Source organism: Synechococcus sp. PCC 7335, from assembly GCF_000155595.1.
GTDB lineage: Bacteria > Cyanobacteriota > Cyanobacteriia > Phormidesmidales > Phormidesmidaceae > Phormidesmis.
This window is the reverse complement of the sequence record NZ_DS989904.1, coordinates 1,244,618-1,294,353: the sequence shown is the minus strand read 5'-3', so window position 1 is coordinate 1,294,353 and position 49,736 is coordinate 1,244,618. Positions and strand designations below refer to the sequence as shown.

40 protein-coding genes, 5 tRNA genes, 2 rRNA genes and 1 pseudogene (2 of these 48 running past the window's edge) are annotated in these 49,736 nt (G+C 48.6%); 30 read left to right on the top strand and 18 right to left on the bottom strand.

Going from position 1 to position 49,736, the window contains the following annotated elements; all coding sequences use genetic code 11:
* The 4 genes from S7335_RS05825 to S7335_RS05810 all read right to left on the bottom strand — a co-directional run.
* Positions 1-1,245, bottom strand: a 23S ribosomal RNA gene (locus S7335_RS05825); it reaches 1,641 nt to the left of the window's first position.
* 349 nt (positions 1,246-1,594) lie between these two features.
* Positions 1,595-1,670, bottom strand: a tRNA-Ala gene (locus S7335_RS05820).
* Between the two features lie 18 nt (positions 1,671-1,688).
* Positions 1,689-1,762, bottom strand: a tRNA-Ile gene (locus S7335_RS05815).
* Positions 1,763-1,924: 162 nt separating this feature from the next.
* Positions 1,925-3,414 (bottom strand): 16S ribosomal RNA (locus S7335_RS05810).
* The 16S and 23S rRNA genes sit together here with 2 tRNA genes alongside, the layout of an rRNA operon.
* Positions 3,415-3,885: 471 nt before the next feature.
* Between S7335_RS05810 and nadC the strand changes: the two genes are divergently transcribed.
* The 4 genes from nadC to S7335_RS05790 all read left to right on the top strand — a co-directional run bounded on the left by nadC (position 3,886) and on the right by S7335_RS05790 (position 8,037).
* Positions 3,886-4,740: a carboxylating nicotinate-nucleotide diphosphorylase gene (gene nadC / locus S7335_RS05805; RefSeq protein WP_038015725.1), complete on the top strand. Its 855-nt coding sequence runs from the start codon at positions 3,886-3,888 to the stop codon at positions 4,738-4,740.
* 76 nt (positions 4,741-4,816) lie between these two features.
* Entirely contained in the window at positions 4,817-5,239 is a 423-nt protein-coding gene (locus S7335_RS05800) for a hypothetical protein (protein ID WP_006455550.1), read from the top strand.
* Between the two features lie 308 nt (positions 5,240-5,547).
* The gene (locus S7335_RS05795; protein ID WP_006454895.1) at positions 5,548-7,023 is read left to right on the top strand and encodes a hypothetical protein; all 1,476 of its coding nucleotides are present in this window, start codon (positions 5,548-5,550) and stop codon (positions 7,021-7,023) included.
* Positions 7,024-7,209: 186 nt separating this feature from the next.
* Complete coding sequence (locus S7335_RS05790; protein WP_006455530.1) at positions 7,210-8,037, top strand: DUF1206 domain-containing protein; 828 nt, start codon at positions 7,210-7,212, stop codon at positions 8,035-8,037.
* A 43-nt stretch (positions 8,038-8,080) separates the two neighbouring features.
* Here S7335_RS05790 and S7335_RS05785 read toward each other — a convergent pair whose 3' ends face one another.
* Positions 8,081-8,821, bottom strand: a complete 741-nt coding sequence (locus S7335_RS05785; protein ID WP_006453739.1) for a phosphatase PAP2 family protein — start codon at positions 8,819-8,821, stop codon at positions 8,081-8,083.
* Positions 8,822-9,229: 408 nt separating this feature from the next.
* The gene (locus S7335_RS05780) at positions 9,230-9,994 is read right to left on the bottom strand and encodes an amino acid ABC transporter ATP-binding protein (protein WP_038015722.1); all 765 of its coding nucleotides are present in this window, start codon (positions 9,992-9,994) and stop codon (positions 9,230-9,232) included.
* 377 nt (positions 9,995-10,371) lie between these two features.
* On the opposite strand from S7335_RS05780, the gene S7335_RS28375 reads away from it, so the two are divergent.
* The 3 genes from S7335_RS28375 (at position 10,372) to S7335_RS05765 (ending at position 12,343) form a co-directional block, all read left to right on the top strand.
* Positions 10,372-11,160 carry a basic amino acid ABC transporter substrate-binding protein gene (locus S7335_RS28375; protein WP_198011352.1) on the top strand — a complete coding sequence of 263 codons (789 nt, stop codon included), beginning with the start codon at positions 10,372-10,374 and terminating at the stop codon, positions 11,158-11,160.
* A 64-nt stretch (positions 11,161-11,224) separates the two neighbouring features.
* Complete coding sequence (locus tag S7335_RS28370; protein WP_006456838.1) at positions 11,225-11,902, top strand: amino acid ABC transporter permease; 678 nt, start codon at positions 11,225-11,227, stop codon at positions 11,900-11,902.
* 9 nt (positions 11,903-11,911) lie between these two features.
* Positions 11,912-12,343: a 23S rRNA (pseudouridine(1915)-N(3))-methyltransferase RlmH gene (locus tag S7335_RS05765; RefSeq protein ID WP_006457523.1), complete on the top strand. Its 432-nt coding sequence runs from the start codon at positions 11,912-11,914 to the stop codon at positions 12,341-12,343.
* A 91-nt stretch (positions 12,344-12,434) separates the two neighbouring features.
* Here the strand turns inward: S7335_RS05765 and S7335_RS05760 are convergent, their stop codons facing one another.
* Positions 12,435-14,180, bottom strand: a complete 1,746-nt coding sequence (locus S7335_RS05760) for a DUF3825 domain-containing protein (protein WP_083785047.1) — start codon at positions 14,178-14,180, stop codon at positions 12,435-12,437.
* Positions 14,181-14,456: 276 nt separating this feature from the next.
* Between S7335_RS05760 and gltX the strand changes: the two genes are divergently transcribed.
* The 7 genes from gltX to S7335_RS05725 all read left to right on the top strand — a co-directional run bounded on the left by gltX (position 14,457) and on the right by S7335_RS05725 (position 24,398).
* Positions 14,457-15,899 (top strand): glutamate--tRNA ligase, encoded by a 1,443-nt coding sequence (gene gltX, locus S7335_RS05755; protein ID WP_006453591.1) that lies wholly within the window; start codon positions 14,457-14,459, stop codon positions 15,897-15,899.
* Positions 15,900-16,125: 226 nt separating this feature from the next.
* Positions 16,126-18,018 carry an ATP-dependent zinc metalloprotease FtsH2 gene (gene ftsH2, locus S7335_RS05750; RefSeq protein WP_006456705.1) on the top strand — a complete coding sequence of 631 codons (1,893 nt, stop codon included), beginning with the start codon at positions 16,126-16,128 and terminating at the stop codon, positions 18,016-18,018.
* Positions 18,019-18,154: 136 nt separating this feature from the next.
* Positions 18,155-19,255 (top strand): hypothetical protein, encoded by a 1,101-nt coding sequence (locus tag S7335_RS05745; RefSeq protein WP_006457312.1) that lies wholly within the window; start codon positions 18,155-18,157, stop codon positions 19,253-19,255.
* A 114-nt stretch (positions 19,256-19,369) separates the two neighbouring features.
* A complete protein-coding gene (locus tag S7335_RS05740) occupies positions 19,370-19,804 on the top strand; it encodes a secondary thiamine-phosphate synthase enzyme YjbQ (RefSeq protein ID WP_006453983.1) in 435 nt (144 codons plus the stop codon).
* Positions 19,805-20,170: 366 nt separating this feature from the next.
* Complete coding sequence (gene era / locus S7335_RS05735; RefSeq protein ID WP_038017200.1) at positions 20,171-21,103, top strand: GTPase Era; 933 nt, start codon at positions 20,171-20,173, stop codon at positions 21,101-21,103.
* A gap of 381 nt (positions 21,104-21,484) precedes the next feature.
* The gene (locus S7335_RS05730; RefSeq protein ID WP_006454092.1) at positions 21,485-23,986 is read left to right on the top strand and encodes a cache domain-containing protein; all 2,502 of its coding nucleotides are present in this window, start codon (positions 21,485-21,487) and stop codon (positions 23,984-23,986) included.
* 61 nt (positions 23,987-24,047) lie between these two features.
* Complete coding sequence (locus S7335_RS05725; protein ID WP_038017197.1) at positions 24,048-24,398, top strand: 4a-hydroxytetrahydrobiopterin dehydratase; 351 nt, start codon at positions 24,048-24,050, stop codon at positions 24,396-24,398.
* A 111-nt stretch (positions 24,399-24,509) separates the two neighbouring features.
* Here the strand turns inward: S7335_RS05725 and S7335_RS05720 are convergent, their stop codons facing one another.
* Both S7335_RS05720 and S7335_RS05715 read right to left on the bottom strand, forming a co-directional pair.
* Complete coding sequence (locus S7335_RS05720; RefSeq protein ID WP_050765953.1) at positions 24,510-25,298, bottom strand: ABC transporter permease; 789 nt, start codon at positions 25,296-25,298, stop codon at positions 24,510-24,512.
* A gap of 302 nt (positions 25,299-25,600) precedes the next feature.
* Positions 25,601-26,224 (bottom strand): hypothetical protein, encoded by a 624-nt coding sequence (locus S7335_RS05715; RefSeq protein ID WP_006455217.1) that lies wholly within the window; start codon positions 26,222-26,224, stop codon positions 25,601-25,603.
* Positions 26,225-26,537: 313 nt separating this feature from the next.
* Between S7335_RS05715 and S7335_RS05710 the strand changes: the two genes are divergently transcribed.
* Positions 26,538-27,122 carry a thioredoxin family protein gene (locus S7335_RS05710; protein ID WP_006457455.1) on the top strand — a complete coding sequence of 195 codons (585 nt, stop codon included), beginning with the start codon at positions 26,538-26,540 and terminating at the stop codon, positions 27,120-27,122.
* Positions 27,123-27,224: 102 nt separating this feature from the next.
* Here S7335_RS05710 and S7335_RS05705 read toward each other — a convergent pair whose 3' ends face one another.
* The 3 genes and pseudogenes from S7335_RS05705 to dnaK all read right to left on the bottom strand — a co-directional run.
* The gene (locus tag S7335_RS05705) at positions 27,225-27,479 is read right to left on the bottom strand and encodes a hypothetical protein (protein WP_198011350.1); all 255 of its coding nucleotides are present in this window, start codon (positions 27,477-27,479) and stop codon (positions 27,225-27,227) included.
* Between the two features lie 209 nt (positions 27,480-27,688).
* Positions 27,689-28,765, bottom strand: a complete 1,077-nt coding sequence (locus S7335_RS05700) for a DnaJ C-terminal domain-containing protein (RefSeq protein ID WP_006453397.1) — start codon at positions 28,763-28,765, stop codon at positions 27,689-27,691.
* Between the two features lie 755 nt (positions 28,766-29,520).
* Positions 29,521-31,662 (bottom strand): annotated as a pseudogene (gene dnaK, locus S7335_RS05695) (molecular chaperone DnaK); the annotation flags it as partial.
* Positions 31,663-31,837: 175 nt separating this feature from the next.
* Between dnaK and S7335_RS05690 the strand changes: the two are divergent.
* The 7 genes from S7335_RS05690 to S7335_RS05655 all read left to right on the top strand — a co-directional run bounded on the left by S7335_RS05690 (position 31,838) and on the right by S7335_RS05655 (position 38,456).
* Positions 31,838-31,920 (top strand) — tRNA-Leu (locus S7335_RS05690).
* A 538-nt stretch (positions 31,921-32,458) separates the two neighbouring features.
* A complete protein-coding gene (gshA, locus tag S7335_RS05685) occupies positions 32,459-33,613 on the top strand; it encodes a glutamate--cysteine ligase (RefSeq protein WP_006455434.1) in 1,155 nt (384 codons plus the stop codon).
* 27 nt (positions 33,614-33,640) lie between these two features.
* Positions 33,641-34,126, top strand: a complete 486-nt coding sequence (locus S7335_RS05680; protein ID WP_006454330.1) for a tRNA (cytidine(34)-2'-O)-methyltransferase — start codon at positions 33,641-33,643, stop codon at positions 34,124-34,126.
* A 797-nt stretch (positions 34,127-34,923) separates the two neighbouring features.
* Complete coding sequence (locus tag S7335_RS29425; protein WP_006454836.1) at positions 34,924-36,810, top strand: peptidoglycan DD-metalloendopeptidase family protein; 1,887 nt, start codon at positions 34,924-34,926, stop codon at positions 36,808-36,810.
* A 349-nt stretch (positions 36,811-37,159) separates the two neighbouring features.
* Positions 37,160-37,232 (top strand) — tRNA-Met (locus S7335_RS05665).
* Between the two features lie 56 nt (positions 37,233-37,288).
* A complete protein-coding gene (locus tag S7335_RS05660) occupies positions 37,289-37,888 on the top strand; it encodes a peroxiredoxin (protein WP_006456439.1) in 600 nt (199 codons plus the stop codon).
* A gap of 28 nt (positions 37,889-37,916) precedes the next feature.
* The gene (locus tag S7335_RS05655) at positions 37,917-38,456 is read left to right on the top strand and encodes a peroxiredoxin family protein (RefSeq protein ID WP_006457633.1); all 540 of its coding nucleotides are present in this window, start codon (positions 37,917-37,919) and stop codon (positions 38,454-38,456) included.
* 53 nt (positions 38,457-38,509) lie between these two features.
* On the opposite strand, the gene S7335_RS05650 is transcribed toward S7335_RS05655, so the two are convergent.
* Positions 38,510-38,598 (bottom strand) — tRNA-Ser (locus tag S7335_RS05650).
* Between the two features lie 40 nt (positions 38,599-38,638).
* Positions 38,639-39,838 (bottom strand): alanine racemase, encoded by a 1,200-nt coding sequence (gene alr, locus S7335_RS05645; RefSeq protein WP_006454401.1) that lies wholly within the window; start codon positions 39,836-39,838, stop codon positions 38,639-38,641.
* A 142-nt stretch (positions 39,839-39,980) separates the two neighbouring features.
* Here alr and S7335_RS05640 point away from each other — a divergent pair, with 142 nt between their 5' ends.
* The 8 genes from S7335_RS05640 to S7335_RS05605 all read left to right on the top strand — a co-directional run bounded on the left by S7335_RS05640 (position 39,981) and on the right by S7335_RS05605 (position 47,682).
* Positions 39,981-40,481 (top strand): HNH endonuclease, encoded by a 501-nt coding sequence (locus tag S7335_RS05640; protein WP_038015716.1) that lies wholly within the window; start codon positions 39,981-39,983, stop codon positions 40,479-40,481.
* 387 nt (positions 40,482-40,868) lie between these two features.
* Positions 40,869-42,119 (top strand): bifunctional oligoribonuclease/PAP phosphatase NrnA, encoded by a 1,251-nt coding sequence (locus S7335_RS05635; RefSeq protein WP_006457393.1) that lies wholly within the window; start codon positions 40,869-40,871, stop codon positions 42,117-42,119.
* Positions 42,120-42,182: 63 nt separating this feature from the next.
* Positions 42,183-43,343 carry a citrate synthase gene (locus S7335_RS05630; RefSeq protein ID WP_006455985.1) on the top strand — a complete coding sequence of 387 codons (1,161 nt, stop codon included), beginning with the start codon at positions 42,183-42,185 and terminating at the stop codon, positions 43,341-43,343.
* Positions 43,344-43,741: 398 nt separating this feature from the next.
* The gene (nuoH, locus tag S7335_RS05625) at positions 43,742-44,860 is read left to right on the top strand and encodes an NADH-quinone oxidoreductase subunit NuoH (RefSeq protein WP_006455295.1); all 1,119 of its coding nucleotides are present in this window, start codon (positions 43,742-43,744) and stop codon (positions 44,858-44,860) included.
* 101 nt (positions 44,861-44,961) lie between these two features.
* Positions 44,962-45,600: an NAD(P)H-quinone oxidoreductase subunit I gene (gene ndhI, locus S7335_RS05620; protein ID WP_006455947.1), complete on the top strand. Its 639-nt coding sequence runs from the start codon at positions 44,962-44,964 to the stop codon at positions 45,598-45,600.
* Positions 45,601-45,697: 97 nt separating this feature from the next.
* The gene (locus S7335_RS05615; RefSeq protein WP_038015712.1) at positions 45,698-46,318 is read left to right on the top strand and encodes an NADH-quinone oxidoreductase subunit J; all 621 of its coding nucleotides are present in this window, start codon (positions 45,698-45,700) and stop codon (positions 46,316-46,318) included.
* A 95-nt stretch (positions 46,319-46,413) separates the two neighbouring features.
* Complete coding sequence (gene nuoK / locus S7335_RS05610) at positions 46,414-46,719, top strand: NADH-quinone oxidoreductase subunit NuoK (RefSeq protein WP_038015710.1); 306 nt, start codon at positions 46,414-46,416, stop codon at positions 46,717-46,719.
* A 33-nt stretch (positions 46,720-46,752) separates the two neighbouring features.
* Positions 46,753-47,682, top strand: coding sequence for an NAD(+) kinase (locus S7335_RS05605; protein WP_006456682.1), 930 nt, complete (start codon positions 46,753-46,755; stop codon positions 47,680-47,682).
* 55 nt (positions 47,683-47,737) lie between these two features.
* Here S7335_RS05605 and S7335_RS05600 read toward each other — a convergent pair whose 3' ends face one another.
* The 4 genes from S7335_RS05600 to ruvC all read right to left on the bottom strand — a co-directional run.
* Positions 47,738-48,211: a cupin domain-containing protein gene (locus S7335_RS05600; protein ID WP_227499953.1), complete on the bottom strand. Its 474-nt coding sequence runs from the start codon at positions 48,209-48,211 to the stop codon at positions 47,738-47,740.
* Positions 48,212-48,276: 65 nt separating this feature from the next.
* Positions 48,277-48,909 carry a glutathione S-transferase family protein gene (locus S7335_RS05595; RefSeq protein ID WP_006457033.1) on the bottom strand — a complete coding sequence of 211 codons (633 nt, stop codon included), beginning with the start codon at positions 48,907-48,909 and terminating at the stop codon, positions 48,277-48,279.
* Between the two features lie 174 nt (positions 48,910-49,083).
* Positions 49,084-49,596 (bottom strand): hypothetical protein, encoded by a 513-nt coding sequence (locus tag S7335_RS05590; protein ID WP_157620103.1) that lies wholly within the window; start codon positions 49,594-49,596, stop codon positions 49,084-49,086.
* A gap of 91 nt (positions 49,597-49,687) precedes the next feature.
* On the bottom strand, positions 49,688-49,736 hold the end of the coding sequence (gene ruvC, locus S7335_RS05585) for a crossover junction endodeoxyribonuclease RuvC (protein WP_038015706.1). Its footprint extends 446 nt past the window's final position; only the last 49 of its 495 coding nucleotides appear in the window; its start codon lies beyond the right edge, outside the window; the stop codon is at positions 49,688-49,690.

Genomic DNA, 49,736 nt, shown 5'->3' with positions numbered 1-49,736 from the left:
ACCTGCTCTCGCTAATGCTTCGCACTACCACAGAACGCTCCTCTACCGCTTGTATAAATACAAGCCCACAGCTTCGGTGCAATACTTAGTCCCATTCATTTTCGGCGCAGGAACGCTTGACCAGTGAGCTATTACGCACTCTTTCAAGGATGGCTGCTTCTAGGCAAACCTCCTGGTTGTCTCTGCATTCCCACCTCCTTTGCCACTTAGTATTGACTTGGGGACCTTAGCTGGTGGTCTGGGCTGTTTCCCTCTTGACGATGAAGCTTATCCCCCACCGTCTTACTGGCCATGTGTTCATCGGGTATTCTGAGTTTGACTCGATTTGGTACCGCTCTCGCAGCCCGCACCGAATCAGTGCTTTACCCCCCGACTATAATCATGACCGCTGCGCCTAAACACATTTCGAGGAGAACCAGCTAGCTCCAGGTTCGATTGGCATTTCACCCCTAACCACACCTCATCCGCTCCTTTTTCAACAGAAGTCGGTTCGGACCTCCACTTAGTGTTACCTAAGCTTCATCCTGGACATGGTTAGATCACCTGGGTTCGGGTCTATAAAATCTGACGACTCGCCCTATTAAGACTCGGTTTCCCTTTGGCTTCGGATATATTCTCCTTAACCTGCCAGACCCTATAAGTCGCCGGCTCATTCTTCAACAGGCACACTATCACACGTTTAATCGTGCTCTAATTGCTTGTAAGCTCACGGTTTCATGTTCTATTTCACTCCCCTCCCGGGGTTCTTTTCACCTTTCCCTCGCGGTACTCTTCACTATCGGTCACACAGGAGTATTTAGCCTTACGAGGTGGTCCTCGTGGATTCAACCGGAATTTCTCGTGTTCCGGCCTACTCGGGATAACGCTAGTATCCTTAAAGTTTCAACTACGGGACTCTCACCCTCTACGGTTCACCTCTTAAGTGATTCGTCTACTCGCTAGATTCCATATCGCGCTCCCACAACCCCACCAGTAAAAACCGGTGGTTTGGGCTCTTCCCGCTTCGCTCGCCGCTACTAAGGGAATCGAGTTTTCTTTCTCTTCCTACAGCTACTTAGATGTTTCAGTTCACTGCGTTCGCTCATACTTACCTATAGATTCAGTAAGTTGTTTCTAGGGTTGCCCCATTCGGAAATCTCTGGATCAATGCCTGCTTCCGGCTCCCCAAAGCGTATCGTCGGTAACCACGTCCTTCTTCGCCTCTGTGTGCCTAGGTATCCACCGTGAGCCCTTTGTAGCTTGACCTTCTTTGGATATATAAAGATCATTTCGCTAGATTGTTTCCAATTCACTACTTCACAACTAATCTCAGGAAGAAGATAGCTTGACTTTCATCTCGCTTCTCTTTCACTTCAATCGCGCTTCAGTTTATCGAAAACAATCGGGCTTTTTGTTTCTTTCAAATGTCTTCTGCTAGACACTCGAACTACCTTTGCTTTCTTATTGCTTTCTATGCAGTTGTCAAGGTTCTCGCTAGTCTCTAAAGACCAGCACTCTATGATGTCTTTCCCTACTCAGGAACATCTCTAGATGCTGATTTTTACTCGACCTATTCAATCTATCCCAAACCCTTCGTTTAGTTCACTCAATGCTTTGGTGGAGGTAAGCGGACTCGAACCGCTGACATCCTGCTTGCAAAGCAGGCGCTCTACCAGCTGAGCTATACCCCCATATATTAACTATGAAAGTGGGCCATCCTGGACTCGAACCAGGGACCTCACCCTTATCAGGGGTGCGCTCTAACCACCTGAGCTAATAGCCCTTACTTCTCGGGGTCTTTACGCTTCTATCGCAACACCCAAATAGCTTAGAGAATTCGCAGACTTAACTGCTCGAACCAACAAAACCCTCAACGACCTTAGGTGACTACAACAACGCTCTATTCGCTATTTGCTTTCAAGCACTTGTCTAGTAGGTCTCCCTCTAAGGAGGTGATCCAGCCACACCTTCCGGTACGGCTACCTTGTTACGACTTCACCCCAGTCATCAGCCCTGCCTTCGGCGTCCCCCTCCACAAGGGTTGGGGTAACGACTTCGGGCGTGGCCAACTTCCATGGTGTGACGGGCGGTGTGTACAAGGCCCGGGAACGTATTCACCGCAGTATGCTGACCTGCGATTACTAGCGATTCCGCCTTCATGCAGGCGAGTTGCAGCCTGCAATCTGAACTGAGCAACGGTTTATGGGATTAGCTCACTATCGCTAGTTGGCTGCCCTTTGTCCGTTGCATTGTAGTACGTGTGTAGCCCAGGATGTAAGGGGCATGATGACTTGACGTCATCCCCACCTTCCTCCGGTTTGTCACCGGCAGTCTCCTTAAAGTGCCCAACTTAATGATGGCAACTAAGGACGAGGGTTGCGCTCGTTGCGGGACTTAACCCAACATCTCACGACACGAGCTGACGACAGCCATGCACCACCTGTCTCTACGTTCCCGAAGGCACAACTCTCTTTCAAAAGTCTTCGTAGGATGTCAATCCCTGGTAAGGTTCTTCGCGTTGCATCGAATTAAACCACATACTCCACCGCTTGTGCGGGCCCCCGTCAATTCCTTTGAGTTTCACACTTGCGTGCGTACTCCCCAGGCGGGACACTTAACGCGTTTGCTTCGATACTGCACGGGTCGATACGCGCAACACCTAGTGTCCATCGTTTACAGCTAGGACTACAGGGGTATCTAATCCCTTTCGCTCCCCTAGCTTTCGTCCATCAGCGTCAGTAATGGCCCAGTAGAGCGCCTTCGCCACTGGTGTTCTTCCTAATATCTACGCATTTCACCGCTACACTAGGAATTCCCTCTACCCCTACCACTCTCTAGTCTAGTAGTTTCAATTGCCCATCCACAGTTGAGCTGTGGGCTTTAACAACTGACTTTCTAAACCGCCTACGGACGCTTTACGCCCAATAATTCCGGATAACGCTTGCATCCTCCGTCTTACCGCGGCTGCTGGCACGGAGTTAGCCGATGCTGATTCCTCAGGTACCGTCAGAATCTTCTTCCCTGAGAAAAGAGGTTTACAACCCACAGGCCTTCCTCCCTCACGCGGCGTTGCTCCGTCAGGCTTGCGCCCATTGCGGAAAATTCCCCACTGCTGCCTCCCGTAGGAGTCTGGGCCGTGTCTCAGTCCCAGTGTGGCTGATCGTCCTCTCAGACCAGCTACTGATCGTCGCCTTGGTAAGCCTTTACCCCACCAACTAGCTAATCAGACGCGAGCTCATCTACAGGCTATTAATATTTCACCTCTCGGCACATCGGGTGTTAGCAGGAATTTCTCCCTGTTGTCCCCATCCTATAGGCAGATCCTCACGCGTTACTCACCCGTCCGCCACTAACCTCCGAAAAGGTCCGTTCGACTTGCATGTGTTAAGCACGCCGCCAGCGTTCATCCTGAGCCAGGATCAAACTCTCCATTTTAGGTGAATTCTCTAAAAGAACTCAGTTTGTCTCAAACTCAAGCTATTTACTAGCTATCCTTACATTGCATTTCGAAAATAACTATGCTATCCTCGAAAACAATTTACTTCTTTAACGAGGGTCTCGTTAATTCATAATTCTCTAAACTATTCTCTTTTCTAGGTGCTACTTATCGCCTCCAGGGCGCCGCTCTCGCGTCGCTTCCTCCCTTCAGCGCCTAATGAATATAACGCTCTAATACAACGAGTGTCAACACCTTTTTCAAAAATAACTTTGAAAGGGCTGAAACCTCTCCATTTGAGGGTTTCAGCCCTTTTTTTGGTTCGCTCGAACATTTTTTTGTGTAATTTGGCTATTTTTCTTCGATGCACTTTTGCTTTAGAAACGTTGATATCCTCCTACACGTAAAGGCTATAGCTGATCTAGCTTTATGCTGAGGTTTGTTTGCAGTCTTTATTTCGGGTAGAAGGTATGTTGCCAAGTTGGATAGTTTTGGATGAGCTGCTAACGCATTGGCTAAGAGAGGATATTGGGAGAGGGGATAAAACGACTGATGGGTTAGCTGAGCTTGCTAGAGCTAAGGGAAAGGCTTATTGGGTTGCTAAAGAAGATGGTGTGATTGCTGGCTTACCAATTGCGGAGCGCGTGTTTTCTTTGTTAGATAACGATGTGGTGTTTCAAGCTCAAGCGGCTGATGGTGACTACATCCAAAAAGACACCGTGATCGCAAACATCGACTGCCAGCTTTCTACGCTACTGACTGGAGAGCGTGTTGCTCTCAACCTAGCGATGAGTCTAAGTGGGATTGCGACGACAACTAGACAGTATGCTGAGGTCATCACAGATCTTCCTACGCAGCTAGTCGATACTAGAAAAACAACACCTGGAATGAGGCTACTTGAAAAGTACGCCGCTTATGTAGGTGGAGCGCAGAATCATCGGATGGGCTTGGATGATGGTGTGATGATTAAGGACAACCATATTGCGGTAGCCGGGGGGATCGGTAGAGCCATCAAGCACATCAGAGCGCGAATTCCTTACCCAATTACAATAGAGGTAGAGACTGAGAGCTTGGAACAGGTGAAAGAAGCGATCGCCCACCAGGCTGATATCATCATGCTCGACAATATGCCCTTAGAAACTATGTACGAGGCGGTAGAGGCGATTCGAGCCGCGAACAAGCGTATCAAGATCGAAGCGTCTGGTAATATCACACTAGATACCATCCGAGCGGTAGCGGAAACAGGGGTAGATTACATCTCTAGCAGCGCCCCAATTACGCGATCACCCTGGCTTGATTTGAGTATGCGGATGAAGCAAAGTTAATTTACAAAACGGAGTCTTTAAGGCAGCCGAACTCTTGGACTAGGCTAAGGCCAATGTCACTTATAAAGTAATGTCTATGTGCAATCAATCCCGTAGTCATCAGTCCCTTAGTCAGCGGAGCAACAGTCAGCCCAGCGTCATCCAAATTGACATGCTAGACAGTGACTACGCCAAGATGGTTGCAGGAGAGTCAATTGCTATAGATCGTAGAGACAGACTCGAAAATATTGATACCTATACGCTGAATCGACTGGGCAAGCAGATTAGCCGCTATCGCTATGGCAATCTAGATCAAATTGGGAAAGATGACATTCTTTGCGATATAGGCCTAACAGCCGAACTACTCACGCGTTGGGACATGGAAGACATTCATCAGAGAAACAGAGAGTCTGGATATTTCTATCTAACAGAAAGTGAGCGTCTGCAAATTCTCAATTGGCTAAAAGACGAGCTAGCAGTTGATCTCACAGCAATTAGCTCTGAAGTGACTCAATTATGAAAGTATGAAGGCAGCTCTAAAATGAGCTGACCGAGACAGGTAGTGTAGAGTCTCAGCCTTTGTCTACTTGTCTACGTACGTCTTTAATGGCGTATGTCTTTAACGGCTAAAAGTGCCAAACTTACTAGAAGCTGGCCACTACAATTTATAGCATTGGCCGGATGCATACTCTACGAGAAGGCAAAGCCTACGGTCACTGCTGACCGCCTAGCTCTCTATGCATCAAGGGTTTCAGCTCTAGAAAATGTGTAGAGTCAAGTGGCGAAAGCTATAGAACAGAGATTCACACCAAAAACAAGGCAAAGCCAATGGCCTCAGCTATTTCTCACGAACTGCCAGGACTCATAGAAGGACTTCCTGATCTATGTGGTCAAGAAGACAAGCTCGAACTAGTCACTAACCAATCCAACCCAGTTTTCTTACCTCAAAGCAACCTACGGCTATCGGAGATCTCTGCTGGGTTTGCGGTTGCTTTACACATGCATCAGCCGACGATCCCAGCAGGTCAGCAGGGTGAGCTGATCGGCAATTTGCAGCATATGTTTGAGCATCCTCACGATGGGGATAATCACAACGCAGGACCCTTTGCTTATTGCTACAGCCGGATTGGCGACTTCATCCCTGAACTAGTAGAGCAGGGATGCAATCCTAGAGTGATGCTGGACTACTCAGGAACTTTGCTATGGGGAATACAGCAGATGGGTCGCGCTGACATCATCGATAAGCTAAAGCAGGTGACCTGTAAGCAGCAGTATCAACCGTATGTAGAGTGGCTTGGTACCTTTTGGGGGCATGGTGTAGCAGGTTCAACTCCTCTACCAGATATTGAGCTGCACATCCGAGCTTGGCAGCACCATTTCGCTGCGATATTCGGCAAAGAAGCTTTGAAAAGGGTAAGGGGATTTTCCCTACCAGAGATGCAGCTGCCAAATCACCCTGAGACACTGTATGTGCTAGTAAAGGCCCTAAAAGACTGCGGCTATCAATGGATGATGGTGCAAGAGCACACGATTGAAACATTGACCGGAGAGGGAATTCAAGAAACCCATCTGCCTCATAGGTTAGTGGCGCGAGGGCTATCGGGCGAAGTGGCCGAGATCATTGTACTCATCAAGACACAGGGGTCGGATACGAAGCTAGTCGGGCAGATGCAGCCATACTATGAGGCGAAAACACTCAGTCCGAAGCAGTTAGGCAGTGCGACTATTCCTCCCTTGGTGACACAAATTGCGGACGGAGAGAATGGTGGGGTAATGATGAACGAGTTTCCAAGTGCGTTTAAGCGAGCTTGGCACGAGATGGGTGGTAGCAGACAAGGAACGGTAGCCTTTAACGGAACAGAGTATCTAGAGTTGCTAGCAGATGCAGGCGTTGGCAAAGAGGATTTCCCAATCTGTCAGGCAATTGGCCAGGCCAAGCTATGGGAGAAAGTAGAGGGAACGGTGACACCGGAGAAGGTACGCGATGCGATCGCTCAACTACAGAACGCTGCTGATGGCATCAATATGAGTGGCGGGTCGTGGACTAACGACAGAAGCTGGGTCGAAGGCTATAGCGACGTATTGACCCCAATGGAAGAGCTAAGCAATCAATTCCATCAGAAGATAGCTGCCACAGGTGAACCGATTGAGATCCTGAGAAAGCAACCTCGCTATCGCAACGCGCTACTTCATAACCTGTTGCTACAAACGAGCTGCTTTCGGTACTGGGGTCAAGGCGGATGGACTGACTATGCCAAAGAGATATATCGCCGTGGAATGGCTATCTTAGAGCACGATTTCTGAACCCCTCGGAAGTTTCTGAAGTCCTCTCTTGATAGTGTTGCTAGATAGTGTTCTAGATGCTGCACAGTGCGCACTGGGGTGAGACCTGCCCAGTGGATGATGACTGCTGTCGCTATATAGGCGTACGCTCTAGGGCACTATGCCATAGGGCCAAACATAGGTTTATCTCAGGCCAACAAATATTAAATGATAAAAGCAGAAATAAATGAGCATCTTGTTAGCAAGTGGATCTCTATATATGCGCGATTCGGCTACGGCGCCAAAGGGATTATTTACGGAGGTACAGGGCTACTGGCACTATCAGAGGCTTTCGATCTTACAAATGGGGGGGTTGCTGGCTCTACAGGCATCCTGAAAGCGATTGCTATCCGACCGTTAGGTAAGCTGCTGGTCGTCCTGATTACATTTTGCTTGATGGGATATGTTGTCTGGCGCGTGATTCAGGCGGGTTGGGACCCAGAACACAGCGGTAGCAAAGGCTTTTCAGATATCGTGCGGCGAATTGGCTACGGCTGTAGTGGACTGGTTTACGCCAGTATCGCCTATAGCGTTGTAGAGATCTTGAGCGAACAGCCTTCTGAAGCCAAAAGGAGCTTAGAGGATTGGGCGTATGAGATTATGGTTAGGCCTGTAGGCCGACTGCTAGTTGGCGCAGTCGGCTTAGTCTTCTTTGGCATCGGCTGCTATTACTTTTACCGAGCAATCAAGGCCGAGTTTCGTAAACGCTTCAAGCGGCATCACATGAGCGATACTGCCAAGACATGGGCTTCTATCATGGGTCGATTTGGTATTGCCGCTCGAGGCATAGTCTATGTGTTGATCGGCGCGTATGCGGTTGGCGCAGCCTGGCAGTTCGAGCCTTCACTGATTAAAACGACAGAAGAAGCGTTAGCTCTGTTTGATGATAATCCGACAGACGAATGGATATTAGCGACTCTAGGGATTGGCTTTGTAGCCTACGCAGTCCATATGGGATTTCAGGCGGTCTATCGCAGTATCGAACCAATCGATTAACCCTGAAGTTGATCAACTCTGGGTTTGAAGACCATCCAAGAGGCTAATGCTTTGCAGCTCCAAGCGCGCGGTTCATAGCCATGATAACAGTAGTCAGCCATAGCAGTCCCACGAACCAGCCTGCTAGAACATCGCTAGGCCAGTGTGCGCCTAGTGCCAGCCTAGATAGAGAAATCAACCCTATCCAGACAACGGCAAAGAGTATAGAAATGGCTTTTTCTATAGGATTGCGCGATGAGCGAAACCATAGATAGAACAGCAGGCCATACATCGTCACAGAGACGACAACATGGCCGGAAGGAAAGGAGTGTAAGCTAGGCGCGGCGATGCCCTCAGCGATCAACTCAGGGCGATCGCGGCTCCATGTTCCCCAACTAATCCAGACCAACGCAAACTGACCAATATAAGTAGCTACTACAGTTGCGGCTACGATTGGCTTGCGAAACCAGGCCGTTAGGGCAGTAAAGGTAAAAAATACGGGCAGCATGCCCACCAAGTTGCCAGGAGATTCCCAAGTAACCCCTTTTGAAAAAGACAGCGGAGAATAGTCGCGCATCTTCAACAACCATTTTTCATCCCAAGTTTGCAAACCAGTGTCAACTTGCCCCATAGCGATTAGGGTCAGTCCGTAGACGATAAGCGCACTAATGCCAAGCCCAATCGCTAGCGTCTTCCACCACTTTGCCCAAGCGGATGGGGGAAGTGTATGGCTCTCTTTCCAGAAACGCTGGGCAATCGCGACAATTCCGGTAGGTAAAACGGTTTTATTCTTCGGCTTTATCATCTTAAGTAGACATATCCGGCAAATGTGACAAAAGCAGTCCGTGTATGGCAAGTTGCGGAGCGCACACTCAGCAAGGCTATGCCTATAGCAGTTTGAAAGGCACTTAGCTCTATCTATCAAGGGCAGTGACCCTTGTTGATGGTACAGGCTAAATGCGGGTTACTATAGTTTGCCCATTCTATGTCCACATTACTTTGTGCTCACAGACGCATAGCTAGCATCTGTCAGGCGACAGGTTATGTATTTTCTGTGGAATTTCTGTGCGATTAAGTATTTTGTGCGATGCCTGCTATCTGTGATAGCTAGGAGAACCTAGCAAAAACCTAGCTGCAGTGCTGCAATCAATACTATGAGGCTAAAACCTCAAGGCTAAAAATTACGAGGCTAGAAACCTACTGGCGCTAAAGCCTATGACGCTAGTGCTAGATTCATTCGGCTCAAAAATGCCTGCAACCGCTCGCTACTGGGGTTAGTTAGCACCTGACGAGGATCGCCTTCTTCTTCCACTTTACCTTTGTTGAGAAAGACGACTCGACTCGCAACTTCACGGGCGAACTGCATCTCATGGGTGACTACAATCATGGTCATCCCTTCTTTAGCAAGCTGCTGCATGACTTCTAGCACTTCACCGACTAGCTCAGGGTCTAAAGCGCTAGTCGGTTCATCAAACAGCATCACCTCTGGCTTCATACAAAGGGCCCGGGCGATCGCAACTCTTTGCTTTTGCCCGCCGGAAAGCTGATCGGGATAGGCCTCTGCCTTTGCACTTAGACCAACTTTATCTAAGAAGAACCGGGCAGTCTCCTGGCTTTCGGCTTTAGACTGATCCAAAACTTTGAGCGGCGCTAAACATAGATTTTCCAAGACAGAAAGGTGTGGAAATAGATTAAATTGCTGGAACACCATCCCCACGTTCGCGCGCAGGGCTAGCAAGTCGCGCCGACTGAGCTTTGGCAGCGATAAGTCAATATTGTTGACAATTAGCTGACCTCCAGTAATAGACTCAAGCCGGTTGAAGCAGCGCAGCAACGTACTTTTACCACAGCCGGAAGAGCCAATAATAGACACCACTTCACCGCGTTGAATCTGACAGTCTATCCCACGTAAAACAGCTAGGTCGCCAAAGCTTTTTTGCAAATTAGCGCAAGTTATGACGGGATTAGATGCGGTCATGAAACAACCTTACTGACAAAGTCAACACGAAACTTAGACAAAAGAGTACCACCCTAATACCAGGCATTTGGATACAGCGGTAACAAAAAGTACTGTAAGTAGATCAAAAAGACAGTAATGATACCTTTTGGGATGCTGGGCTTTCTTAAAAACTAAGCATAAAGCTAACGGCGACATCTCCAATGACGCTTTGATTTTGATATCGAACGCTTGATGTCGGATGCTTAATGTCGAATACTTGGTGTCGAATGCAAGGTAATTGTTTTCACAAAGAATATTACCTATTTGCTCTCTAGGGCACCAGGTTTAGTAGCTTAAGAACAGGTAAAGTCTGATAGGTATTTACAAACAGCTAAGGGCTGTGAGGGGATTTAATGATGAACTTAACGCGATCTACTTTTTTGAAGTCGGCGGTGCTAGCTATCTGTACGGCTGGGCTGCTGGTCGCCTGTGGTGGCGGTGGTGGCGAAGACGCCAGTGATGGCGGTGATGTTTTCTCGGTAGGAACTGAACCAGCCTTTCCTCCCTTTGAGTCAGTAGGCGACGATGGTGAGTTACAAGGGTTCGATATTGATTTGATGCGGGCGATTGGCGAAAAAGCTGGAAAGACTGTTGAGTTTGAAAGCTTGCCTTTTGATGGGCTGATTCCCGCTTTGCAGGGCGCTTCTATTGATGCGGCAATTAGCGGAATGACAATCACTGAAGAGCGAGCTGATACGGTCGATTTTTCAGACCCTTACTTCAAGGCAGGTTTAGCGATCGCAGTTGCAGAAGGCGATACAGAAATCAATACCTTAGATGATTTAGAAGGAAAAAGAATCGCGGTTCAAATCGGTACTACGGGCGCTGAGACAGCAGCAGGGGTTCCCGAGGCTGAAGTCAGCACGTTTGATTCTGCGCCTCTAGCATTGCAGGAGCTAGCAAATGGCAATGTAGATGCGGTGGTCAATGACGCGCCAGCCACTTTAGATGCGATCGCCACTGGTAATATTCCAGGCATCACCGTAGTCGGTGAGCTTTTGACCGAAGAGTTTTATGGAATTGCCATGCCTAAAGGATCTGAGGATGTAGAGACCGTCAATACGGCACTTTCAGAACTCATTGATGATGGGACTTATGCTGAGATCTATAGAAAGTGGTTTGATGCTGAACCACCTGAGCTGTAGAAGCAACCAAAGCAAGGGCTAAACAACCCAAACACCAGCACCCACACATTTCAGGAGTTCTCTATTGGAAACATCACTAGGCTTTATTCTTGATGCAGTCCCTGCCTTGCTCAAAGGCGCACTGATTACGTTGCAGTTGACGGCGGTCTCGGTTGCGTTCGGTTCTATTGGTGGAATTGCATTAGGTATCGCTAGGCTGTCAAAAGCTGGACCAATACGGCTACTGGCTAGGGCGTACATCGACTTTTTTCGGGGTACGCCGCTACTAGTACAGCTATTTATGATCTATTTTGGAGTCCCAGCTCTAGTCAGAACCTTCGGTCTCGACTTCACGTTCAATCAATGGGGCGCAGCGGTCTTAGGATTGAGCTTGAACTCAGCCGCTTATCTAGCCGAGATTGTGAGAGCAGGCATTCAGTCGATTGAAGTCGGCCAGAAGGAAGCGGCTGAGTCTTTAGGGTTAGATTCGTCCCAGACCATGCAATATGTGGTGTTTCCACAGGCTCTGCGCCGGATGGTCCCGCCTTTGGGAAATGAATTTATTACGCTACTCAAAGACACCAGCCTAGTAGCAGTCATTGGCTATCAAGAGCTGTTTCGACAGGGACAGCTAATCGTGGCTAGAAACTTTCGCTCATTCGAGATATTCTTCGCCGTGGCGCTCATCTATCTAGCTCTCAACGTGATTGCTTCGCAGGCTTTTTCGCTGCTAGAGCGTAGGCTAGATCCTAAGCAAACGTAAGCAAGTCCTATGGCTCAGAGTTTCCCTAAGGTCAAGATTATTGCCGTAGGTAAAGTAAAAAAATCTTGGCTTAAAGAAGGCATTGCTTTATACGCCAAGCGCCTACCGGAAATCGAGATGGTAGAAATTAAGGACAGTAACAAGGAGAACGAAGCTGACAAACTCCTCAGTCTGATCAGCGCTCAAGATCGGCTAGTAGTGATGGCAGAGTATGGCAAAGCGTATGACTCTATAGCGTTCGCCAATTGGTTAGGAAGGGAAGCCTTTGGCACGCTAGTGCTATTTATCGGAGGGCCAGAGGGGATCGGCGATCGCCTCAGAAGTCACCAATCTATCAGCCTTTCTGCTATGACATTCCCCCATGAGATAGCCAGACTTGTGCTATTAGAACAGCTATACAGAGCGAAGACAATATTAAACAACGGCAGCTATCACAAGTAGGCGATCACTTTATAAGAACAGTAACAAGACAAGTAGACACGAACTAACTTGAATAGCAATCTCTGCATCAGAGGTTAGATGATCGCACCGACTAGATGCTCGCGCCGTTTATCAAACCCGGCTCACTAGAAGCGTCCTCTTCATCTGATTCAAATTCTTCCGAATCATCTTCTTCATCTTCAAAGCTTTCCTGACTAATCGCCATCGCACGGCTGAGCCAATGTTCGTCAAGCTTGCAGATGAGACGGGCATTGTTGTAAGCCTGGCGCAAAGTCAAAATAGTATGGCCGATATAGGCCCCTGAATCGGACTGACGGGCAACCATGGCACAATCGGCGATGCCTTCTTCAGTTAGACAGATAGGCAGCAGTAGATCAATGCTATTAAGAGTGGGATAGTAAGTTGGAACAGCCGTTTTGTAGTTGACTTGAGTTTTGACTAGGGTACGGCTAAGCGCCTCAGAAAGGCAGTTGACCAAACTTCGGTAGGCAATAGGATCAGCATCTAATGCATCGGCAAAGGCCTTTTTGTATGCGTGAAACTGGGCGCTATCGAGATCTGTTGTATCAAGCGGGGTGAAATTAGCGGGTGCATACTTAACGATAAAAGTATAGGGAAGGCGCTCCATATTGTCTTTAATGATATGGGGCCAGTCGACTCTTGGAGGACCCGCAGAGAGATGGTAGAAGACTTTGGAGGGATCTTTGAGATAGTTGGCAGCGGCAGGGAGATGGTTAAAATGGGCAACGAGTTTTTTGCCAGCGGGGCCTTCACCAGGAATACAAAACGTCAGATCCCAGACTTGGGCGTTGGTAGGATATGGGCTTAGTAGCGCGTAGATAGGACGCAGAAGGCGATCTAGTAAGCCGGTGTTAAAGGCTTTGAACTCGCGATTAGGGCTATCGATGACTTTACGTTCATGCTGCAAGCGAATAAAGGTATAGCGCAAATAGCTCTTTAGGATGGGGTAGGCAAAGTCGTCTGGCGGATGAGCACCGAAGTACCAATCTTCAGGCAGGGCGATCGCCGCTAGCTCACTCACTTTTTGATTTAGCACAGCCGGCGAGAAGCCTGCAAAGGGCGAAAGATGAATTATCTTCTGGCGCTGAGGCCGACTGTTTGGCCTAATAGCAGGACGAACAGGCCTGCGTCTAGAGGGTACTAGTTTTAGCTGGCTGGCCCCTGGCTGGCTATCTCCTGAGCGATTAGCCCCTAAGCCATTTCGCTTTGAGAGGGGAACCGTACGTAAATAGTCTGTATCTTCTAGCTTGAATTCGACTAGCGCTGAGTCGCTTTGCAGAAAGGTCTTAAAGTCTGTAAAGCCATATGTTTGTAGAGAAAATTCAGGGTTCTTCTCGAAAACTGACTGTTTAAGGCTATCTATATGGACCCAGTCTGATCCTAAATAGGGGGCGATCGCATCCAAAATCACCGCCTCCATGTCGACAACCGACCGCACATAGTAGGCAGGTGCAGCCTGTGGCTTTTCTACTCGATCCAAGATAACGAGATCAGGCACAGCCTCCAATAGATAGATCAGCTTAGTGAAGTTGTACTTCTTGTACGAAAAGGAACGGTCATGCTGTCTCAACAAAGAAGCGAACTGCCCAGCATGCATTCGAGGTCTAGGCATAGAGCGCGTCGCTCGATAAATCAGCCGCCTCAGCTGCGGTGAAGCCGATGAAGGGGACTCACTTTCTCCGTTGGGTCTCTGTACGGGGCGCTGTGGCACCGACTGATAGTCCATCAACTGACGATCAGTGGGCGGATTAGGAGAAGATCTTAATTGAAATAAACGTTTTAAAAATCGAACAAGAGACGCAAATAAAGAACTCATCTAGTGGAAGTCGTCGGCTGGCGATAGCGCTAGAGGTGGCTGAAGAATACATTTTGCAGCTATACAGTCTGCAGCTATCTCTGTTAAAAAATGCAACAGTAACTGCTTTATTGCTAACACATTCACAAAAAATTGGTATGCCCCTTGCGTGAAGAAGGCCTCATACCCTACGCAGACTGCTGAAATTAATTGAACTCGGATTGAACTCCACAGCTCGCTACAATAAGTGCTGATCTAACAATAATTTCCCTAATTGAGCCACCTCAACAAATTCATATGTCAGTTCGCGTTCGTATCGCTCCTAGCCCTACCGGTAATCTTCATATAGGTACTGCTCGTACCGCTGTTTTCAACTGGCTGTTCGCTCGCAATCAAGGCGGCCAGTTTTTACTCAGGATTGAAGATACCGACCTGGAGCGCTCGAAGCCGGAGTATACCGACAATATTATTGAAGGGTTGAAATGGCTAGGAATGGACTGGGACGAAGGGCCTTTTTATCAGTCGCAGCGATTAGAGATGTATCGAAAAAAGGTACAGGCGCTTCTAGATAAAGGGCTAGCTTACCGAGCTTATGAAACGCCGGAAGAATTAAACGCGATGCGTGAGGCGCAGCAGGCGCGTAAGGAAGCTCCTCGTTACAACAACCAGCATAGAAATCTAACACCAGAGCAGATATCAGACTTTGAAGCGGCAGGTCGTCCGGCGGTGATTCGTTTCAAAATTGACGATGAGCGTGAGATCACATGGAACGATCTTGTTCGTGGCGCAGTGAGTTGGAAAGGGCGTGACTTAGGCGGTGATATGGTCATTGCTAGAGCATCTTCAGGTTCGGATGTAGGCCAACCTCTGTATAACTTTGTGGTGGTCGTAGACGATGCGGATATGGCAATCACCCATGTCATTCGCGGAGAAGATCATGTAGGAAATACGCCTAAGCAGATTTTGCTATACGAAGCACTCGGCTTTGAAGTACCCAAATTTGCGCATACGCCACTGATCTTGAATGAACAGGGAGCGAAGCTTTCTAAGCGAGATGGTGTGACTTCAGTAGATGATTTTCGCAAGCTGGGATTTACCACTGAGGCACTCGCAAACTACATGACATTGCTAGGCTGGTCTGCGCCCGATGCGCAGGAGCTATTTACTTTAGAAGAAGCCGCAAAGCTATTTAGCTTTGATCGGGTAAATAAAGCAGGCGCAAAATTCGACTGGGACAAGCTCGATTGGATTAATAGTCAGTATCTGCATGAGCAGTCGCCTGAAACCCTGTTGCCGATGCTAATGCCCTATTGGGAAGAAGCTGGTTATGGCTTTGATGCAGACGCAGGCTGGTTGAAGCTGCTAGCAGAAATGATTGGACCTAGTTTGACCCGGTTAAAGGATTGTGTGGAGCTAGGTCGGTTCTTTGCTACGCCAATAATGGACTTTAGTGAGAAGGCGATCGCTCAGCTCCAAACAGAAGGTGTCGCCAAGATTATGCAGGCAACTATAGAGACACTAAAGGAAACATCCATTCAAGAACCTGCCGATGCAAAAGGGGTTGTCAATCAGGTAGCAAAGGGGCTAGGCGTAAAAAAGGGCCTGGTGATGAAATCACTGCGCGCGGCGCTGATGGGCGACATGCAAGGTCCTGATTTAGTAGAGTCTTGGACAATCTTACATCAGCAAGAATACGATTTACAGCGATTAGAAGCGGCTGTAGCCATTGCAAGAGGGTAAGATCACGCTCTGTAGACGACCTTTCAAGGGGGCTCTAAGGAGCCTCTAAAGAGAAAGTATTCTGCGGATTTTCAGAATATTCATTGCTTGAACCTGAGGATTTACGTTAAATTTAGTAAACACAAGTCTCATAAAACTTGTAATTGCTTAGCAATCTGATAATGAGCAGATTTATTTTTGCGAGTCATCCTTTGCAAGCTATCTATTTAACAGAGGCCACCGAGTTATGAAATTTTCTTGGAGAACTGCCCTACTGTGGACAATGCCCCTCTTAGTCGTTGGATTTTTCCTATGGCAGGGCTCTTTCAGTAGCGTAGATCCCGTCGATTCAGGTCGAAACACTGCTAGCACTAGCATGACCTATGGACGCTTTTTAGATTACTTAGACGCGGGTCGGGTAACTTCCGTCGATTTTTATGAAGGCGGCCAGACCGCTATTATTGAGGCCGTTGATCCTCAGATCGATAATCGAGTTCAGCGTTGGCGAGTGGACTTACCTGGTAACGCGCCTGAGCTAGTTGAGCGTCTGCGGGCATCTGATATCAGCTTGGATTCTCACCAGCCTCGTAATGATGGCGCTTTAATTGGGATTCTAGGCAATCTGCTTTTCCCTATTTTGCTGATTGGTGGACTGTTCTTCCTATTTCGCCGCTCTAACGGCGGTGCGGGTGGTCCTGGTCAGGCAATGAACTTTGGTAAATCCAAGGCTCGCTTCATGATGGAAGCGAATACTGGCGTCATGTTTGATGATGTGGCGGGTATTGAAGAAGCGAAAGAAGAGCTACAGGAAGTTGTCACTTTCTTAAAAAAGCCAGAGCGATTTACGGCAATTGGTGCGCGGATTCCTAAAGGTGTGCTGCTAGTAGGTCCTCCAGGTACAGGTAAGACTTTGCTGGCGAAGGCGATCGCTGGTGAAGCGGGTACTCCCTTTTTCTCTATCTCCGGTTCAGAATTCGTAGAGATGTTTGTGGGTGTGGGTGCGTCTCGCGTTCGTGACCTGTTCAAGAAAGCCAAAGAAAACGCGCCTTGTATCATCTTTATTGATGAGATTGACGCAGTTGGTCGCTCTCGTGGTGCAGGTATTGGTGGCGGTAACGACGAGCGTGAGCAAACGCTCAACCAGCTGCTGACCGAGATGGACGGCTTTGAAGGCAACACTGGCATTATCGTGATTGCCGCGACTAACCGTGCTGACGTGCTCGACTCGGCGCTATTGCGTCCTGGCCGCTTTGACCGTCAGGTATCGGTGGATCCACCAGATATCAAGGGTCGCCGCGAAGTGCTAGAAGTGCACGCACGTGATAAGAAGGTGTCTGACGACCTTTCTTTGGATGCGATCGCCCGCCGCACCCCTGGATTCACAGGCGCAGATCTCGCCAATCTCCTCAACGAAGCTGCGATTCTTACCGCTCGTCGTCGGAAAGAAGCGGTCACTATGCTAGAAATCGACGATGCGATTGATCGTGTGATCGCTGGCATGGAAGGCACGCCGCTCACCGACGGTAAGAGTAAGCGACTGATTGCTTACCACGAAGTTGGTCACGCCATTATTGGTACCCTAATCAAGGATCACGATCCTGTGCAAAAGGTGACTCTGATTCCTCGCGGTCAGGCACAAGGTCTAACCTGGTTCACGCCTAGTGAGGATCAAATGCTGATTTCTCGCGGTCAGCTCAAAGCTCGCATTTGTGGTGCTTTAGGTGGACGTGCGGCTGAGGAGGTCATCTTTGGAGATGCTGAAATCACAACAGGTGCAGGTAATGATCTGCAGCAGGTGACGAACATGGCCCGTCAAATGGTAACCAAGTTCGGTATGTCAGAAGACCTCGGTCAGCTAGCGCTAGAAAGTGAGCAGGGTGAAGTCTTCCTTGGCGGGAGCTGGGGCGGTCGCTCTGAATACTCTGAAGAAATTGCGGCTAGAATCGATGCTGCGGTGCGTGAGATCGTTCAGAAGTGCTACGAAGATACGGTGAATATCGTTCGCGAGAACCGTGATGTGATTGACCGGGTAGTTGACTTGCTAATTGAGAAAGAATCCATCGATGGTGATGAATTCCGTCAGATCGTCAGTGAGTATACTACCGTGCCTGATAAAGAACGGTTTGTTCCACAGCTGTAGAACTTCGGCCGTAGAACGGAAGATGTAACTCGGTTAATCTAGCAGGGGGTCTTCTCTGCTAGCGTTAAATAGATAGGAAAGGGCTTGCCGTTCAAAGTGGTAAGCCCTTTTTGATGGACCTTACCCTACTTTTTTCATGCCTACTCTCTACTTTGCGGTGACGAATCACGGGTTTGGTCATGCGACCCGCTCAGCCGCACTCGCTGCTGAAATTAGCCAATGCTGCAAAGCCGCCGACATTCCACTGCGACTGATCATGGCAACGAAAGCGCCGAAGTGGCTGCTAGATACCTACCTAACAGAACCTTATGAGCACCGGACGGTGGCATTCGATGTAGGCGTGTTGCAGACCGATAGCCTGAATATGGACAAGTCGGCGACTTTGAAGGCGGTGCAGGAAATTCGGGTAAGTGAGGATCGATTGATTGCTGAAGAGTCAGCTTACTTGAAAGCACAGCAGGTGGATTTGGTGTTGGCAGATATTCCGCCGCTGATAGCCAAGATCTCGGCGGTGGCGGATGTTCCTTGCTGGATGGTGAGTAATTTTGGCTGGGATTTTATCTATCGAGATTGGATGGAAGAGTATGAAGGGTTTAGGGCGATCACCGACTGGATCGCAGACTGCTTCTCACACGCCACCCAGACCTATCGCCTACCTTTCCACGAACCAATGTCTGCGCTACCCAATCAAACGGACGTAGGATTAACTGGAGGAACCCCTGCCTACAGCGAAGCGCATTTACGAAGACTGATGCAAAGTGACGTGCCTCCAGAGCGAACCGTACTGATTACCTTTGGCGGCATGGGCGTTGCGCAGACACCCTACGAGGCGCTCACCGAGTTTCCAGACTGGCAGTTTATTACGTTTGACCGGGCTGGCGCGAACCTGCCAAATCTGTATCGGGTGAACGATCACAAGATGCGACCCGTGGATTGGATGGTGGTATGTGAGCGCGTTTTCTCCAAACCGGGCTACAGCACTTTTTCCGAAGCCTGCCTGCTAGACAAAGGCATTATTACCATCACTCGCGACGATTTTTCTGAAGCTCATTATCTTTTAAAGGGCATTCAAGATCACGCGTATCACCGAATCGTGGGCGCAAAAAGCTTTCTCGAAGGTGATTGGTCTTGTATCACTAGTGATCTATTATCACCGCGCACAGAGAGCAAGTTGAATAAAAGGGGAAAAGAAGTGATCGCTACTGCTGTTATCGAACACTTCAGCAGACTCAACTAAAACAGCTAACAAAGATCAACTCGTGAAGATCAACTCATGAGGATCAACTCATGAAACAGTGCGATAAACTGACGAAACATCAGTCAGCCTCCAAAGGCCCACTTTAAAAGTCTTATGGTGACCACCTTAGAAACTACCCACTACCAGCACGTCATTCGTCTTAAAACCCAGCCGAAGTCACTTGGCCGCTTCACTCGAAAAGTTCAAGAAGTCGTTGCCGCATCCGGTGTTAAAACCGGACTATGCTCTATATTTTTGCGTCACACGTCCGCCAGCTTAGTGATTCAAGAGAACGCCGATCCAGACGTTTTACTGGATATGGAAACTTTTCTATCGGAGCTAGTACCCGAGGGAAGCTACTACCGTCATAACGATGAAGGACCAGACGATATGCCTGCTCATATCCGTACAGCGCTGACCCATACCTCTGAGCAAATTCCAATTATGAACGGACGCTTGGCTCTAGGCACCTGGCAAGGCATCTACGTATGGGAACATCGTGACTACTCGCACACTAGAGAGATCGTCATTCACATCACCGGCAATTAACGAATGAGCGATCAGAACAATCCTTGGGATAATGTCTCTAAAAAGACATCCAAAAGCGCTACAGGTCAAAAGAAGTCTAAAAAGAGCAGCTATAACAGCGATAGGAAGCCAGGTGAGGGAAAGCTAGGCGATCGCAAGTTCAACAAAGCTAGAAAGGCAACACCTGCACCAAAACTAAAAGCCGATCGGACTCAAGCGGCGTCTTCTGCGCACAAGAAGACTAGAAAAGGACCGATCTTAAAAGACGGAAAAATTGTCGATTCCAGCACAGCGAACTCAGAAGCAGCGATCGCGAAGACAAACTATGAGGTTTTGCCGCTGACCAATCCTGCCGATCAAAACATTCCGGTCAAAAGCAAGCCCAATATCAGTGGCGGTTTGATTCCCACTGCCGCACCTGAGTTTCGATCGGGTTTTGTTAGCATCGTTGGTCGCCCCAACGTGGGCAAATCAACCTTAATGAACTATCTGGTTGGTCAAAAAATTGCAATCACCTCGCCGGTCGCCCAGACAACTCGCAACCGACTTCAAGGAATCTTGACCACCCCTCAAGCCCAAATCATTTTTGTAGACACCCCCGGTATTCATAAGCCACATCACGAACTGGGTAAAGTGCTGGTACAAAATGCGCGGGTAGCAATTGGTTCGGTAGACGTTGTCCTTTTTGTTGTTGAAGCCACCTCAGCGGCGGGTAAAGGCGACCTCTTTGTTTCTAATCTGATAGCCCAAACCAAAGGGCCGGTTGTTCTAGGGATTAACAAAGTTGACCAACTGCCTGAAAGTGGACGAAAAGCGGCTGAGATCAAGCATAGCTATGAGGCTTTGGCCGCTGAGCACGGCTGGTCTGTGGTGAAGTTTTCAGCGCTAACTGGCGAAGGCATAGAAAATCTGCAGACGGAGTTAGTGGCAAAATTAGAACCCGGGCCGTACTACTATCCGCCGGACCTAGTAACGGATCAGCCAGAGCGATTCATTATGGGTGAGCTGATTCGCGAGCAGATATTACTGCATACGAGAGAAGAAGTGCCACATAGCGTAGCGATCGCCATCGAAAAGGTGGAAGAAGATAAAAACATTACCCGCATTCTCGCCACGGTCAACGTTGAACGCAAATCGCAAAAAGGCATCTTAATCGGCAAAGGTGGCTTGATGATGAAAGCAATCAGTACTGCTGCTCGCGAGCAAATGCAAAAGCTGGTTGCAGGAAAAGTCTATCTAGAAATATTCGTGCGGGTACAAGAACGCTGGCGGCAGTCGCGCACTCGCTTGTCAGAGTTTGGCTATAAAGTCGAAAAGTAGAAGTGAGGAACGCTATAGCCACGTCGGTCAAGACCTATATAAAACCTAGAAAACAACAGCCAGCCCGCAGAGCAAAGATGCCTGCATTTTCACCTTGCTAGGTACACTTTCTCTTCAAATTCTAAGGCAGCTTCAGTTGGCTTTACCCTCTAGAAAACGTATAGCTACGGGTCTATAGCTACGGGTCTAAGCAGGCAAACTAATCTGTCTTGCGATAAATGCTTTTATCGATAGATACTGAAATCAACACAGACTCTTTGCACAAAGGGGACGCTTCACTGAGTAGCCGATGATACTATGAAATCGCTTTTCCTTATAGATACTTAGGACATCTTCCTTAGTCTTTCTATCAATCAGTAAGTTCATTCGTTTGAGATAGCTATGCAGCAAACTGCGCGCTCTACTCCGGAGGCCTCAACTTTAAAGACATCAGCAAAACTCAAACAGCAGCTTCGCCGTAATTCTTTCGGTATTCGGCTGTTTTCCATGATCATGGGGGGCGCTGTATTAAGTATTGCTAGCGTGGCTTTCCTGTTTGCTGAAACGGTGAAGTTCCAAGCGGAAGAGCAAATTCAGAAGGTGCTAGAAGGCAAGGTCGGCACAGTTCATGAGATTACTGATCGCGCTGAGAATCTAGCCTACAGTCTAGGTGTGAGCGTTTCTACTCTACATGTGCGTAGGGCCGAGACTCCTGAGACCTATCAAGAGCTGGTGCGACAGCTATTTGAGAGCCAGCCAAGCTACGTTCTGGGAATGGGATTTGGACAGAAAGAAGGTGGCATTCTGCCTAGCAAAGAGTGGTTCTATCCCTACTACCAAATCGACTCTGGGGTTAACGAAGTCAGTTCTTCAGGTGAAGAGGGTGAGGCTCCCCCTACCTCTGTCGAGCAGACGACAGCGCAAGCTAGCACGCTCCGCTATACAGATCGCGCCGAGCAGCCCTACTTTTATCCAAACACCGAGGCTTATCGCAACTACTTTTTGCCTCAAAAGAGTCTATGGACAGCGCCTTACCAGAGCGATCGCGGGATGCTGCTAACCTACTACTCGCAAATTTTCGACAACCAGGGCGAATGGTTAGGAACAGCGGTAGTGGATATCGATGAAGCCTACCTGCAAACGGTCTTGAATGAGCCTGTTTTCAGACAAGGTGGAAAGCTGTTCTTGCTATCAGAAGATGGACGTGTCGTCGCCAATCCGTCGGCCCCAGAGCAGGTGATTGATCAAACCTATGCTGATGTCTCAGGGCTGACTGAAGTTTGGCCACAGATCAGGAGGGAAAGCAGCAGTGGGTTGATAGAGGGTAGAGGTGGCTACTGGTCCTATTTACAAATTCCAGAACAGTCATGGGTCGTTTTGGCCTACGTACCCTATCACGTAGTGTTTGGTCGGATTGCGGCGATTGCGCTCGGTGCAATGCTCTTGGCTGGGCTCTTAATGTCAGGCATAACGGTGCTAGCAGTGCGCTATCTTAACCGTCGCCTGCGGCCGGTAATTGATGAATGTCAGCGGCTTTACACAGCAGGTGAGACCGTCACTGAGAAGCTGGCAGGGAAAGATGAGCTGACACAGCTATCTATCTCTTTTTTCAACTTAATAGAACAGCTAAAATTAAGCCGGACGCGGGTAGAGCTAGAAGCAGCCAGGACCGCAGAAGTCGAAGCCCAGCTTAGTCAGATCAAAAGAGCCGCTGCTGATTCGCAGCGTCAGCGCCCCCTTGGTCGTAAGTCAATAGATATCCTGCCGCTAGTCGATGATATGCAAGCCGCGTTAGCTAGTTCATCGAATTCTCCTGCTACTTCACTACAGCAGGAGCTAGCTTGGCTCTACGAAATCGTCTCGATGCTGGCCTCAGACGGCTGGCTAATTAATGTGATCGAAGACCATAGAGGGGATCTGCTGCCTGCGGCTGAACGCTCTGAACTAAGTCAGATCAGCGATCGCCTAGAGCATACTTTCTTGCAAATCCTTTCCGCGCTTGATCGGTTCTCTCGTCTGCTGTCTGCCTTTGGGGAAACGTACGATCATGTAATCGCGGTCGAGCAGGAAATGCGTGTTGCGAAGCGAGATGTTTCGAGTCAGGCAGAAGTGGTCGGGCAGCTTCAGCAATGGGCCAAAGCACATGAAACCTTATTGCATGAACTGACGCCCGCTGAATCTGGCCAAAGCCTAGCCGTTGCCAACTCACAGTTATCAACGTCTTCGAAGAATATAGATCTAGTCATTCCTGCAATCACGGCTTTTCATCAGACTACACAGCAGTTGAGTCAGGACTTGCGATCGCTCTTCACCGCCACTGAGAACATCAGTCGCAAGAGCAAACAATATCAACGACTGAATACCACCGCGCAAGTTTTGATTGCGAATGCCTCTACGCTATCTATCTCAGCATCTAGACAGAAGAATTCAGAAATCTTCGAGGACATTCTGTCGCAATTTCGAAGTCAAAGCATCGACTTAGAGACTTTATCAAACCAGCTAGAAGAAACCTATAGTCAGCAACAGCAGAACGTCGCTCAAGTAGAAAAACTATCAGCAGATCTACAATCAGGAATGGACGCTGTCGAACAAGTCGCCACAACGCTAGACAGTTTTGCCGACTCACTAACAGCTTCTCAGTTGCGGCAAAACTCACCGTCAAATGTTGAGGCTATGCGTCACTCACACTCAAGTAGCCCTTCAGATAAGCAAGCTCAGCACCTAGATCGACAGCTTAGAATGTTGCATAGGCGTTTAGAAAAACTAGCGTCGCTGATCACGACGACCTACCAGCACGTTGACACTGCCTTAGTGGAAACTAGCCAAATTAGTCAAATTAGGACTGAAGTTCCTTTAGCGCTCCTACCTCAGCGTGAAGCAAGAAGCGAATCAATAGACAAGTAGCTATCTCTATGCCAAAGATTTGTATGTCATAGATTTACACGCCATAGATTTGATGAAGGCCATGACAACGACACTGAGTAGCCAGACTTGCGTTCCTTGCAAAGGCAGCGATCCACCACTGTCGCCGGAGGAAATTGAGGAGATGAGGACTTTGATTGCCAATTGGCAGATCGTCGATAAAGACAGCATACCCAAGCTATCTCGATCCTACAAATTTTCTAATTTTAAGCGTGCTCTAGCCTTCACCCAAAAAGTAGGTGAGGCGGCTGAGCAAGCAGGCCATCATCCCATGCTGATTACTGAATGGGGGAGGGTGAGCGTATTCTGGTGGACCCATACGATTAATGGGCTGCATCAAAATGACTTTATTATGGCGGCTAAGACAGACGTAGCTTATGAAACAGAAGCCTGAAGATGCGAGTTCACCTCGCCCCATCCTCTATGCACTGCGTTGCCAATGTGTTAGGCCAATGTATTAGTCAGTCACCACAAGATGATGCTGATGACTGAGCAGATTGGGACACTAGTCCTGTTGATTGGCAAATTGACGAGCGCCGAAGAATGAAAGTAGGATGGCGAATCCTAGCAGAATCGGCAGGCTATACCATGGGAAATCGGCTAGCGGCTTGTATGCGATCGCCCGCAGTCCAATTGTCGTATACGTTAGCGGCAGCGCATACACAATCGGCTTAAGCGCTACAGGCAGCGTTGTCGGATCAAAAAACGTACCACCCAAAAATGACATCGGTACGATCAAGAAGTTATTGAACAAGCCTACGCTCTCTAGCGACTTCACGTTTAGGCCCACAATGACACCTAGCCCGGCAAACACCGCACAGTTCAAGACGACCAATAGAAAAAAGAGTGGATTTAGAAAGCTCCACACTTTGCCTGTAAAGAGAACAGCTATCAAGATCACTGTTGAAGCCGTCATTAAGCCCCGTACAATTCCTGCTAGCATCTTGCCGAGATGCAGCGACAGAGGATGAATTGGATACAGCAGCATCTCTTCAAACGTTTTGGTAAATAGGCGCTCGCCACAAATAGAGAATGTTGTTCCACCAAAGCTGATCACCATTGAAGAGAGCGCTACCATTCCTGGCAAAATGAACTCCAAATAGTTCTCTCCTGCTGTCGGCGTACTAACCCTGTCTAAAGAGCTGCCCAATCCTAGACCAAACGCCAGAATATAGATCAACGGTGAAACCAATCCAGACGCCGCAACCTGAGGAATTCTCACTCTTAGATCCAACCAATCTCCCCAGAATACGGTTAGCGAATCAGCAAGCAGCGTCCTCCAAACAGGACTAATTGCAGCTTTAACGAGCGTTGTCGGTAATTTAGAGGCAGTTTTCACAGCAGAAAGTTTGGTCTGTCAAGGCCAAAGACTATATAGATATAGCTAGTGTCGAATCGTTTATCTATTTACCAACCGCTTTGTCTTCTCAAGTCAAGGCTAGATAAGACAAGGCCAGATCAAGACAAAGCCAGATCAAGACAAAGCTAGATTAAGATAAGGATAGAGCAAAGGTATTACTAGCTAGAGCTTCTAAAGCTACCCAAAGCTTATATGCTCGCTTCTATTGTGCCGCGATCCGTGCGTCTATTGCTAGGTTAGTTATCTGGCAGCGGTTGACCAAAAGGAATTGGATCAGGCCACCGACTGACATTAGCAGGACGGACAATTGGAATAGCAGCGGTGGTTGAGCTTGTAACGACTGGCCTCGCATCTACAACGGCCGAGTCTGCAGCCGCTGGATCTACAGCCACTGATGAAGTTGGGGGTGGACCACTATCAGCTAACGTTTCAGCTGATATCGTTTCTGTGGCTGCTGTCTGAGTCAAATCACCAATGAAAGGTGGCTCTAAAGGAATTTCAGGCTCATTTGGCACTTCAGCGACACTTTCGTCCGGTTCAGTCGTTTGAGTCGTCGTTGGGGAAGCGGATGTCTCGAGCGGCGCAATCGGTGGAACACTCACCGGTTGGTCAAGTGGAACAGACGGCTCTAACACAGGTAACTCGGACAAGTCACCGCCCTGCAGGCCGGAGGCAGGAGATAGTTGAAGATCTTCAGCAGTGCCCTCTTTCGAGGCTAGCTGCTTGTGGTCGACCTGATTGAGATTGACCTGATCAGATACCGCTATGAACGAGCGCCGCCGTGACTGGTCTGCTTGTCCAGGGGAGGCACATAGTATCAAGAGTGCGATCGCACTTATCCCTCCGATCACCCCTTTCATAGCTAGACTCAATCCTCTAGCGCGTATCGACGTCTCGTCCATGAAATTTGCGTCCATCTATACAAATTCACTGACAGGATACGTCATAAAACCAAAACCTAGTACATCAATTTTCAAGAAGTTGTTAGCTTTGCGCTACTAAAATCGCCATAATTTAAGCTCAGATTCGTCATCATATAGACGTTGCAATCCAACCCACTCGTTAAAGAGCTTATGGAACTCCACGACTTCTTTTTGCTTATTCTTCTGCTTAGTCCCGGCTTATTGCTCTCCGTCATAGTGATGGCGGGTATGAGCGCAGGAGGCTAAACCCATGGTCAAAACTGCATCCACTATGTTGCCTTTAGGCACGCCTGCTCCTAGCTTTAAGCTAGAAGATGTCATTTCTAAAAAGACGATCTCCCTAGACACTTTCAAAGGCAAGAAAGGTCTGCTACTGATGTTCATTTGTCAGCATTGTCCTTTTGTCAAGCATGTAGAAGACCAGCTTGGTAAGATTGGCCAAGACTATGCAGATAAAGGTATTGGCATTCTAGCGATTAGTTCCAACAGCATTGAAACCCATCCTCAGGACAGTCCTGAGAACATGCGCGAACAGGTAGAGCGTGCTAGTTTTAGCTTCCCCTATGCCTACGATGCTACTCAAGCGGTCGCCAAGAGCTACACTGCTGCCTGTACACCTGACTTCTTCTTGTTTGATAGTGACTTCAAGCTTGCCTATCGCGGTCAGCTAGATGATAGTCGTCCTGGCAATGACTTGCCTGTCGATGGTAAAGATCTGCGAGCGGCTCTAGACAAAATTGTCGCAGGCGAATCTATATCAGAAACCCAAAAGCCGAGTATTGGCTGCAACATCAAGTGGGCACCTGGTCAGGAACCCGCCTATTTTGGCGCATAGTTCTTTGGTGCAAATTTCTTTGATGCACATTTCTTTGACGCATAGTCCCTTGGTTCACAGCTCAAACTAGCTCTCTAGAAAACAGATCTGAACATGTAGCTTTTAGATCTCCTCTCGAAACGAATCGATTACTTCACAAGGCCCGTCTTCTGCGTTGTACATTGCAGGTAGCGGGTCTATCTTTTTGGCTGGTTCCCAAGTCAGAAAATAACTTTCTAAGGCTTTTACAACGGCAGCTTCGAGATGATCGATGTTCTGGTCACTTCGAAACGTTTGCAGCTGAGCTCGAAGTGACTGGGGTAGGTTGATTGTGATGGTCTGCATTATAGGTAGCTTGGGTAAAGGCGTTCTAACCACATCTGGCATTTCCAAAGTAGTTATGCTGAAAGGGATTCGTGAAATCCCCGCGTGACAACAGGTAATCTGGCTGGCAAGTAATCTGGCTGGCAAGTAATCTGATTGGCAGGTGATCTGACTATCAAAGCAAGAAAACACCTTTTCTTGGCAATATCCTCGCAAGACAATCAGCCGTCGAGAAGCAAGCTCTCTCGAAGAGAATAGGCCGCTTAAAAGGGCAATCCCGCCCGTGGATTTAGTCTTTCAATGTTTCTCAACTCCTGATAAAGCGCTTTCTCTTCATCATCCAACACGGTCGGCATCACAACGTCAATTTCGACAATTTGATCGCCATAGAGACCTTGACCAATGGGATAGCCTTTTCCAGTAAGTCGCAGCCGTTGTCTGGGCTGCACACCTGGCGGAATCATCATATTGACGGTTCCACCCAAAGTCGGCATTCCAATGGTGCCTCCTAACACTGCTTCACTTGGCGTAAGTGGCAAACGACAGTAGACATCACCGTCTTGCAAGGTGAAATAGCTATGGGGCTCTACTTCGATACGTAGATATAGATTGCCACCCTCAATCCCCTGACCTTTGAGCCGGATACGCTGCCCAGTCACCATTCCTGGTGGCATACTCACTTCGAGCGATCGCCCATCTTCTAACCGCACTCGTTCACGTCCGCCTGCATATGCCTTCTCAAGAGGCACCGTTAGATCTGCCTCTGCATCCCGTCTCGAAGTAGGAGTAGATTGTCTGCGATAAGTAGGACGCCGCTGACGCTCTAGATCTGGCTGTTTTCTAGGTGGCCTAGCTGGCTGTCCGTCTAGCGGCCGATTCTGCCTAGAAGAACGAGTTGCACCTGTAGCGCGATCAGTCGTTTTTGAAGCAACATTTTCCTGATTAACTGTCTTTGAAACTGCTGGGCCATCAGCCCAACGCGAAGCCGACTGATCGGTTGCCTTGTGCTGTTTTAATAGCTGTTCAACAAAGTTGTCAAAATCCTCAAAGGCACTGTAGTCAGCATTCTTACTAGACTGTTTGCGTTTGCTGCCCCAACCCTTCGCACCTTTTTTATTCCAATATTGACTGTACTGCTCATACTGCTGTCTTTTATCTGCATCGTAAAGCACACCGTAGGCTTCGCCTAGCAGCTTGAACTTTTCTTCAGCGGCTTTGTCACCAGGATTGACGTCAGGGTGATATTGACGGGCAAGTCTCCGATAGGCGCGCTTGATTTCCTCAGCGCTAGCGTCTGGGGCCACCCCCAGAATTTGATAGTAGTCTCGAAAATTTTGCATGAAAGAACGCTTAGCTCAACTGGCGCAGCCTACGCGATATGGGTGAAGGGCACAAATCGACTAGCTCAAATTAACTGGCTCAAATCAACTGGCTCAAATCAAAGGCTCAAATCAACAGTGGCCTAGAACCAGTCGTCTTCAGTCTCACGCTCCTGCCTACGATTGTCTTGAGGTGATCGCTGTCTACTTCGAGCGTAGTCTTGCTCATCATAGTCAGATTGTTGACGACGCGGCCTGTAGTCCTGCTGACCGTAGTTCTGCTGACCGTAATTCTGTTGGCCATAGTTCTGTTGACCATAATCATCCTGGCTGTAGCCACCCTGATCATAGGGTCCTACAGAACTACCTGGCTGATAATCGCCTTGCTGGGAATCGCCCTGTCGATACTCACTTTGCTGATAACCCTCTTGCCAAGAGCCCTTTTGCTCATAGACATCCTGGCTAGCAGGCTGGTTGTAACGCTCTTGCGAATAGCTATCTTGACTGTATTGGCTAGGACGGCCTCCATAGGCGTCCTGGTTGCCGCTGCTCGATTGGCCGTAGCCATTTTCTCTGCTGTAATTGTCCTGGCTGTAGCCGTTGCGCTGATCGCGAGGCTCTAAAGGTCGATCTCCTTTAGCGTACGGGTCTTGGCTATAGCGTGGCTCTTGCGTGTAGCTATCCGGCTTGTAGCTATCTGAGCTATAGCCATCTGGCTTGTAGTTATCCGGGTTGTAGTTATCCTTGTAGCCACCTGAGTTGTAGCCACCTGAGTTGTAGCTATCTGATTGATAGCCACCCCTAGAATCGCTGTATCTCGTAGCGGGCGGAGATTGAGGACGGCGAGTACTTTCCCAGTCATCGTCCCAATCATCCCAGCTGTTGCCCCTACCACTACCTTGACTCCAGCTAGGGGTATCCCACTGAGCCTGCTGTCCGTAGGGGTTGGCGGCGTAGCCACCGGCTGAATAACCGGTCTCATAACCACTACCAGCACCGTAGCCATAGTCACCAGTGCGATAGTAGTCGTCATCTTCGCCAGAGAATGCCTGCTTCAAAGTATTTCCGATTGCCCCTAGAATACCTTCGCCATCTTCTTCTAGGTCATAGAGGTAGGCTTCTCGGTTGAGTTCGTAGACTTCATTTTGCAGATCAGCTTGAAACATATCGATGCCGCGGTCATCGGATTGCTCTAGGGCGGCTCTAAGCTGCTGTACTAGGTTCTCTATGCGGCGGCGGCGATCGCGTCCAAACTGCATGCCAAAATCGATTGCGACTTCTCGAAGCACTCTTTCAGCCTTAAATGTCAGCGCTTCAGCGCGGTTGCGTTTCTCAATGCGATCACGCTGCAACCTGTCTGTTGCGGCATTCTGCTCAGCCGCCCGGATCATGTCTTGAATCTCAGCTTCAGACAAATTTGAGGCTTCTTGCACCGTAATGCTTTGCTGCCTACCCGTGGTCTTATCGAGCGCCGATACCTGCAAGATGCCGTTCGCATCGATGTCGAATGATACCTGTACCTGCGGAATACCTCTAGGCGCAGGTGGAATACCCATCAGCTTGAAGCGGCCCAGCGATTTATTGTCATCTACCATCTCGCGCTCACCTTGTAGAATGTGGACTTCTACAACGGTTTGGTTGTTTTCGGAGGTAGAAAATGTATCAGAACGGCGCACTGGAATCGTCGTATTGCGAGGAATTAACTTCTTCGTCACGCCGCCGATAGTCTCCAAACCCAAAGATAGCGGTGTGACATCTAAAAGCAAAATGTCTTTGACTTCCTGCGTCAAAATGCCGGCTTGAATGGCCGCCCCAATGGCAACCACTTCATCCGGGTTGACGTTGCGATTGGGTTCCCGGTTCATCACCGAGCGAACCAGATCTTGAACCATCGGCATCCGGCTAGCGCCACCGACTAAAACCACTTCATCTACCTGAGTGGGTGTGACGGTTGCATCTGCTAGCGCCTGCTTCAAAGGACCTCGCATACGACTGATTAGATCGCTACACAAAGACTCAAAGTGCGATCGCTCTAACCTGGTTTCAATATGCTTCGGTCCATCCTTAGTGGCAGTAATAAACGGCAGGTTGATAGCTGTTACCGGAACACCAGAGAGTTCTATTTTTGCTTTTTCAGCCGCTTCGTTTAGCCTTTGAAGAGACTGGCGATCGCGCCGCAGATCCACACCTTCTTTTTCTAGAAACGCCTCAGCAAGCCAGTCAACAATCACCTTATCGAAGTTCAATCCCCCTAGCTGCGTATCACCGCTCGTAGAGCGCACCTCAAAGACACCGTCGCCGACGTCTAGGATAGACACATCAAACGTACCGCCGCCTAGGTCAAACACTAGAATTGTTTGGTTGTATTGCTGATCTAATCCGTAGGCCAAAGAGGCTGCTGTCGGCTCGTTGATAATCCTTTTAACTTCTAAGCCAGCGATACGCCCAGCATCACGAGTCGCTTGCCTTTGCGCATCATTGAAATAGGCCGGTACTGTGATGACGGCGCCTGTCACTGACTGACCCAAGTACTGAGAGGCTTCTTCTGCCAACTTTCGCAGAATCATCGCCGAGATTTCCTCGGGAGCAAAGTCTCTATCCAGGCGATCGCAGCGCAGCTTCACGTTGCCAGATTCACCTCGACGTACGGCATAGGGCAGCCGCTTAGCCTCTGAAGAGAGTTCGTCATACTTACGTCCGACGAACCGCTTCACCGCATAAAACGTATTTTGGGGGTTCAGCACAGCTTGCCTGCGAGCCATCTGGCCAATTAGCTTCTCACCTTCTTTGCTAAAGGCCACCACAGACGGCGTTGTCCTCATGCCTTCTACATTGGCAATTACAACGGGTTTACCACCCTCCATTACCGCCACTACAGAGTTTGTTGTGCCGAGGTCAATGCCAACTACCTTACCCATCCGAAGCGTTTCTCCTCATCCAACTACCAAGATCTGACACTCAAATCTGACACTCAAAACATCATTTGTCCGTTGCCATTGGACATTTCTTTGGCTTTATTCCTCTCATCATAAGCGCTCTCAGGCAACTCTCGTTGTAGAGCGGTCTCGTTTCTTGCTATTATTATGGCCCGGCGCGGATGTGGCGGAATTGGTAGACGCGCTAGATTTAGGTTCTAGTGTCCTCGCGACGTGAAGGTTCAAGTCCTTTCATCCGCACTTGAAAGTAGCGCCTAAGCAGGCTCTGAGTAGGTAAACTCTCCAAGATATCCAGAACGGTAGCTATCGTTCTGGATATCTTGCGTATGGGAGTTAGATGTTTTCGGCCAGGTGCTTTTAGCCAAGTGCTTTTGGCCAAGTGCTTCTGGTATGAGAGAGAAACTACCACAACCCTACAAAATGGAATGGTCGAGTTTGAACTGTAGGCAGAGTAAGACAGTATTCCTAGCACTTTATACTGCTGTGGAAGAGACAGGACTACTGTGAAAGAAACAAGCCCCAAGGGGGAAACCCAGTCAGAGTTCCGGCGTGGCAGGACTGAACTTCAGCGCTTTAAATTTCAGTGCTATTAATAGCATTCTCTGAATGTCGTCTTTTACACAGTTTAAATTCACCCGTATATATAAGGAGAGAATCTTCTAAATTTGTGGTTCTGGTGGTTACTTTCGACGCAAATCTAGCCTTTCTTTACACTCTATTGTTACCCCGTGTTACCCCGAAGTCACTTCAGATCGTTAATTTTATCTAGGACACCATCGTGCTGCTATCCAAAGGTTTTGAAGTCGAGATGTATACCGGAACGCCTGCCGGAGAGGTCGTTGGCTTTTCGGATAAGATCGTCGCAGCTTTGGATGGGTTTGTTCGTGAACCAGATGCGCGCAATGTTGAATACACCACTGCGCCCTTTTGTCGGTACGAACACCTTCTGTGCGAACTCATCAAGCCTAGGGTCAAACTGCGCGACTATCTTAAGACGCTGGGCGACTACACCATTATCCCGGGTAGCACCCTGCCACTAGGTGGCGCTGACACTTTCCACCGCTCCGATCCTAAAAATCCCTATCACACCTATATCGAAAAGACTTACGGCACCGATGTCGTCACTGCCAGCATTCATATCAATATTGGAATAAGCAATCTAGAAGAGCTGATACGCGCCTGTCGGCTCATTCGCTTGGAAGCGCCGCTTTACCTGGCGCTGACAGCGTCCTCTCCTTTTTTTGACGGTAATATTACTGGCTTTCATTCCACCCGCTGGCAGCTATTCCCACAAACGCCTGCTTACGTACCGCTCTTTGAAAGTCATCTTCACCATATTCGCTGGGTAGAAGAGCAAATGGATACAGGGGGTATGCAAAGTGTTCGCCACCTATGGAGCTCAGTTCGGCCCAACGGCGATCGCAGACCGTACAATCTCAATCGCTTAGAGCTACGTATTTGCGATCTAGTCACTGATCCATTACATCTGCTAGCAGTAACTGCGCTATTAGAGGCCAGGTTAGTCCAGATGCTAAAAACGCCATCGCTTGATCCTTTACAAAGCTGTGCGCTTCCTGCCCAAACTAGAGCTGAAGATCTCGTAGAAATCACACTAAGCAATGAAAAAGCAGTCGCCAAGCAAAGTCTAGATGCTCAGCTGTATCATTGGCAGACCGGGAAAACAGTTACTGCGCGCGCATGGATATCACAGCTCTATGAAGAGGTTTATCCGTTTGCTAAGCACTCTGGCATTGCTTGCTTTCTAAACCCGATCAAGCAGATTCTAAGGAACGGCAACCAAGCTCAGCAGTGGTTACAGCAGGCCGAGACGAGCAGCCCCACAGATGTGATACAAGGGGCAATCACCCAAATGCAGATCCAAGAAAGTCAGCTTGCCGAAGACATCTGCACGCCTACTATTGCCTACGCCTAAGTATCTACGACTGACCATCTTTAAGCTATGCCCAGTATCGTTCTCGTCAATCCTGAGATTCCGCCAAACACTGGCAACATTGCTCGTACCTGCGCCGCCACTGAAACGCCGCTGCACCTGGTTATGCCATTGGGATTCGAGCTGAGCGATCGCTATCTCAAACGAGCAGGTTTAGACTATTGGCCTTATGTTGATCTACACATACATCAGTCCATCGAAGACTTTTGGCAGCACGCACAAGCCAAAGGCGGCAAGCTGATCGGTTACAGCGCTAAAGCAACGGCGGTCTACACTCAACTGACATATAGGCGTGACGACTGGTTGCTATTTGGCTGTGAAAGCAAGGGACTTTCAGCCGAAGTGTTGGAGCAATGCGACGTAGTGACCACTATTCCGATGAGCGATCGCCGCCATGTTCGCAGCCTCAACCTCTCTGTCTGTGCCGCTGTTGGTCTCTTCGAAGCAATTAGGCAGACCGATAATTCTCTCGAACAGTCTGATAAGAGAGCATAGTACGTAGGAGCAGATATCACTAGCGTCGAACTATCACGAATTGCTAGACAAGCAATCAGTCTGCCTAGCGAGGAATAGATCGGGAGGAACTTAGTGCAATCTATATCAGTTTTTTTAATTGATCATATCGAACTTATGATCGGTAACTAATGCAAAGCTATTTTTTGCAGATTTTAAGGGAAATGTCACAAAGAACAATCTCTGTGCGGCATTCAGGCGTTACCGCGGCAAAACTCGTTAAGCACTCTTCTGATCTGCCGACATTTGCAAAATCCATAAAGTTGGGAGGTGCAAACAAGTCGGCTAGCCTCCTAAGAGGGCACTCAAACCCTTATAAGATAAGGCTTCTTCAACGGATAATCTAATTAGAAGAGAACGTAGAGTAGTTATAAACGCAGACACTAAGTTTAACGGCGCGCTTAAAGTGTGCATCAAGAATGTGTTTATCGAGTGAAGATTGAAATAATCATTAAGTCGTGTAAACTTGCCTAAGTCGGACAAGAGAAATAACTTGTAGACTTGCACGAGCCCATGACTAGCAGGTGGACAAATCAACTAGATGGAAAAATCAACTGCCTGAAGGTTTCGGTGCTAACTTTATTCAGCATTTCACTGTTATAGAAGATCGTTCATTCCCAGCTAGGGGTTTCATAGACGTGTTTAGCAAGCAAGACGTGTTTAGCAAGCAAGACGTGTTTAGCAAGCAACTAGTTAATCAGCAGCGAGTTAATAGGTGCCTAACCACCGACAATTATTAGGAGGTCCAATCCTTGAGACAAGCCATTTCACAGGGGTCCATGTCTGATTCAAGTCACTCATGTATCCAGGAAACGCGCCAAAGCGCAGCTAGCAGCCGTTCAATCAAGTCAGCTGCTGTGCTAGGTCTAGCTTTATCAGTAGGTGCATCTGGAGTGTTCACCACGCAATCTGAAGCATCGGCTGCTGTCTCTACTCCAAGGGCTCCTGCTACAGCCAAAGCTTTTTCAAGTGTTCAACTTTCTAAACCAGCAGCATCCGCGTCACAATCACGGATTGTTGCCCATCACACTGTCGAGTCGGGTCAAAGCCTCTGGCAGATTGCTCAGCTTCACCGGGTAGGTTTGCACGATCTGAAGACGGCTAATAATCTGTCGGTAGAACCATCTATTCGAGTTGGACAGGTATTAAAGGTGCCAGGTGCGGCGGTAGCGGCTCAATCACCTACCCAAAAAGTCATCCAGAGTCTAATTGCTAGAGAACCTGAACCAATAGAACTGGCTGCTAACAGTCTTGCTTTAGAAAACGCTGAAACAATTGCAAAGGCTAAGATCTCTAACCAGAGTCAGTCTGCTGAAGAGCTATCGGCAAATTCACAGGCAGACCTCCAACCTGTTCCTCAGCTCGACCAAGTGCAAGCTGCGTTTAAAGTAGCCAATACTCAGGCTGGAGGTCAGGTTGATTCCCCAACAGAGCTTTTCGTTAAAGAGAGGGGTGAACCCGCTGCAGCCCGGGCGGAAGCAAGAGAAGCACAGCCATCAGCGGCTATAGAACCATCAGACCCAGCAGGCATAGAAGAAATCGAAGTTGCTGATGCTTCTTTCGCAGGGGCCAGTGAGTCCTCGCCTGTTGTTGCCACACTCACTTCGCCAACCCCACCTTCCGTCAGCTATCAGGTTCAGGCAGGCGATACGCTTGCGGGTATTGCTTCTTCCCTAGGAATGTCCACTGCAGCGCTGATTTCAGCCAACGACTTAGCCAACCCAGACGTTATCATGCCGGGTGCTACGCTGGTGATACCGACTGCTAACAGCCCGCAGGTTGCCAGAAGAGACATCCGGACAGGCAGCACGCTAGAGCAAACAGCGGCAAAAAGTCGCCTAGACCACTTGCAAAGCACCGCTATTAGGCAGGATGCATCAGTTACTGAGGAAGAGCTTCAAAGTAAGGATTCATCATCTTCACAAAATGTGATCGCAACTGACGCTCAAGTAGCTGCTGCACAAGGTGGCATCGATCCTTACGTAGCAAGCCTTCTAGAGGAAGTTCAAGAGATTCAAAGCCAGCCTGTTCAGGTATCCGAAGCACAGATAACTGAAGTAGAAGCGAGCGTTTCTAACTCACCGCGGGTTGCAGAACGGGTTTCAGAGCAAATTGCGATTACACCTACAGCCACCGAGCCTGCTGACTCCACCCTGCTAGCAGCAGCGCCGCTAAGTCCAGAGGCATACGTCCCTGCCCAGCGTTCTCCGGCCGGACAGGTGGTTTCACCAGATATGCCGCTTTTACCAGAGGCAGATGAGTTTCTGCCTGAAGCACCTAACTACTTCGATGGTTACATTTGGCCTGCTCGCGGTACGCTCACCTCTGGCTACGGTTGGCGATGGGGCAGGATGCACCGGGGCGTAGATGTCGCTGGACCGGTCGGCACACCTATTGTGGCAGCGGGCAGCGGCATCGTCGAAAAAGCAGGCTGGAACTCTGGTGGCTACGGCAATCTAGTAGAGATTCGCCATCCGGACGGTAGCCTCACCCTCTATGCTCACAACAATCGTTTGAATGTTAGCACTGGGCAGGCTGTTAAGCAGGGACAGAAGATCGCTGAGATGGGAAGCACAGGCTATAGTACTGGGCCTCATCTTCACTTTGAAGTTCATGTGAGCGGAAGAGGTGCTGTCAACCCTATTGCCTATCTGCCTAATCGCTAGGAACTAATCGTTAGGAAGCACGAGAGCCAGATTAGTCTAGTCAAAAAATCTGGCTTGCACAGCTAGTTTGAGCAAACGGCGATTAGCCAGTGGGCTGATCACCGTTTTAGAATTAGTGCATTTTTTCTTCGAATAATATGCATAGCTTTTGCCACTTTGCTATACATGCTAACGGTGAAATCCTCGTCGTCGAAATCCCCTTCACCATAGAGCTGAGTAGGTCGATCAGGTGGGCGGATTCATCTTCTTCCGAAGCCAGTCATAGGATACTTTTCTAGGGTTTTCCGTTTCGTGTTACATTTGTTGAGCCAAGATTATCGCAACCCAGCGGCAGTAATCTATTGCGCACGGCTCTGTAGCTCAGTGGTTAGAGCAGGGGACTCATAAGCCCAAGGTCGCAGGTTCAAATCCCGCCAGAGCCATGAAGATGCCGATGCCACGGAAGTGAATAGGAAAGTATTGAACGCGGAGAACGTTTATGAGTGAGCAAGGATGTCTTAGAGTAGGTCAAGTTGCTCCAGACTTCACGGCTACTGCTGTGGTCGATCAAGAGTTTAAGACAATCAAGCTGTCCGACTATCGTGGTAAGTACGTCGTTCTTTTTTTCTATCCTTTAGATTTTACGTTTGTGTGTCCTACGGAAATCACTGCGTTCAGTGATGGCTATGATAGCTTCAAGGATATCAAAACAGAAGTGCTAGGCGTTTCTATCGATAGCGAATTCTCCCATCTTGCATGGATTCAGACAGATCGAAAGATGGGTGGCGTTGGCGATCTTAACTACCCGCTGGTTTCAGATATCAAGAAGGAAATTAGCTCAGCCTATAACGTGCTTGATACAGAAGTAGGCGTAGCTCTACGCGGCCTATTTATTATCGATAGAGAAGGCATCGTACAACATGCCACAATTAACAACCTTTCCTTTGGCCGCAGTGTTGACGAAACGCTGCGTGTACTTCAGGCGGTTCAGCATGTTCAGTCTCATCCTGATGAAGTTTGTCCGGCTGGCTGGCAACCTGGCGATTCGACAATGATTCCCGATCCGGTGAAATCGAGAGAGTTTTTTGCAGCTGTATAAGTCACTATATGTGTCAGTAACCGTCTAGATGCAGCTTACTCCCAGCAATCTTCAAGGGCTCTTCAATCAGCGCTTTTTCAGAAATTTCCTACCTCTACCTGCTCACTGTCGATTCCAGATTGGAGAAATCCTACCTGATTTTTCTCTGACAGATACTAACCAACAGGTTCATCAGCTCTCTGGCTACAGAGGGAGACCAGTTGTAGTGCTCTTCACTCGGATCTTCACTGAAAAGCAGTACTGCCCTTTTTGCTACCCGCACATCCTATCGGTGAATAAAGCGTACAGCCAGTTTGTTGGGCTAGGGGTAGCTGCGTTGATGGTGACAAGTACAGATGCGCTCCAAAGTCAAAAAATACAGCGGGATCTTTCCCTGCAGCTACCACTGCTAGTCGATTCAGACTGCAAGGTCTTCCGTAGGTACGGAACGGGCCAGGCGCTAGGAGCACCGTTACCTGCCCAGTTTGTCTTGGATGCTCAGGGCCGACTGCGCTTCCAGCACTTATTTTCTTTTGCACATACAAATGCGACGCCTGAGCGATTGCTCTGGGCGGTCAGAAACCTATAAGAAGGCGCCTATATCCAGCGAATAATAGCTAGGTAGGCATACGCTAAAAACAACGGAGAAGGAGGGATTCGAACCCTCGATGAAGTTTACACCCCATAACTCCTTAGCAGGGAGCCGCTTTCAACCACTCAGCCACTTCTCCTAGAGTGAGCAACCATAATACCAAGAACTCTGCGAAAGCTCTAGCAAAATTTTGAGGTAATTTGAGAGGTGGCTTGGTTTGATAGCGTCACTCTAGGTAAGCGATGTTTAAATCCACAAAGGATTTCCCAAGAAATGGTGCCGGCAAGTTCGGCCCACTCGTCAGCGTGTAGGCAGTGATATTGAGTTCGCCCCAAGAGGGTAACGATGTCACCTTCTTGAACGCTTTCAAGGTCTGAAACATCAATTATGAGCTGATCCATTGTGATTGCACCAATTTGATTCACTCGCTGTTCGTTGACAACGACTTGCATTTTATTGGAGAGAATCCGTGGAACGCCGTCCGCATAGCCAATACCAACAATTGCGATTTTCATCGACTTAGGCGCAATGAACTGATAGCTGTAGCTGACACCTGTGTGAGCGTCTATCTCCTTAATATGGGTGATGCGAGCTTTAAGCTCTAGAACTGGCTGTAGCTCAACTTTGAGCTTATCCCTTAGGTGTGGTGCAGGATAGAGTCCGTAGGTAGCTAACCCCATGCGCACCATATCGTAGTGAAACGTTGGTGCTATTAAGGCAGCAGCAGAGTTAGCAATGTGGAGCCGAACGGGAAGAAGGCTTTCTTGTTTGAGCCGAGCGATCGCCTGCTTAAATCGGTCGTGCTGCAATCGCATTACTGTCTGGTCGAGGCTATCAGCAGTCGCAAAATGAGAGCAAAGACCAACCGTTTCTAGATAAGGTAGCTGACGAACAAAGCGGACGAATTCTACAGCTCGCTGCCAGCTAAAGCCAAGCCTCGACATGCCGGTATCTAGCTGGATGTGAACTTGAACGGGCGTGCGCTGGTCCTTTAGCGTCTCAGAAAAGACCAAGGCTTGTTTGGGATTGACAATAACTGGCTGTAAATTCCAATGCGCGATCGCCCTGACTTCCGCCGAGTCATTCACCGCGCCCATTACTAGGATAGGCACGTCGATGCCTGCCTGCCTCAGTTCTATTCCCTCCGGCACCGTCGCTACGCCTAGCCAAGTTGTACCAGCCGCGATCGCCACATCAGCAACCATCACCGCCCCGTGGCCATACGCATCAGCCTTAACCACAGAGAGCAAATCAGTACCCTTTGGCAACATTGCTTTGAGTACCTTCACATTATGGGCTAGCGCCGTTAGGTTGATTTCGACCCAAGCCCTGGCACAGCGCATAGGTGATAGTGCAGGTGTTGCCTCCCAGCTCAGCATAGCGACCTCAAAAGAATGAAAGGAATGAAAAGAACCCGTGAAAAAGTGGATGGATTCTTTCAGGAAACCAGTGTAGCAGCGCTCAAACCTTCGGAATTCCTTGGCTATGCTACTATCTATTCAGGATTTGGCGTACTAGTACATGAGTAAGGTTCTCGTTTTAAATGCCTCCTATGAACCGCTAAACATTACCAGTTGGCGACGTGCGGTTGTGCTCATCATTAAGGGCAAAGCTGAGCAGATTGAGCAGCGAGAGGAACAGATTTATCCCGACTTTCCATTGCCTACCGTCATTCGATTACGCCACTACGTTCGCATCCCCTACAAAGACATTCCCCTAACCCGCCGCAATCTACTCCATCGTGATAACCACTCTTGTCAATACTGCGGCTATACAGGTGAGACATTAACATTAGATCACGTCATTCCTAGATCACGCGGGGGTGGCGATTCATGGGAAAATATTGTTAGTGCCTGCGTACGCTGCAACGTCAAAAAAGGTAGCCGCACTCCCAGAGAAGCCGAAATGCCCTTAGCGAACCAACCGCGAAAACCACACAGTAGCCTGTATTTTGAAATATCTAGGCACGTACGTGGTGGTGTCCATCAAGAATGGCGTAGATATGTGATTGGATTAAACTAAACAGCCTTAAAACTCAACAGCATCAATTAGTAGCGTTGGTTAAAATGAGCATAGTCACACTTATATACAACCGCGCTATCAACAACTACCATCCTTAGAGCTGCCGCTCTTTTGTTTAGATCTCTTGCTTGTTTAGATCTCTTGCTCTTTTATTTGAGGTATCTCCTCAGCAGCTTGGCTCTAAGTGACTTAAACAGTAAGTGACCTGAACAGAAATTACTTAACCTAGGTACTTGCACCTGTAGAGAAGAACCTAAAAGTACTACGAACGCAAGGACTGATAGCCATAAACAAAACAGGCCATAAACCCCACTATCTATCTGCGCTCATATCCGTCAGAATAAAAGACTATTAGATTACTGTAAACGTCACTCCCCTAGAAGCACTTTGTTAGACGAAGGCACTTTATCAAAAGATAGGCAACCTCTTAGCACCGATGAATCATCAGTGACAGGTACGCTTGCTTCAAAAGCAACGGACTCAGTGACAGCTGGCCAGACAGACAAATTGCGTCGTGCGGCTGGATTTGAAAGTAACCCTACAGAAGCACTCGAAAAGCTACTAAAAAAGCATAGCGGTACCCATCAGATCGTTCTCTTGCAAGACTTTCCTGATCCTGATGCGCTATCTTCGGCTTGGGCTTACCGTTTGATGGCAAATGCCTACAACATCCAATGCGATATCTACTACTCAGGGACCCTTAGCCATCAAGAAAACATCGCTCTAGTCAAGCTGACCAATCTGCCAGCAAAACGGTGGCCAGTGGGTGCGAAAGACACGCCTGATCTGTCTGAATATCAGGGCTACGTTTTAGTGGATACGCAGGGCACAACTAGTCACCTGACCAAAAAAGTTCAAGACGCCGAACTCCCGCTGTTGCTTGTTGTCGATCATCACGCCCCGCAGGGGAAGCTTTTGGGTGAACTCATTGATATCCGACCAGATATCCATGCAACAGCGACGATCATGACTGAGTACTTGCGCTCTGGAATTGTTCAGCTAGATCGCAGTAATGATAACCATGTGAAGTGTGCGACGGCGCTGATGCATGGACTACGTTCTGATACAAGTCACCTCCTGCAAGCATCGGAGCCTGATTTTTTAGCGGCAGCTTTCTTAAGTAAATACTACGACGCGCAGCTATTGAGCGCAGTGCTGCAAGCTTCACGATCGCGTCGGGTAATGGATGTGATCGAGCGATCGCTGCGCAACCGTCAAATACAAAACAGTGTCTCCATTGCCGGGGTAGGCTACCTTCGCTATGAAGATAGAGATGCCATCCCTCAAGCCGCAGATTTTTTAGTGACCGAGGAGAATGTTCACACAGCGGTTGTCTACGGCATCGTTCATGACGAGGACGAGGAAAAAGAGCTGGTCGTAGGCTCTTTAAGAACGAACAAGATTACGCTTGATCCAGATGAATTTATCAAAGAAGCTTTAGGCCAAGACAATCACGGACGGTTTTTTGGAGGCGGACGTTCTATGGCAGGCGGCTTTGAGATTCCGATTGGCTTTCTGTCTGGCTACTATGAAAATAGCGACTACAACCGCCAGAAATGGGAAGTGTTCGACAAGCAAATCAAGCAAAAGCTGCAGCGGTTGGTCAATCCTGAAAACGGTGTACTAAATACCGATTAGGAATCCGAGTAGTGAGATACTAAAAAAGCATTGACTTTGACTGACCCGATCAGGACCCTCACTATGACAACGATGCTACACCAATACCGACCAGGCTTAGAAGGGGTTCCAGCTACGCAGTCGAGTATTAGCCATGTAGACGGTAAGAGTGGAATACTAGAGTATCGCGGCATCAAAATAGAGGACCTTGCTCGCAGTAGCACTTTTTTAGAAAGCTCTTACCTATTGATTTGGGGCGGATTACCAACTCAGGCCGAACTAGACGTTTTTAAACACGAAGTTCAATATCACCGTCGGCTGAAGTATCGCATTCGAGACATGATGAAATGCTTTCCAGAAAGCGGTCATCCGATGGATGCATTACAGGCATGCGCCGCCGCATTGGGTCTATTCCACTCTAAGCGAGAGCTGAATGATCCTGCCTATGTACAAAATGCAGTTGTCCGACTGCTGGCGAAGATTCCGACAATGGTGGCTGCTTTTGAACTGATGCGTAAAGGGAATGATCCCGTTCAGCCCAGAGACGATCTCGACTATGCCTCCAATTTTCTATATATGCTCAATGAAAGGGTGCCAGATGCCCTATCCGCGAGGATTTTTGATGTGTGCTTAATCTTGCACGCTGAGCATACTATCAATGCCTCTACCTTCTCTGCGATGGTGACAGCTTCTACCCTAACCGATCCCTATGCGGTGGTAGCCTCTGCGGTCGGCACATTAGCAGGGCCGCTGCACGGCGGGGCTAACGAAGAGGTGATCGCTATGCTAGAGGAAATTGGCTCTGTCGATAACGTGCGGCCCTATATCGACGCGCGAATTGCCAACCGTGAGAAGATTATGGGCTTTGGTCACCGGGTGTATAAGGTAAAAGACCCCAGGGCAGTCATTCTACAGGGACTGGTCGAACAGCTATTTGAGAAAGTTGGCCGTGATGCCTATTACGATATTGCGCTAGAGCTGGAGCTGGTGGTGGAAGAAAAACTGGGCCACAAGGGAGTCTATCCTAATGTGGACTTCTATTCTGGACTGGTGTATCGCAAGCTAGGAATTCCGTCCGATCTATTTACGCCAATCTTTGCGATCGCACGTGTGGCTGGCTGGCTAGCTCACTGGAAAGAACAAATCAGTACAAACAGAATCTTTCGCCCCACCCAGATATACGAAGGCTTACATGCGCAGCCCTACCTCCCTATCGATAAAAGACCCGATATTTGGGACAAATAGTCCCTATATCGCTCAGTCCTTTATATCGCGACGACTCCACCGTTGAACGCGGCTCCTTAGCGACAGTGCGAGTACAGTTCGAGTACAGAGTTCTCAAGTCCAAAGTTCAACGGTGTAAAGCCCTAGTCTTCTAGCATAATCACCCGGTGATGGGCATCACCCCCCTTTACAATTTCCAAGACTACATAGACTATGTATCCAGTGACGATTTTCAGGAACTCCAGCCCCTTCGGCATTTGCCGAAGGGGTTTTATTGTCGACTACTTTTATTAGGGTCATAGGCTTTATCTATCGCTCTAGGTCGTGTTTGCAATATAGATAGAGCGTATAGAAGTTGATTAAGCGTTAGAATCTGTTAAAGCAATGTATCTAGACACCGCAAAACGTCTTTTATTAGCATGACTCCAGGGATTGACCTTCAAGGGACCTTCGTTCAAGCACTGATAGATTTGGGTCTGCCGACAGGCGCAGCCAAAACAGTTTGGATTCCACTGCCGATGTTACTTATGCTGATTGTGGCAACAGTCAGCATTTTTATTTGCGTTTGGCTAGAGCGAAAAATTTCCGCAGCCGCACAGCAGCGGGTTGGTCCTGAGTATATTGGCCCATTAGGTGCGCTGCAGGCTGTAGCAGACGGAGTCAAGCTTATCTTTAAAGCTGATATTACGCCTGCCAAAGCAGACCCTTGGCTCTTTATAATCGGTCCTGCGGTCGTAGTCATTCCCGTCTTTCTGTCTTTTCTAATCGTTCCATTTGGTCAAAATCTGGTTATCACCGACTTGGGTATTGGCATCTTTCTATGGATCTCTCTTTCGAGCATCACGCCCATTGGGCTATTGATGGCCGGCTATTCTTCGAACAATAAGTACTCTTTACTGGGCGGCTTACGCGCCGCAGCTCAGTCAATTAGTTACGAGATTCCACTTGCACTCGCTGTTCTAGCAGTTGTAATGATGTCCAATGGACTAAGCACAATTGACATTGTCAATCAGCAATCTGGCTATGGCATCTTGAGTTGGAATATCTGGCGGCAGCCGGTAGGATTCGTCATCTTTTGGATCTCTGCCTTAGCAGAGTGCGAACGTCTCCCCTTTGATCTACCTGAAGCAGAGGAAGAGCTAGTAGCAGGCTACCAAACTGAATACACCGGGATGAAGTTTGGTCTGTTCTATGTAGGCTCTTACGTCAACCTGATGCTATCTGCGCTGATTGTATCAGTGCTATATCTAGGCGGTTGGAGCTTTCCTGTACCAGTTGAGAGCATCACGGCACTGCTAGGAATTGATGCCAACGTGGCCTGGGTACAGATTCTGACGGCAGCCTTAGGGATCGTGATGACAATGATCAAGGCATATTTGCTGGTATTTCTGACTATCTTGCTTAGATGGACGGTGCCTCGCGTTAGGATTGACCAGCTGCTTGATCTGGGCTGGAAGTTTCTACTCCCAATTGCTTTAGTAAACTTACTAGCAACCGCTGGACTTAAGCTGACGTTTCCAGGCGCGTTCGGCGGCTAAACCTAGTGTTGACGCTCGCTAATGTCGACTAGCATTAGTGCTTTCACTCGACTGCTTATCGCCTTCTTTTTTCTACTGCTTACCTATCTAGACTTCGTGCCATGTTGAACTTCTTAAAACAAGTTGGTGACTACGCTAAAGAAACGGCCCAGGCAGCAAAGTTTATCGGGCAAGGGCTCTCTGTAACTTTTGATCACATGAAGCGTCGCCCGGTAACGGTTCAGTACCCATACGAGAAGGTGATTCCGTCTGAGCGCTATCGAGGCCGTATTCACTTCGAATTCGACAAGTGTATTGCTTGCGAAGTCTGTGTGCGGGTTTGCCCCATTAACTTACCGGTAGTCGATTGGGAATTTAATAAAGCAGCGAAGAAGAAGGTGCTTAACCACTACAGTATCGACTTTGGGGTGTGCATCTTTTGCGGTAACTGTGTCGAGTATTGTCCAACTAACTGCCTGTCGATGACAGAAGAATACGAGCTCTCAGCCTACGATCGACATGATCTGAATTATGACAACGTCGCTTTAGGCCGTCTGCCCTACAAAGTCACTAACGATCCAATGGTGACGCCGATGCGTGAGTTTGCCTACTTGCCCAAGGGTGTGATGGACCCCCATGATCTGCCAGTAGGCAGTCAAAGAGCAGGCAGGTTGCCCAAAGATATTTTGGCAGAAATGGAAGCGCAGCAGGCCAAAGAGGACTCTGCAAAAGACCCTGCAAAGAGCGCCACAGAGAACTAGCTGAATACGTTTGCGGCTCACTTGTGGTTCAGTTTAGTAGTGTTTGGTCAACGTCTGTATTCGATATGTGTATTGAGAGGAGAACATCATTTTGATATTGGCTTTAGATTCTGCGCCGTTTAGCTTGGCAGAAGGAGTACAGGTTGTCTCTTTTGGACTGCTAGGTCTAATTATGGTAGTTGGGGCGCTAGGCGTTGTGCTGCTCTCTAGTATTGTGTACTCAGCTTTTCTATTGGGCCTAGTATTTATTAGCATTGCTGGCTTTTATATCTTGCTCAATGCTGGGTTTGTAGCAGCAGCACAGGTACTGATTTATGTAGGTGCAGTCAATGTGCTGATTTTGTTTGGAATCATGCTGGTCAATAAGCAAGAAGATTTTATTGAAGTCAAGAATGCCTGGATTGGAAAAGCTGCAACCGGCGCAGTTTGTGCAGGGTTATTTGGATTGCTAAGTACGATGGTGCTTTCTCATCCATGGGCTATTTCTAGTGCACCTGCCGCTGGGGATAAGGCAATTGAGGTGATCGGTCAGCACTTCTTTAGTGATTACTTGTTGCCTTTTGAGCTGGCATCTGTATTGCTGTTGATTGCGCTAGTTGGAGCGATTATCTTGGCGCGACGCGAGTACATTCCAGATGAGCTAATTGCACCTACAGAAGCGCTTACGCTTCCTGAAAAACCTCGCGAGCTGGTTGCTGCGGGCCGGCCGAACGAATAGCCTTTTTGTTAGTCGCTTCTTGGTGGTGGCCTTTTGTCAGTGCTTTAGTACGGTAGCTGACGGATTTAGACAATTTCCCAAATATATCTCTTCCTATGCAACTTGAGTATTTTCTAATATTGGCAGCGGCCTTATTTTGTATTGGTGTCTATGGTCTGGTCATCAGCCGCAACGTCATTCGAGTATTAATGTCTATTGAGCTGATGCTGAATGCGGTCAATATCAATCTAATGGCCTTCTCGAACTATCTTGATCCAGATGGGATTAAAGGGCAGGTGTTCGCAGTTTTTGTAATTACGATCGCTGCTGCTGAAGCTGCTGTGGGTCTAGCTATCGTGCTATCTATCTATCGCAATCGTGACACCGTTGATATGGAGCAGTTCAATCTACTTAAGTGGTAGTTGTCATTCGGCTGGTAGAAACTAGGGAGCGCTGTGCAGCTCAAGCAAGTCATTATTGTATACAAGGCTGGCAACCAGCGTAGTAAGAGCTGCGCCGATAAGTGTGCTCGGCAGTTGGAAGCTCATGGCGCCAATGTGATGATGGGTCCGAGTGGTGCTCAAGACAACCCCTATCCTGTTTTTCTAGAATCTACGCCTCAGCCGATCGATCTTGCCGTTGCGTTAGGAGGAGACGGTACCGCACTAGCCGCTGCCCGTCACTTGGCAATGGATGATATTCCTATCTTGGCTGTGAATATCGGGGGCCATCTTGGCTTTTTGGCAGACTCGTCGGAGGTTATTGGCGACTTTGAGCGGGTATGGGAGCGCTTGCTAGGCGATCAATTTGCGGTGCAGCGACGGATGATGTTGCAAGCAAGAACGCACAAAGGTGAATCCCACAACATTGAGCCGGTGAGCGATCGCTACTTTGCGCTTAATGAAATGTGTGTGAAACCGGCCTCTCCGAATCGCATGATTACCTCTACGCTAGAAGTAGAGATAGATGGAGAGGTGGTCGATCAATATCAAGGAGATGGTCTACTTATTGGCACACCGACCGGTTCGACAGGCTATACGGTTTCGGCTAACGGCCCGATCGTGCATCCAGGTATGCACGCATTGATTGTGACTCCAATCTGTCCGATGAGCTTATCTAGCCGCCCGATCGTGCTGCCACCCGGTAGCACTGTCAGCGTCTGGCCACTTGTTGACCCTGAAGGAAATACTAAGCTGTGGGCTGATGGCGTATTAGCCACTACGATCTGGCCCGGACAAAGGGTCGATATACGTATGGCCAGTCATTTGGCAAAGTTTATCTTGCTAGGCAAGGATCATTCTTATTACCGGACGCTACGAAACAAGCTGCAGTGGGCAGGGGCGCGAGTCAATTACTTCAATAATCACCGCCAGAGACAAAAGTAGACAGAAAAAAACAACCTGCCTTAATATCTGACTCTTCGGCACGAGCTTTTTGCCACTAGTAAGCTCGACCGTCTTTATGCAGAAAGACTCTATCGCCTTCATCTACAGGAACACACTGCAAGTCTTGATCTGGATAATCAACTTGATCGGGTGTAGTGCGATCGCCAATTTCTAGATAAGTAGCCAGATAGCTAGAGCGATTAATCAAATGATGTCCGTTGGCAACACCTGCGGCGAACCCTGCCATCTCTCCGGCTTTGATTACTTGCTCACCAGCATCTGTCACTAGCACTAGCTCACCATGCGTCACATAGACAAATTCATCTTGAGCCGAATGCCAATGTCTTAGTGCTGACTGACTGCCGGGTGTAAGTGTTGTGATGTTGACACCAAAATTTGTCAGGCCAGCGGCATTGCCGACCCTTTGACGCGATCGCCCCTCTACAGCCAATCGAAAAGGGGCAGGATAGTTCGTACCTGTCTCAATCGGTACAGCACAGAGATCTATCTTCATAAGACTTCGAGTCATCTTGAATCTAAGGATACTAGCGGCTCAGGCAATATTAGGCAATATACAGAGACATCAGGAGCAAGCTAAAACTTGGGCTCCCAGCTAGTGTCTATGGGCACAGCTTTAAAAGCAGCGCTAGCTTCGGCGCGTTTTGAGAGTGAGGCCAAGCCTGGATAGCGGCTAGAGTCGATTACATCGTCGGCAATGAAGCGGGTAAACTGCCAAGCGACACAGACGGTAATATCGGCTTGAGTCATTTTCTCTGTGACTAACCAGCCTGGAGCCTTGGTGGCGTAAGTCTCGATTTGATCATAGGCGACAATCAGCTGCGTCTGGATGCGATCGCGCCAAGGCTGATATTGTTTTTCCTCAGGTCTTTTACGCTCATACTCGACCTGTACCGTCTTATCGCAGGCATTAATACCTAGTCCGATTAAGCGAATGGTCCTTTGATAGGGCTTGATACTCACAGGCATGAGCGTATTGTCTGGGCCAGCGAGCCGTTCGATATAGTCCAGAATTAAACTAGAGTCCATCAGCACTTCACCATCGTCACACACCAGCGTAGGCGCTTTGATTAATGGATTAATCTGACTAAACTCTGGCATATTGCGAAAGACCGACAGCGGCAAATGATCGAATGGGATATGGAGACTATGAAGGGCGATCGCTACCCGTCTGACATAGGGAGAATCCAGCATTCCAACCAATTGCATAGCGCTTCCTTAAGGTTGAGTACGTAATCTTTCGGCAATTGTTCCTTGTTAGATAAAGATAAGCACACATCCAAAGCTCATCCTATCTATTCTTTGAATTGGGTAAGTCTATTTTGCCAATAGCAGATTAGCCAGTGGCAAATTAAACCGCAAAGCGAGTGGTCAACTGAGCAGTTAAGCTGGCAAAGCCGCAAAGTGACTGCTGACAAGATTTAGTGTCTTATCATCAAGCGCTCGCCAGTCGATTTCGCCCGCGTCATCAAATAAGCTATTGTCTGCTGCGATCACTGATTGAGCACCCTCCTGAGCGGCACTTCTCTGGTCTAGAGGCTGCGCCAACGCACACACCTGATAGCACAAACTCCAGATATCTATCGTTCGATCTGCCTGTCCAACATGCGTGAGTCTGAGCGTGTAAATAGGTGACGGTTGGGGCAACACGGCCATCAGCGCAGCCACTCGATCGTGTTCTTCGGGTGGCACACCATGCAGTCCTTTTTGCAACCTGGCGTATTCTTCCTGCTGTTCTACCGTCGTTCCTTCTGGCCATACTAGCTTCTCGTCATATTGGCCTTCCCAGGCTGTGCTATCCAACTGCTTTCGAATATTATCAATGACTCGAATCAAGGCAGGCTGCATCAGCTGCTCTACCTTTACTCTGTCTACAGCGCTTGCAAACTTAGGCACGACCTCGTCCTCCCTAGGCATCACTTCATTCGCATTGGATTACTAGCATCAGATTACTGGCATCAAATTACTAGGATCAGGTTCGTCTGCGCTATTCCATACGAAACCAAGCTGTCAAAGCAACAGCCAAACCATCCGCC

Bases quoted from the DNA above. Each gene is read 5' to 3' on its own strand.
- nadC (WP_038015725.1), top strand. From the start codon at position 3,886: ATGTTGCCAAGTTGGATAGTTTTGGATGAGCTGCTAACGCATTGGCTA.
- S7335_RS05800 (WP_006455550.1), top strand. From the start codon at position 4,817: ATGTGCAATCAATCCCGTAGTCATCAGTCCCTTAGTCAGCGGAGCAAC.
- S7335_RS05795 (WP_006454895.1), top strand. From the start codon at position 5,548: ATGGCCTCAGCTATTTCTCACGAACTGCCAGGACTCATAGAAGGACTT.
- S7335_RS05790 (WP_006455530.1), top strand. From the start codon at position 7,210: ATGATAAAAGCAGAAATAAATGAGCATCTTGTTAGCAAGTGGATCTCT.
- S7335_RS05785 (WP_006453739.1), bottom strand. From the start codon at position 8,821: ATGATAAAGCCGAAGAATAAAACCGTTTTACCTACCGGAATTGTCGCG.
- S7335_RS05780 (WP_038015722.1), bottom strand. From the start codon at position 9,994: ATGACCGCATCTAATCCCGTCATAACTTGCGCTAATTTGCAAAAAAGC.
- S7335_RS28375 (WP_198011352.1), top strand. From the start codon at position 10,372: ATGAACTTAACGCGATCTACTTTTTTGAAGTCGGCGGTGCTAGCTATC.
- S7335_RS05765 (WP_006457523.1), top strand. From the start codon at position 11,912: ATGGCTCAGAGTTTCCCTAAGGTCAAGATTATTGCCGTAGGTAAAGTA.
- S7335_RS05760 (WP_083785047.1), bottom strand. From the start codon at position 14,180: ATGAGTTCTTTATTTGCGTCTCTTGTTCGATTTTTAAAACGTTTATTT.
- gltX (WP_006453591.1), top strand. From the start codon at position 14,457: ATGTCAGTTCGCGTTCGTATCGCTCCTAGCCCTACCGGTAATCTTCAT.
- ftsH2 (WP_006456705.1), top strand. From the start codon at position 16,126: ATGAAATTTTCTTGGAGAACTGCCCTACTGTGGACAATGCCCCTCTTA.
- S7335_RS05745 (WP_006457312.1), top strand. From the start codon at position 18,155: ATGCCTACTCTCTACTTTGCGGTGACGAATCACGGGTTTGGTCATGCG.
- S7335_RS05740 (WP_006453983.1), top strand. From the start codon at position 19,370: ATGGTGACCACCTTAGAAACTACCCACTACCAGCACGTCATTCGTCTT.
- S7335_RS05730 (WP_006454092.1), top strand. From the start codon at position 21,485: ATGCAGCAAACTGCGCGCTCTACTCCGGAGGCCTCAACTTTAAAGACA.
- S7335_RS05725 (WP_038017197.1), top strand. From the start codon at position 24,048: ATGACAACGACACTGAGTAGCCAGACTTGCGTTCCTTGCAAAGGCAGC.
- S7335_RS05715 (WP_006455217.1), bottom strand. From the start codon at position 26,224: ATGAAAGGGGTGATCGGAGGGATAAGTGCGATCGCACTCTTGATACTA.
- S7335_RS05710 (WP_006457455.1), top strand. From the start codon at position 26,538: ATGGTCAAAACTGCATCCACTATGTTGCCTTTAGGCACGCCTGCTCCT.
- S7335_RS05700 (WP_006453397.1), bottom strand. From the start codon at position 28,765: ATGCAAAATTTTCGAGACTACTATCAAATTCTGGGGGTGGCCCCAGAC.
- S7335_RS05680 (WP_006454330.1), top strand. From the start codon at position 33,641: ATGCCCAGTATCGTTCTCGTCAATCCTGAGATTCCGCCAAACACTGGC.
- S7335_RS29425 (WP_006454836.1), top strand. From the start codon at position 34,924: ATGTCTGATTCAAGTCACTCATGTATCCAGGAAACGCGCCAAAGCGCA.
- S7335_RS05660 (WP_006456439.1), top strand. From the start codon at position 37,289: ATGAGTGAGCAAGGATGTCTTAGAGTAGGTCAAGTTGCTCCAGACTTC.
- S7335_RS05655 (WP_006457633.1), top strand. From the start codon at position 37,917: ATGCAGCTTACTCCCAGCAATCTTCAAGGGCTCTTCAATCAGCGCTTT.
- alr (WP_006454401.1), bottom strand. From the start codon at position 39,838: ATGCTGAGCTGGGAGGCAACACCTGCACTATCACCTATGCGCTGTGCC.
- S7335_RS05640 (WP_038015716.1), top strand. From the start codon at position 39,981: ATGAGTAAGGTTCTCGTTTTAAATGCCTCCTATGAACCGCTAAACATT.
- S7335_RS05630 (WP_006455985.1), top strand. From the start codon at position 42,183: ATGACAACGATGCTACACCAATACCGACCAGGCTTAGAAGGGGTTCCA.
- nuoH (WP_006455295.1), top strand. From the start codon at position 43,742: ATGACTCCAGGGATTGACCTTCAAGGGACCTTCGTTCAAGCACTGATA.
- ndhI (WP_006455947.1), top strand. From the start codon at position 44,962: ATGTTGAACTTCTTAAAACAAGTTGGTGACTACGCTAAAGAAACGGCC.
- nuoK (WP_038015710.1), top strand. From the start codon at position 46,414: ATGCAACTTGAGTATTTTCTAATATTGGCAGCGGCCTTATTTTGTATT.
- S7335_RS05600 (WP_227499953.1), bottom strand. From the start codon at position 48,211: ATGACTCGAAGTCTTATGAAGATAGATCTCTGTGCTGTACCGATTGAG.
- S7335_RS05595 (WP_006457033.1), bottom strand. From the start codon at position 48,909: ATGCAATTGGTTGGAATGCTGGATTCTCCCTATGTCAGACGGGTAGCG.